Origin of the sequence: Corynebacterium hylobatis (assembly GCF_003955685.1) — a bacterium.
Lineage (GTDB): Bacteria > Actinomycetota > Actinomycetes > Mycobacteriales > Mycobacteriaceae > Corynebacterium > Corynebacterium hylobatis.
Map to the genome: position 1 here is coordinate 1 of NZ_RXHJ01000008.1, position 56,743 is coordinate 56,743.

Below are 56,743 nucleotides of genomic sequence, written 5' to 3' on the forward strand. Positions count from 1 at the left end.
CTCACTGTCAAAAAAGACCCGAGACAGCACAAATCCCCCGGCTTTAACCGCGGGGAGGAAGTCAACCGTTGTCTATCTCTGGAGGCACAGATGCTCCGTAAGTCCCTTATCGCACTCGGCACCACCGCGCTGATCATGTCCGGCGCCACCGCGACCGCCAACGCCCAGTCCGCAGCTCCGTACCCGAGCTCCGAGGTCGCCGTCGCCCCGTCCTGGATCCAGACCGTCCAGAGCATCGTCCCGAACGCCCCGGCCGACCAGATCCAGGCCGGCACCCAGATCGGCATCGCCTGGGCCGTCTGGCGCCTGGGTTCCGCCATCATCTAAGCGAGCGGTAGTCGTCTCAGAACACAACCTCGTGTCCGGCACCGGTATGCCGGGTGGGGAGTTTTTTGTGCCCCAGAACCCGGACAGACACCCTCCACCGCCGCCGCGGGTCAAAAGAAGCCGCATCCGTGCACAACGGATGCGGCTTCTTTCTGTCCTCCTCAGCCCGGGTACGGGCTCAGGGGCTCCACCGTGACCTCCAGCCAGGGATGCAGCGGCAGTGCCGCGATCTGCTGGTGGAGGGCCTCGTGGTCGGGGGCGTCGACAAGCACGACGAGAGTGTCACTGCCTGTCACGCGCCACACCTGCGGCCAGTCCGCGAGCTGTCCGCGGCTCCGGTCACGCAGGTCGGCGCGGACCTCGGGGTCCATGTCCCCCGGCAGGTTCGCGCACAGGCGCACGAGAAAGGTGGACACTACTGGCGGGTGAAGCGGTTGATCTTGTCCCAGTCGGGCTCCAGGCCCAGGCCCGGGCCCTCCGGCAGCTTGGCGACGCCGTTCTCGTAGACGATGTCGGTGGTGGTGTAGGACTCCTTGAGCAGCATCGGGCCGAAGAGCTCGGAGCCGTAGTTGATCGCCGGGGTGGAGCAGGCGAAGTGCAGGGAGGCGGCGGTGCCGAAGGGGCCTTCCAGGGAGGTGGCGCCGTGGCAGGCCAGTCCGCCGGCCTCCGCGATGGCGGCGACCTTCTTGGACTCGAGCAGGCCACCGAGCTTGGTGGTCTTCAGGGCGATGACATCAGCGGCCTCCTCACGGACGACGGCCAGGGCATCCGCCGGGGAGCAGACCGACTCATCGGCCATGACCGGCACACCGATGCGGCGGGTGATCTCCCGCAGGGTGGCCAGGTCGTGGGCCGGGGTGGGCTGCTCGAAGAGGTCGAAACCGGCATCGGCGAGCACCGGCAGGTACTTCAGGGCGGTCATGCGGTCCCAGCGGGCATTGACGTCGATACGCAGGCTGACCTTGCCGTCGAGCTCGCGGGCGAGCTCCGCGATGCGGTGGGTGTCCACCGCCGGGTCGCCGGAACCCATCTTCAGCTTGAAGGACTTGTGGCCGTGGGAGGCGATGCGCTCCTCAATTTCGTTGACCGCCTCGTCGAGCGGCAGCACACCCAGGGCCCAGGTCAGGTCGATCTCGTCGCGCACGCGGCCACCGAGGAGGTCACGGACCGGGATGTCCAGGGCACGTGCCCAGGCGTCGTGCATGGCCACATCACAGGCGGCCTTGGCGAAGCGCATGTTGGCCACAGACTTCTCGAAGTCATTCATGATGCCGGCCAGCTCATTGACGTTGCGGCCGATCATGATCGGGGCCAGGTTGCCGTCGATGATGACCTTCATGGTCTCGGCGTTCTCACCGCCCCACCACGCGCCACCAGGGACGACGCCCTCGCCGTAGCCGGTCACGCCGCCCTCGAGGGTGACTGAGACCAGCAGGATGGGCTGGGCCGTCGCGGTGTAGGTGGCGAAGCCGTGCGGGCGGAAGAGGGGGACGTCGAGAAGCCGGGTCTCAACCTTGGCGATCTTCAGATCAGACATTCACAATCCTTTGGGTGGTAGATGAAGAAACGGGAAACGCCCCATTCCCCCTGCAAGCATAGGGAAATGGGACGTGACCTCAACTATCGGGACGAAGAACTAGTCTTCCTTGTCCAGGGCGAAGCCGTACTCGACAACGTTGTAACCGGTCTCCGGATCGTTCTTCGGATCCAGCAGCAGCTCCGGCTTCACGGCGGTGGCGACATCGTTCTCGGTCCACTCGCCACCCTGGAAGTACAGCTGGGTGGTGATCTCGCGGTAGCCCGGGCTCTTCACCTTCAGGTGCAGGTGGGCCGGACGCCACGGGTGGCCACCGTAGGAGTCGATGAACCAGCCGGTCGGGCCGTCAGCCGGGATCTGGTACGGAGCCGGCTGCAGGGTCTTGATCTCGTACTCACCGTTGTCATTGGTGACGATGGTGCCGCGCAGGTTCCATTCCGGGATGCCCGGTGCAAACTGGGAGTAGAAGCCCTCCTCATCGGCGTGCCACAGCTCGATGGTGGCACCGGCGAGGCCCTTGCCGTCCACGTCGGTGACCTGGCCCTTGAAGATCAGCGGCTGTGCGGCCTTGTCCTGATCGCGCATCGGCATCTCGCACTTCCAGGACAGCTCCGGTGCGTTCTCGACGTAGTAGGGGCCCTCGATGGAGCCCTTGGTGCCGGTGTAGTGGTGGCGGTCGTAGTTGATCTTCTCGATCTCGTGCTCGACGAAGACGTCCAGCCACAGCGGCCACTCGCCGTACTCGCCGACCTGGATCATCCAGTTCTTCAGGACGCGGTACTCGTCGTAGGTGACCTGGTGCTTGTGGGCGACCTCGGCGATGGCGGCCAGCAGATCGGTGTAGATCGCGCCGGCGCGCTCCTTGGAGGTGTCCGACTTGATGGACTCGCCCTTGAACTTTTCAGTGGCGGTGTTGCCCGAGGTGTGAGCGGTGGGGTCGCCCTGGGCGGTGGAGAGGTTCTCGAAGGACATGGGACTCCTTGTGTGATGGTTCAGATGAAGAGGCTCCCAGGAGGCACTTGATGATCCGTTGCTCCGGTGATTGTGCTCGCTGGACTGTAAACACTGTGTCCCACCTCACCAGGTTGATGCAAGTGCTTTCCACTACAGGTTTCCCCGACACCTCCCGGCCCCCTCCCCCAGGTTCCGGCAATTCCCGAGGTAGCGGGCACTTTCCGAACACCCATGACCACATTACGCCCCTACCACCCTTGCGATAACCTGGGGATGGCCCCAATGGCAACCGGGACCTTCGGGGGTGGAGTCGGGCACGATCTCCACCCCTGAACAGTCCCCAGCCACCCCCGGATACCCCCGCACCCCCTTCGGGCCGGACCCCTCCCGACGGAAAATGCAGGTCGAAGGCCGGAGGAGCCCCCGAAAAGGGTCAATATCCGCCATAATCACCCCCTACCACCACCCCCGGAGCCGGAAATTTTCTACCACCTCGACGCTCGCCACGGAACATACAAACGAGCAGGCCACGGTCGCTAAGCGAACATAATTATTCGAAAATGAACACGATCCCCCTAATTCCTCCCAGGACTTCCCCTGGTGTGTCTCAGCGCACAGATGATCCATGATGGGCGTCATAGCACAACAAGTTTCTGTTTCCTCCCAGATCGGAGATAGCCATGACCACCGCGCTCACCGCGACCACCGCAACCCGCGAGATCCTCTCCCGCGCACTGGAGAACCGCCCCGAAGAGGGCATCGTCCGCGTCAACCGCGAGGTCTTCACCGACCAGGAGATCTTCGACCTTGAGATGAAGTACATCTTCGAGGGCAACTGGATCTTCCTCGCCCACGAATCCCAGATCCCGAACGTCGGCGACTACTTCACCACCAACATCGGCCGCCAGCCCGTCGTGATCACCCGCAGCAAGGACGGCGAGCTCAACTGCCTGATCAACGCCTGCTCCCACCGTGGCGCCATGCTCTGCCGCAAGAAGGTCGACAACCGCACCACCCTGACCTGTCCCTTCCACGGCTGGACCTTCTCCAACGACGGTTCCCTGCTCAAGGTCAAGGATGAGAAGGACGGCGGCTACCCGGAGAACTTCAACACCGACGGCTCCCACGACCTGCGCCGTGTCCCGAAGTTCGAGTCCTACCGCGGCTTCCTCTTCGCCTCCCTCAACGCCGACGTTGTCTCCCTCGATGAGCACCTGGGTGATGCCCGCGTGATCATCGACATGCTCGTCGACCAGTCCCCGGACGGCCTCGAGGTCCTCAAGGGCACCTCCACCTACACCTTCGACGGCAACTGGAAGCTGCAGGCCGAGAACGGTGCCGACGGCTACCACGTCTCCTCCACCCACTGGAACTACGCGGCCACCACCTCCCGCCGCACCACCGGCGAGTCCGCCAACGAGACCAAGGCCATGGACGCCGGCAAGTGGGGGGAGCAGGGCGGCGGATACTTCTCCTTCCCGAACGGACACCTGGTCCTGTGGACCGACTGGGCCAACCCGGAGGACCGTCCGATGTACGACCGCCTCGACCAGCTCAAGGAGCTGCACGGTGAGGAGCGCGGCAACTTCATGGTCGGTGCCTCCCGCAACCTGTGCCTCTACCCGAACCTCTACCTGATGGACCAGTTCTCCACCCAGATCCGCCGTCTTGAGCCGGTCGCAGTGGACAAGACCGAGGTCTCCATCTGGTGCATCGCTCCCAAGGGTGAGTCCGCGGAGTCCCGCGCGACCCGTATCCGCCAGTACGAGGACTTCTTCAACGCCACCGGCATGGCCACCCCGGATGACCTGGAGGAGTTCCGCTCCTGCCAGAAGACCTACCAGGCCACCGCCTTCCCGTGGAACGACATGACCCGTGGCCTGCACCAGCAGGTCGAGGGCCTCAACGACAAGGCCCGTTCCCTAGGTCTGTCCTCCGTCCTGTCCTCCGGTGCCCGCACCGAGGATGAGGGCCTGTACCCGATCCAGCACGCCTACTGGGAAAAGGTCATGTTCGAGGCTGTCGAGGCCGAGGATGCCGAGGGCGAGTCCAAGCAGGTCATCGACGACCGCTTCGCGCAGGAGGCCACCGCCGAGTTCGCCAAGGCCCGCGCCGCCGCCCGCCTGGCAGCCAAGGGCGATGCCCCGGCCCGCCGCCGTCGCCGCACCCGCGGCTAGTCCCGCCCGCCACAGCCCTTCCCCACTTCTTTCCCAGCACAAAGGAGAAAACCATGACCACGTCGATTGCCGAGATCACCCGTACCGAGATCGAGGACTTCATCTACTACGAGAACCGTCTTCTCGACGACCGCAAGTTCGAGGAGTGGCTCGAGCTCTACCGCGAGGACGCCGAGTACTGGATGCCGGCCTGGGATGTCGACGACACCCTCACCCAGGACCCGCACCAGGAGATCTCCCTGATCTACTACCCGAACCGTGGTGGCCTGGAGGACCGTGTCTTCCGTATCCGCACCGAGCGTTCCTCCGCGACCTCCATCCCGGAGCCGCGCACCGGCCATTACGCCACCAACGTCGAAATCCTCGAGCGTCGCGACGGTGAGGTCGATGTCCGCTACAACTGGATCTCCTACTACTTCCGCTACAACACCACCGACCACTACTTCGGTACCACGTGGCTGACCCTGGATGTCTCCGGAGAGTCCCCGCTGATCACCAAGAAGAAGATCGTCCTGAAGAACGACTACATCCACCACGTCGTCGACATCTACCAGGTCTAGGAGCACCATCACATGACCCACCAGATTGCCCTTGCCTTCGAGGACGGCGTCACCCGTTTCATCGAATGTGAAGAGGATCAGACCATCGCTGATGCGGCCTACCAGGCCCGCATCAACATCCCCTTCGACTGCCGTGACGGCGCCTGCGGCACCTGCAAGTCCTTCTGCGAGTCCGGCGACTACGACGAGGGCGACTACATCGAGGATGCGCTCTCCGATGACGAGGCCGCCGACGGCTACATCCTGACCTGCCAGGCCAAGCCGCACACCGACATGGTCGTCCAGATCGCCACGACCTCCGTGCTGGCCAAGACCGGCGCCTCCACCCTCATCGGCACCATCACCGAGCTGGAGCGCCTGTCGGAGTCGACCGTGAAGTTCGCCGTGCAGATCGAGGACCGCGAGACCCTCAACTACCTGCCCGGCCAGTACATGAACATCGCGCCGCCGAACTCGGACTTCCACCGGTCCTACTCCTTCTCCTCCGGCCCGAGCGATGACATCGTCACCTTCCTGGTCAAACTGACCCGTGGTGGACTGATGTCGGAGTACCTCACCGACACCGCGAAGGTCGGCGACCGCCTCAACCTCACCGGCCCGATGGGCTCGTTCTTCCTGCGCGAGCCGCTCAACCCGATCCTGCTGCTGGCCGGCGGCACCGGCCTGGCCCCGGTCCTGTCGATCCTGGAGAAGCTGAGCGAGGACGAGCTTCTCGACGTCCCCGTCCGCCTCATCTACGGCGCCACCTTCGACCACGACCTGGTGGAACTGGAGAAGATCGAGACCTTCAAGGACCGTCTCCCCGACTTCGACTGGTTCTCTGTCGTCTCCGACCCGGAGACCAGGAACGAGCGCAAGGGCTACGTCACCGACCACATGGACGTGGACGAGCACCTGCATGGTGGCGAGGCTGATGTCTACCTCTGCGGCCCGCCGCCGATGGTCGAGGCCGTGCGTGTCTTCCTCAACGACCAGGAGAACCCGCCGCTGAACTTCTACTACGAGAAGTTCTCCTCCGCTGCCGGCCCCACCGGCGACTCCTCCGTCACCGCGGAGACCACCTCCACGGACACCTCCGCCGAGGTCACCATCTCCGCACCGGGTGTGGAGACCGGCCAGGTCCACCGCCTGGACGACACCACCCGCGGCATCTTCGAGGCCCGCATGGCCCTCGAGGTCGGTGTGGCCACCCTCGTGACCAACATCCTCGACGAAGAGGACTTCGTCGCATTCCGCGAACTCGCGGAGAAGGCGAACTCCTTCATCGAGGGCGAGAAGGTCACCGACCTGGCCGGCTACATCACGGCCAACGATGCCTACCACGAGTTCCTCTTCGAGCGTGCCGGCAACGACGCGATGCTGCAGGCCTACCGCAACCTGGAGGTCCCGAAGGTGATGGACCGCGAGCTGGAGAACGAGGGCTTCATGCACGCCGACATCGCCCAGGAGCACCACGACATCATCGACGCTCTCGAGGCCAAGGACCTCAGCCGTGTCCGTGAGCTGCTGGAGCTGCACAACACCCACGCCATCGAGACCATGACCCAGGTCGGGTCGTCCAAGGTGGACGCATGAGCAGTGACGCAAAAGGCTCCATGCCCACCGGCGAAGGGGTCTCCGGTATTCCGGAGTTCTTCACCCCTCAGCGTTTCGCCGGCCAGAACGTCCTGATCACCGGTGCCGCACAGGGCATCGGCCAGGCAGTCGCCCACCGCATCGCCCACGAGAACGGTTCGCTGTTCCTCGTGGACCGCGCTGAACTCGTCCACGAGGTCGCCGCAGAACTCGCGGAGGTCACCCCCGGGACCGTCGGGTCGGCCACCGCCGACCTGGAGACCTGGGAGGGCGCTGAGGGCATGGTGGCCGCGGCCGTCGAGAAGCTCGGACACATCGACGTCGTGATCAACAACGTCGGCGGCACGATCTGGGCGAAACCCTTCGAGCACTACACCCCGGAGGAGATCGAGAAGGAGATCCACCGCTCGCTGTTCACCACCCTGTGGTCGGTGCGCGCCGAGCTGCCGGCCCTCATCGACAACGGCGGCGGCACCATCGTCAACGTTTCCTCGGTGGCCACCCGCGGCGTCAACCGCGTGCCCTACGCAGCGGCAAAGGGTGGGGTCAATGCACTGGTCAGCGCTCTGGCGCTCGAAGCAGCGGAGAAGAACATCCGTGTTGTCGCCACCGCACCGGGCGGCACCCTCGCACCGGCCCGCAAGGTCCAGCGCGGACCCGGTCCGGAAGATGGGCAGGCAAAGGAGTGGTACCAGCAGATCGTCGACCAGACGATCGACTCCTCCCTGTTCAAGCGCTACGGTACCCTCGCCGAGCAGGCCGCACCGATCGTGTTCCTGGCCTCCCGCGAGGCCAGCTACATCACCGGCTCGGTTCTGCCGGTGGCAGGTGGAGACCAGGGCTGATGACAAAGGGCAGGTGTTAGCGTGGGGGTCGTGTACTCCTCCCATACCTTCGGTTCCCAGCAGGCCTCGGGCAAGATCCTGCGCACCATGATCGATGAGGTCATGGAGCTCGAGCCCGGCAACGGCCTGCTGTTCCTGGCCACCGGCCCGGTGGGGTCGGGCAAGTCCTCCCTCGTGAGGGAGCTCGCCCGTTCCCTGCCGGGCTGGTCCGGTATCCGGGTCTCGGCGCTGTCCTGGCACGCGGATGATGAGGGCTCGCTCCTCGAGCACATCCTCGACCGCGCCGGCCACGACGGCACCCTCACCGAGCTCGTCGACCGGGAGGGCGCGCGCACCGCCATCGTCATCGACGACGCCCACTGGGCGGACGTAACGTCACTGCGCAAGGTCATCGAGGCCTCCCGCCGTCTGCGGAAGGGACGCCTCGCGGTGATCATGACCGCCTCGGACAAGGACGACGCCTCTGATGACCTGCCCATGACTCGGCTGCGTGAACTGGCGGACCACTCGGTCACGCTCGCCCCGCTCGATGTGGAGGACGTGGCCGCGCTCGCCCTGTCCACCATCGGCGCCCACCTGTCCCCGCTCGCCGCGGCAGAACTGCGTGACCTCACAGGGGGCCGTCCCGGCCGTATCCAGGAGGTCCTGCAGGCCGCACCCGCGGACCACTGGCGCCTGTCCAATCCCCAGATCCCCATCCCCAAGCCCTGGCGCGCCGCGCTGGAACGCCGCACCCGCGGGCTCGACGTGAACGCCGTGCTCGTCGCCGTGGCCATCCTGCCGGGCACCGGTACGGGCAGCCCGGGGCTGATCCGTTTCCTCGCCGACGACCTGGACGGCTCGCTTGTCGACGCCGCCGTCGACGCCGACCTCCTTGAACTGCTGCCGAACTCCGGCGACCCGGTGCTGCGTTTCACCCACCCCACCGACCGCGCCGTCATCCGCGCCACCACCGGCCCGACCCAGGTCACACGCCTGCACCGCCGTGCAGCCCAGTACCACCGGGCGTCCAACAACATCGACGCCGCCCTCATTCACGAGGCCCTCGGTGTCGAGGGTACCGATGATGACACCGCCCGCCGACTTGCGGAGCGCGGCGAGCAGCTCGGTGCCGCCGGCCGGTGGCTGGACGCCGCCGACGCCTTCGCACTGGCCGCCCGGGTGGCCTCCCACCCGGATGTCTCCCACGACCAGCACCTCAACTCCATCGAGGCGCTCATCGCCGCCTCCGACATCCCCCGCGCCAGACTCCACGCCGGGTCGATGTCCCGGGCAGTCCGGGACGCGAAGGTTGACTCGATGCGCAGTTACCTGGCTCTCCATGAGGGGCGCCGCTCCGAGGCCGTCAGCCTCATCAACCGCGCCTGGGACACCCTCGAGGAAACCCGCTCCACCGACGCTGCCATGCGCACCCGTGTCGCCTCCCGGCAGGTGCTGGTGCATCTGGCGAACTGGGAACTGGAGAAGGTCGTCGAATGGGCACAGATCACCGACGACTGGGCACCGGAGACCTCCCCCACCCGCATCGAGGCGCAGTACATCTCGATGATCGGCCGCAGCGCACTGACCCGTTCCATCCCTCCAGATGTCCCGCTCCCCGGTGAGACCCCCACCCTGGCCCAGCGCCGCAACATGGCTGCCGGCTGGATCCACCTCGTCCATGACGATCCCGTCGCGGCCCGCCGCTATCTGCAGTACAACCCCGGTGACGAAGGCTCCGAGCGTATTTCCCTGTGGATGGACAGCTGGCTGGCCCGTGCCCTGTTCATCCTCGGCGAGTACGCCGCGGCCGAGCGGACTGTGGAGCGCGGGCTGGCCCGTGCGGAACGTTTCGGTATCCGCTTTCTCGAGCCGCTGCTGTTGTGGACGGGCTCGCAGATCGCCAGTTACAGGGGAGACCGCGAACTGTCCCGCGCCTACATCAACCGGCTCACCCTGAGCCACGACGCCTTCGTCATCCAGCGCATACCCTCGGCCATGTCCCGAATGCTCATCAGTGGCATCGAAGGGGACGTCTCGGGTGTGAACCGGGCAGGTGAGGCGCTCATGGCCATCAGCCGGGAGACCGACACCGGACAGCCCGGTTTCTGGCCCTGGGAGGATGTGTGGGGCCAGCATCTCGTACTCACCGGACGTATCGACGAAGCCGACGAACTCACCAGCGCCGCAGAGGAACGCGCCGCCCAGTCAGGTATCAGCTCACTGCATGCCAAACTCGCAGTACCCCGTGCCGGTATCCTCATGCACCGCGGCGACATCGAGGGCGGCATCCGCCGGTTCGAGGAGGCCATCGAACTCATCGACTCCCTCGCCATGCCCTCCTACCAGTCCCGGATCCTCTACGAGTACGGCCGCGTACTGCGCCGCCTCGGGCGCCGCCGCAAGGCCGATGAGGTCTTCGCCCGCGCCGGTGAGGTTTTTGCAGCGATGGGCGCCACCGAATTCGTCAACCGCTGCAACCGCGAACGCCGCGCCGGCGGACTGGGCACCCGCACCACCGGTGCCGGTGGGCTGACCCCGCAGGAGGAGGAGATCGCGAAGCTCGTCGCCGAAGGAGCAACCAACCGAGAGGTCGCCCGCGAGCTCTTCCTCTCCTCCAAGACTGTTGAGTACCACCTCACCCGCGTCTACCGGAAGCTCGGTGTGCGCACCCGTAACGAGCTGCCGCGGGTACTGGACGAGCTGTAGGTCAGGCCCCCTCCGGAGCCAGCACAATATCGAAGCGGCACCTGGCCCACTCGATGCCTGTCAGGTCACGGCCATCAGGCGTCGGGGTGCCGGCTGGCTGCTGTTCGAAAGCCTTGACCAGGGAATTCTTGACACCGAAGACGGAGTCCCCGATCTCCAGCTGTGGGTCTCCCTCCACGAAGATGTGGGTCACCAGGGTCCGGAGCCCCTCAGCATGCACCATGAAGTGAAGATGCGCTGCCCTGACCGGGGAACGTCCCACAGCGTCGAGCATCTTCCCGACAGGTCCGTCATGCGGGATCGGGTACGGCACAGGCGTCAGACCCCAGAAGCTGTACTCACCGTTCTCATCCGTGAACAGATGCGCCCGCCCCGACATCCGGCCGTCGTCATACTGGACGTCATATAGTCCGTCGTCATCGCACTCCCAGACCTCGATCCGGGCGTTCGGCACCGGCGTACCCTCGGTGTCGGTGACGGTGCCCTCGATCCAGGCGGGCTGGCCCACCGCACCGAAGGCGATGTCCCCACCCGCCTCGATGCGCGGGGCATCCTCCAGGAAGAACGGTCCGAAGACCGTGGCTTCGGTGGCATCCTCATAAGCCTGGTTGTTCACAGCGATGGTCTGCATCGACGCGCCCAGGGTGTCAGAGAGGAGGATGAACTCCTGTCTTTTGTCGTCGGTGATGTGCCCGACCGCAGTGAGGAACTCAATCGCCTTCTCCCACTCTTCCTCGGTCAGGCGCACATCCCGGATGAAATCATGCAGATGGGTCGTCAACGACCGCATGATCTGCTTCAGCCGCGGATCATCGGTGTCGTCGAAGGAGGCGAGCACCCGGTCGGTCAGCTCCTGTTCGATGGCTGCCTGCCGGTCGCGGGTCAGGGTGGACTTCTCGGTCATGGGGATTCTCCTCTGTCAGTTTTCAGGGCTGATGGATTCGGGGGCGTCACCGAGGGTGGCCGCCACCAGCAGGTCGCTGAGACTGCCCACCGTCACCGGCCGGGGATTCGAGGCCGGGATGATCTCGAGGGCGATGCGGGCGGCCTCCACCACGTCTCCGACGTCGAAGCCGTAGTCGGAGAGTCGCAGTGGGGCACCCACCTCCGCACGCAGCCTGTTGAGTCCCGCCAGTGCGGTGTCCGCGCCGAAGGCCTCCGCCATCCGGCGCTCCGCCTCCGGGGCGTGGGCACCGTTGAAGGCCAGGACATAGGGCAGGACCACCGCGTGGGTCTGAGCGTGGGGCAGGTCGAAGGTGCCGCCGAGGGTGTGGCAGATCTTGTGGTGGATACCCGAACCTGCCGAGGCGAAGGACACCGCAGCCAGGTAGGCCCCGTAGAGCGCCAGATCACGGCCCCGCCTTCCGGTCGGCTCCTGGACGATCAACGGCAGTCCCCCGGACAGCGCCCGGATCCCCTCCAGTGCCAGCGCAGCGTTGATGGGGTCCGCCTTCGGCGCCCACATCGAGTCCACGCAGTGTGCGATACCGTTGAGCCCGGACGCCACGGACAGGTCCACCGGCAGGGAGAGAGTGAGATCCGAGTCGTAGATGACGGTCCGCGGAAGCACCGCGTCATCGATTCCGGTGGTCTTGCGGTCGTTGCTTGTCAGCCCCCACACATTAGTGGCCTCCGAACCGGCGTAGGTCGTCGGCACCGCCACGATGGGCAGCTTATCGGTGAGTGCGACGGCCTTGGCCAGGCCGACCGTGGAACCACCCCCCACGCACACCACGAGATCAATCTTCTCCTCCCTGGCGATGGTCCGTGCCCGCTCCGCGACATCGACCGGCACATGCATCACGACCTCGTCGTGCCACACCTGGACGTCGATCTGCCTGGTGACCTGACGGGCGAGCTCCGTCTCCCGGCCCCCGGCGATGACCATGACCCGGCGTGCTCCCTCTCCGGAAACCTCGGTGGCGAGGAAGTCGGCGGCCCGTCCGGCGCCGAAGAGGACCTTCTGCCCCAGGGTGATGTGCTCGAAATTCAGCGGATCGGTGGGCCGGCCTGCCATGTCGGACTCCTTGAGTTGGGGTGGTTCTGGGTCAGGACCGGAGTGGCGGTTCAGCCGCGCCGACCCTCTCACACTGTGACCCGGTTCAGGCTGATGCCGCAATGGTGGAAACCCTTAGCCCGGGGAAGGGGCGCCGATTCACTCCTCCAGGGGCAGGGTGATGCGCACCGTGGTGCCGCAGGGCTGGTTCGGTTCATAGGTGATGTGTCCACCGTGCCGCTGCACGATGTGCTCGGAGATGATCAGGCCGATTCCGGAGCCGTCCTTCTTGGAACTGAAGGCGCCCGCCGCCAGCAGGTCCGCCGGTGGTGACTCCTTCATGCCCCGTCCCTGGTCGCTGACGAGGATGGAGACCTTCCCCCCGTCCCGTTCCGTCCGCAGCCGCATCACCTTCTCCTGCGTGGTGGGCAGGATGATCTCGTCCAGCGCGTTCATGCAGATGTTGATGATCACCTGGCCGATGAGGACGCTCTCGCCCATGACCATGAGCGGTCCCGGGTGCAGTTCGGCGAGGATGACCACCCCCTTCTCCTCCGCCCGCAGCCGGGCGAAGTAGAGGCTCTCCCCCACCGCCTCGTTGAGGTCGAAGACCGAGGTCGTGCTCTCGATCCGACGTACGTAGCGCTTGACGGAGCTGACGATGTCCGACGCCCGCTGCAGTTGCTTGGTGGCCTGTTCGACCCCGTAGGCGATCCCCCGGTCATCGTCTGATCCGTTCTTCAGGCGTTTTTCCACCCCACCCAGGTAATTCGTCGCCGCCGCCAGAGGTTGGCCGAGGTCGTGGGCCAGGATCATCGCCATGTCCCCCATCGCGTTGTAGCGGCTCAGGTACTGGAGGTTGGCCTCCTGGTAGGCGTTGCGCTTCTCCCACTCGACCTTGCCCGAGATGTCCCGGACAGTCAGCACCCGCAGGAGGCCGCCTTCGTCGATGATGTTGTCCAGATTCCCAGCCAACCACCGCAGTTGTCCGTACTTGTTGGCGACCTTGAGGCGGATGTCCACCGACCCCTCCGGCTTCATGAGCTCCGCCTTGACGCGTTCCGCGTCCAGATCCACGTCAGTGGCGGCCAGTTCCCGGATGTCCTTGTTCAGGATGTCGGACACGGAATAGCCGAAGAGGTTCGCGGCCAGGGGAGAAGCATCCTCCACCCGGTTCTCCTGGTTCAGCAGCAGGATGCCCGAGGAGGTGTGGGTCATCAACCGGTCAAGGGTACCCTCCACCCATTTGGAGGGTTGCGGCATGCCGTCAGCGTCCCGGAGCATCCGGAACTCCACCAGGATGACCGGCCCTGTTTCCTCGAGCTCCACCAGGGTGGCGAAGATTTCCGTCAGGAAGTCATCACCGTTGCGGTCCTGGTACTTCCAGATCTTCCGGTTGGAGCCGGTCACGACCACCGTCTGCAGCCAGGCGATCCCCATTTCACGCCGGTAATTCGGGTCCTGGGAGCTCATATGGTGGGCCTTCAGCGCCCTCAGCTCCTCAACGCTGTACTTGAAGGCCTCGCACGCCTTCCGGTTGGCCCAGAGAATGCGCTTGGACTGCGCTTCATGCACCAACCAGCCGTGGGCCGAATTGTCGGCCAGGGCCCGGAAATTCTCTTCGGACAGGATCATGGCCGTCACTATAGGCATCCTTCTGCTCCCCCGAAATGGGCCTTGCTCAAAGTCATGCGTTCTACCTGCACTTTCTCCCCTGGAGATAAAGAATTCCTTAGCCGTGACGCAGGTTTCTCCAATATGCACGGTGTGAACAGCGACATAGTCTCAGATTTGTCAGAGACTCCAACCACATCCGGGAGGGAAATTGTTACTCGACAGAGTCGACCTCACGATCACGGCCGAACCGCGGGGCGAAGCCCGCGACGCCGCCTTCGAGCACGCACTTGAGGTGCTGCGTGAGCGTCGCGACGAATTCCGCGATCAGGGCTACGTACCCAAGGACTTCGTCAATCTGCTCAAGAAGGCCGGAATCTACCGTGCCTCCACCCCGGAGACCTTCGGGGGTGAGCCGGAGGCCCCGACCGACTTCCTCGCACGCATCGAGGAGATCTCCACCATCGATCCGGCCACCGGCTGGGTCGCCAGTTTCGGCTCCGCCCTGGTCTACTTCTCCGCGCTCCCCCGGGAGACCCAGCAGAAGATCTACGCCAAAGGCATCGACCTCACCTTCGCCGGCGGTATGTTCCCCATGATCGAGGCAGAGAAGGTCGAGGGTGGATTCATCATCAACGGCGAGTGGCTCTTCGCCAGCGGTTGCGCCGGCGCGGACATCCTCGGTGTCGGTCTGCGCGGCGGTCCGGAGACTGAGGGACGTCCGCTGACCGCACTCATCCACCCCGAGGACGTCGAGATCGTCGAGAACTGGGACGTCGCCGGAATGCGCTCCACCGGCTCCAACAACGTGGTGGTCAAGGACCTCTTCATCCCCGACGAGTTCACCTTCATCCGGGGCGGGACCCCCAACATCGATGAGCCGCTGACCCGTTACCCGGCCCTCGCCTACGCCGCCCAGGTCCTCGCCGTCACCGCCCTCGGCGCCGGTCGGGGAGCTCTCGACTACGTCCGCGAGCAGGGTTCCTCGGCCGTCTCCGTGGTCGGCGGCGCAGCGAAAGGCAACCGCCCCGTGTACAAGCTCGGCTTCGCCCACGCGGAGGCGGAGCTTCGCTCGGCACGCGCCTTCTTCTACGAAACCACCGACTCCGTGTGGCAGAAGGCGCTGGTCGGCGAGGAGATCACCGCCCAGGACAAGGCCCTGCTCCGGCTCTCGGCCTCCCACGCCGCCCAGGCGGGCCGGAAGGCGGTCCTGGCCGCCTTCGACATCGCAGGCACCGGGGCGATCTACAACACGCACCCCCTGCAGCGCTACCTCCAGGACGGTCTCGTACCGGCCCAGCACGCGATGCTCCAGGAGAACACCTTCGAGGCCGGGGGTTCTGTCCTCCTCGGCTTCGAGGCGGGGATCCCGAGCTTCCCCTGATCCATCCACCTTCCGACAAGGAGACTTCCCCAGATGACTGAAACACCGCTGCGCACCCTCTTCTGCGTGGGCAACAACCAGAACTTCTTTGATCTGCCGAAGGACGACATCGGCCCGGTCTGGATCGCCACCCAGCAGTTCCTCACACAGCTTCGGGACCTGGAGGGGGTGTCGATCATCGGCACCTTCGACGACGACTCCCACATGGTCGGCCCCTCCGACGGCTGGCCCTGGACCTTCTACGTCCTCGCCGACGTCAAGGACCAGCCGACGGTCAAGGAGGCCTGCAACCTGCTCCGGACGATCATGGTCGGCGAGCACGCGTTGTGGCGGTACTTCAAGATCGAGGCCCGCATGGGCCGCGAGCTGACCATCCGCGACGACGTCGTCGTCTAGCCTCTTCCCCTCATTCTGAAAGGAACAACAATGTCATCCCCCACCACTCACCGCCCCAGGTTCGCCGACCTCGTCGAGGACGACCGCGTCGCCGGCCAGCTCTACACCGACCCGGAGATCTTCCGGGAGGAGATGGAGAAGATCTTCTACCGCACCTGGGTATGGGTCGCCCATGAAAGCGAGATCCCCGAGGCCGGTTCCTTCAAGACCACGTGGGTCGGAGACCAGCCGGTCATCGTCAACCGGGACCGCAAGGGCAACTTCAACACCCTCCTGAACCGCTGCCGCCACCGCGGCGCCACTGTCTGCGACCAGCGCACCGGCAAGGCCAACGGCTTCACCTGCCCGTACCACAACTGGTCCTACACCCACGACGGCCGGCTGCGCGGTGTCCCCTACCCGGACGGCTACGAGGGCATCCTCAAGAAGGAAGAGCTCGGCCTGCAGACGCTGCGCACCGAAAGCTACCTCGGCATGATCTTCGCCACCTTCAACGAGGACATCGAACCCCTGGAGGAGCACCTGGGCGACGCGAAGATCTGGATGGAACGCTTTCTCAAGCAGACCAACGGCTTCCCCGCGAAGGTCATCGGCACCCACAAGTTCCGCTTCAAGGGCAACTGGAAGATCCAGCTGGAGAACACCACCGACGGCTACCACTTCCCGATGGTCCACAAGTCCTGGATGGCCTCCGTGGACGAGGAGACCGCGGACATGATGTCCTTCATGGACGATCCGGCGGCGGAGACCCACGCCCTGGGCAACGGCCACAGCGTCGGCATCATGGCCGCCGCGCACATGGACCTCGACATCGACGACGGTACCGAGGAGATCCAGCCCCGTTTCCAGCACCTGGTCGATGAACTCGAAGCCGCCGGGGAGTCCCCCGAGAGGATCCGCCGCTACATGCGCTCGATGCACGGCTGTGGTTTCAACCTCAACATGTTCCCCAACATCGCCATGTCCTCCGCCTTCTTCCGTGTGCTCATCCCGATCTCCGTCAACGAGACCGAGATCTGGCACATGGCGATCGGCATGGACGGCGGCCCGGAGAACGTCAACCGTGAGCGCCTGCGCATCCACGAGCACTTCCAGGGGCCCTTCGGATTCGGCAGCCCCGATGACGCCGAGGGCTGGGACCGTGTCCAGATCGGCGCGGGCGGCAACCCGAAGATGCCGATCCTGATCAACCGCGGCCTCAACCGCGAGTACACGACCGAAGAGAACTGGCCGACCTCCCACGTCACCGACGAAACCGGTATGCGTGAGGCCTACTACATGTGGAAGAAGCTGATGAGCGATGACTAACCCGATTTTCCTTAACGACGAGCGCGTCCAGCGCGCCATCCAGCTGGTCTGGCACGAGGCCGCCCTCCTGGACCGGAAGGACTACCCCGCCTGGGAGGACCTCTTCGCCGACGACGGCCACTACATCGTCCCCGTGGACCCGGAGACCGAGGACTTCGAGTCCTCCCTCAACATGATCTACGACGACAAGCGGATGCGTCGCCTGCGGGTGGACCGCATGATGCAGGGCTACGCCCCCTCCGCGGTCGCGGCAGCCACCACCGTCCGGGTCATCAACCGATTCGAGGTGCTGGCCGTCTCCGACGAGGAGGTCACCCTCCGCTCCGCCCAGGTGCTCACCGCCTACAAGCGGCACAACACCGACACCCTCGGCGCCGACCTCACCCACCGGATCCAGCTGGGTGAAGGAGACAACCCGGACCTCATCGTCCAGAAGGTCGCCCGGATGATCAACAGCGAAGACGCGATCAACGCCGTCGGATTCCTCATCTAGGAGAAGAACCAGGGATGACCGAGAACACACAGAAGATCGCCCTCGTCACCGGAGCAGCCGGTGGACTGGGCAGCTACATCACCCGCCGCCTCCACGCCGACGGCCACAAGGTCGTCGTCACCGGACTGACGATGGACAAACTGGAGGACCTGGCCGGCAGCTTGTCCCCGGACGGCAGCACGGCCATGCCGCTGCAGCTGGACGTCTCCCACCGGAACAACTTCCTCAACGCACTCGACCGGGTGACGGACGTCTGGGGGACCCCCTCCATCGTGGTCAACAACGCCGCCGTCACCCGGGCCGCCAAGCTGCTGGAGCTGGAGACCGAGGACTTCGATGAGGTGCTCACCACCAACGTGAACAGCATCTTCTTCGGCTGTCAGGTCTTCGGCGCGGCCATGGCCGCGCAGGGCTACGGACGCATCGTCAACCAGGCCTCGCTGGCCGGTCAGAACGGCGGCACCGGCACCGGGGCGCACTACGCGGCCTCCAAGGGCGCGATCCTGACGACCACCAAGATCTTCGCCAAGGAGTTCGCGGGTTCGGGAGTGACCGTCAACGCCATCGCGCCGGGACCGCACGACGTGGACATCGTCGTCAACACCGTCGCCGACCGCCTGGACGAGATCGTCGAGGGCATCCCCGTCAAGACCCTGGGCAACCCGGAGTTCATCGCGAGCACCGTCTCGCTGCTCACCCAGCCTGAGGCAGGCTTCGTCACCGGAGCCTGCTGGGACATCAACGGCGGACTCTACCTCCGCTGACCCGCATCCCGCACCACCGACCACCCAGAACAGAGGGAAACACCATGGCCATGAAAGAAGTGATCGTCTCCGACATCGTGCATGAAACACCCACGATCGTGTCCATCTATCTGACGCTGCCGGACGGCACGCCGATCGGACACTACACCCCGGGTGCGCACATCGACGTCGAAGGCCCCACCGCCATCACCAGGCAGTACTCCCTCTGCGGACGGCCCGACGGTGACGACGCCTACATGCTCGCCGTGAAACGGGAGGAGGCCTCCCGCGGCGGGTCCGAGGCGTTGCACACCCTCCAGGTCGGTGACCGGCTGAAGATCTCCGAACCCCGGAACCTCATCAACATCGCCGCGGACGCCACCCACCACATCCTCATCGCCGGCGGCATCGGTATCACGCCGATGCACAGCATGGCCCGGTACATGGACGTCCGGGACATCAGCTTCGAACTCCACTACTTCGCCTCCAGTGAGGAGGAGGCCGCCTTCCTGCCGATCCTCCGGGAGAAGGTCCCGGGCAAGCTCCACGCACACCTGGGCATCTCCCGCGAGCAGCAGTCCGAGGTGCTCGACGAGCTGGTCCGGAATGCCCCGGAAGGCAGCCATGTCTACCTCTGCGGCCCGGAAGGGTTCATGGAGAAGGTCACCGACATCGTCTCCACCCGTTTCTCGGAGGAGGAGATCCACTTCGAGAACTTCCACGCCGCGGAGCTCGACGACTCGGACAACACCGCCTTCGTGGTGGAGTTGGAGGGGGAAGAGTACGACGTCCCCGCCGAGCGCAGCATCGTCGACGTCCTCAACGAGAACGGCGCCGGGATCGACACCTCGTGCGAGGAGGGGATCTGCGGCACCTGCATCATGACGGTCCTGGCCGGCACCCCGGACCACCGGGACAACGTGCTCACCAAGGGAGAGCGCGAGGCCAACGAGACGATGGCCGTCTGTGTCTCCCGGACCAGGGATCCCAAGCTCGTCCTCGACTACTACTGAGGAAGTCCCGTACCAGGAGATCAATGTCCCGGGTGCCCACCGGCTGAGGTGGGTGCCCGGGACATTTTTCTCCGTCCCCCGGAGCGACTCCAGCCGCGGGCGCGGCGGGTAGATTTCTGATGAACTTCTGGTCGGAAACCGGCCGATTCAGAGCAGAGTTCACCGGATATCGCCCCATCGAACCCCAGACAACACCAGTAGGGCCCCCGGACAGATGTCCGGGGGCCCTACTGGTGCCGGGGCAGGGTCAGATCTCGACCCCGTAGCGCAGGATGTCCCTGACGAAGGTGCCTACGCTGTCCGAGTCCGTCTTCGACTTGATCCGGGTCCGGTGGACATCCACCGTCTTCACGCTCATCCCCAGCCGGCGGCCGATGGTCTGGCTGGGCAGACCCTCGACCACCAGCTGGAGGACCTCCCGTTCCCGGGGAGTCAGCAGCGCGATCTTCTCGGCGATCTCACCGGCCAGGCTGTGGTCGATGAAACGCTGCTCGGCGGACTCGATGCCGAGCTGCACGGCGTCGAGAAGCTTCTGCGGGTCGTAGGGCTTCTCCAGGAAGTCCTGGGCGCCGGCCTTCATCGTGTCCACGGACATGCTGATGTCCCCATGCGCGGACACGAAGATCACCACCACATGCGGAGCCAGTTCATTGAGCTTCTCCTGCAGCCGGGTGCCGCTCATCGCCGGCATGCGGACGTCCAGCACGATGCAAGCGGGACGTGCCTCGTCGAAGACGTCGAGGAGCTCCTGCGCGCTGTGGCAGATCACCCCCTGGATGTCGGCGCTGTCGAGCAGCCAGGCCACCGACTCGCACAGTTCCGGGTCATCGTCCACGATGTAGACGACAGGTTCAATCCTCTCCACGCGCAGGACGTCCTTCCCGACACGTTGCTTTGTTATCACGACGATGCACTACTCCACTCAGTCCCAGACAGCTTCCGCTGTCCAGTAATTCATACCGAAGGCGCTGACGTGATGGGTCCACGGGGTGGTGCGCCGCAGGTCCGGTTCTTCGAGACGGACCGATTCGTCGGCGTGCTCCGGGCCGTCGGCCTCCACGGTCCAGTGCACCCAGTTCACCTCGCGGCCGAGTTCATCGTGGACGAACAGATCGACGTGGTGCCACCCGTAGTTGAAGGTGTCCTCGTAGCAGGTGAGGAACATCCGGTGGTGGTTGACGGGGCGGGGCGGAATCAGAGTTTCTTCTTTCACCATTTCATCTCCTTGAGGGTGGGACGGGAATCCGCGTCCGAGAACGAGGGGAGCTGGCGCAGCAGCGGTTCCAGCGCCTGTCCGAGACGCAGCAGCGTCGGCTCGCTGCCTTCCCTGCCGATCAGCTGGACGCCCATCGGCAGGCCGGTCGAGGTGCGGGCGCCGGGGACGGTGACCACCGGCAGACCCAGCAGCTGCCAGGGACGGCTCAGCTCCGGGGAACCCGTGCCCTCCTCGAAGCGGGGGGCCGGGCCGTGGGCGGCGGGGCCGACGATCACCGCATCATCGGTGAGCACGCGCATCAGCGCCCGAAGGGAGATATCCCGGCGGAAGACTGCCTCCTGGTAGCTGTCCGCGGAGACCTGGTCACCTTCATCGAGCAGCTGCTGGAGCTGGGGACTGAGTTCCCGGCGACGCTCCCCCAGCTGCCTCCCGAGCGAGGAGGCGGCCTCAAAACCCATGACGATCTTGTGGTCGTCCACCAGGGACCGGATGTGGTCGTCCCAGTTGAAGGTGTTGTGGCTGACCCCGAGCTCGGCGAGCAACTTCGGGACAATCCGCAGCAGCTCCGCCATGTGGGGGTCAAGGTTGAGCAGACCGGAACCCTCCCAGAGGAAGACGGTGAGGTCCTCCGGGCTGAGCGCCGGATCCTTCTCCCGTCCGGCGAAGCTGCGGTAGATGTAGTCGAGGTCATCGACCGTGCGGGCGAGGAATCCGAGCGTATCCAGGGAGGGGCTCATCCCGGAGACCCCCTTAAGCGAGGTGCTGCCGTGGGTCAGGACGAGGCCGGCGACCCCGCAGAAGGAGGCCGGTCGGGTCAGGGATCCCGCGGTCTGGGTCCCCAGGGCGAAAGGGATGGTCCCGGCTCCGACCGCGGCCGCGGAACCACTGGAGGACCCTCCGGGGGTGTGGGCCGCGTTGAAGGGGTTGGTCGTCGGTCCCGCGGCGAAGTAGCCGTACTCGGTGGTGACGGTCTTGCCCTGGATGACCGCCCCCAGGTCACGGAGGCGACGCACGCAATCGGCGTCCTCGGTCCGGACACTGTCATCCGCGGTGACCGAGCCGCAGCGGGTGGGCAGGCCGGCGACGTCGATGATGTCCTTGACACCGACGGACATCCCCTCCAGCGGCCGGTCCCCGGCCCCCGGCGCGGCCTCCCGCGCGGCCCTTTCCGCCGCCAGGTCAGTGAGTTCGACCCACGCCTTCAGGCGGGGTTCGTAACGGTTGATCTCGAGCCGGGACTGTGCAGCCAGGTCATCGACCGTGCTTCCCCCGCTCCGGATATCCACCGCCGCATCGGCGACAGACTTCGATCGAAAAGTCGTCGTCATACTTACTCCCAAATCTCTCGGGGCAACACAGTGATACGCCCCACACGGGTGTGTGGCACGAAGCACTCAGGTCACCGCATTGCGGTCCATGTTATGTCCCGGCACCCATATATCAAACATCTGGGGACTAAAGGTTTCCCCAGTACCGCTGTAAGGAAGGTCACTCATAGCGTGAAGCCACCGCTGCTTCACAGCGCCCCCGACCTGCCTTTCCCACCAGCCAATCTTCGAAATGGAGGCACCGTGGCACTTCGCACGACCCCCCGGAGTGGGACCCGACAAGCATCACAGACCCCCGCCACCCCGACCCGCTCCGACCGCCGGACCAACCGACGGGCGTGGACCGTCGTCGCTCTGCTCGTCGTCTTCCAGATCATCGCCTTCGCCGACAAGGCCGTCCTCGGCCTCGTGGCACCGGATGCGATGGCCGAACTTGGCCTGACGCCCACGCAGTTCGGTTTCATCGGCAGCGCATTCTTCTTCCTCTACTCGATCGTCTCCATCCTGACCGGGGTGATCGCATCCAGGGTCTCCGTCCACTGGATCGTGCTGAGCCTCGGCATCGTCTGGGCGGTGGTGCAGTTTCCGATGCTGCTCGGTGGCGGCGCTGCGATGCTCCTGGCCACCAGGATCATCCTGGGCGGCGCCGAAGGCCCGGCGACAGCGATGTCCCTGACCTCCGCCCACACCTGGTTCGCCCCCTCCGCCCGTGCCCTGCCCTCCAACCTGATCGCGATCGGATCCACGATGGGTCCGGTCATCGCCGCCCCCGCCCTGGCCCTGGTCATCAGCACGTGGGGCTGGCGCTGGGCCTTCGGTGCCCTCGGCCTCGTGGGACTCGTCTGGTGCATCGCCTGGATCTGCTGGGGCGGCAGCGGCCCCTACCTGGCGAAGAAGCAGCAGACCGGGAAGACCCCCGATGTCGCGGAGGCCGGTGAAGCCGAGGCCGAGACTGAGGCTGCCACCCCATCCGTCGACGACCAGCCGGCCTTCCCGATCTGGCGGGTCCTGCTCAGCCTCTCCTTCCTGGCCGCCCTCGTCGGCGCCGCCTCCAATTTCTTCGTGCAGGGATTCCTCACCACCTGGCTGCCCCAGTACCTCTCGACCGTCGTCGGGCTCTCGCTGCCCCAGGTCGGCGTCGTCACCACCTTCCCGTGGGTCATCGGGGCACTGGTCCTGCTCCTCCTCGGGGCGGTGGGCCACCGTCTGATGCAGCGCGGGAAGACCGCCCACCTCGCCATCGCCTCCCTCTTCGGACTGTCCACGCTGGCGGCCGGCATCTTCTTCCTGCTGGTCACCGTGACCACGGGGTACCTCTCGGTGTTCTTCCTCGCCCTCGCCGGAGGTTGCAGCCTGGTGTACCCGATGTCCGCCACCGCCGTCAGCTTCTGCGTCGGCGTGCGCCAGCGCCCCATCGTCATGGCCACCCTCGGCGGCCTGGCCGCCACCGGGGCCATCGTCTCGCCGATGCTGGTCGGACAGCTGATGTCCCGCGCCGGCTACGTCGCCCCGCCCAAGGGAGTGGCCCCTTCCCCCGAGATGGTCACCGCCATGACCACCGGGGTCCACAGCGCCTTCCTCATCACCGGCATCTTCCTCATCATCGGCGGCGCCCTGTGCGTACTCTTCCTCCGCCCGGAGAAGACCGTCCAGCGCCTCCGCAACCTCATGGACGACAACCCGTCCCGGAACTAAGACACCCCAGGAGTTACTGACATCATGTCCAACACAACCGTCTCCAAGGAATTCGAACCCAGAGTCTTCCGCGACGTGATGGGGCACTACCCCACCGGCGTCGCCGTGGTCACCGGACGTGCCGACGACGGTGAGCTGCTCGCCATGGTGGTCGGCACCTTCGCCTCCGTCTCCCTCGACCCTCCCCTGGTCTCCTTCATGCCCATGAAGACCTCCAAGACCTTCGCCCGCATGCGGGAGTGCTCCTCCCTGTGCATCAACATCGTGGGAGGTGAACAGCAGGCCGAGATGCTGAGCATCGCCCGACGCTGGGAGAACAAGCTCGACGGTGTGGACTGGTACCTGTCCCCCTCCGGGGACCCCATCCTCAAGAACTCGATCGCCTGGATCGACACCTCCCTCGCCGACATCGTGGAGGCCGGCGACCACTGGATCGCCCTCTGCCGGGTGCACGACATGGAGGTCACCAACCCGGTCTCCCCGCTGCTCTTCTTCCAGGGCGGGTACGGCAGTTTCGTGGGCACCTCCCTGATCGCCCGGCTCAGTCATGAGATCCTGCCGGCCATCCACGCGGCGCACAGCGCGGGCACCGAACTGGAGAAGCTGGCGCGGACCCTGCGTTGCGAGGTCTCCGTCTTCGCCGCCGTGAGCGAGGACGAATTCGCCACGGTCTACCACTCCATGTCCCCGGGCACCTCCCCGGAGCGGAGTTTCGCCACCAGACTGCCCATCGTTCCCCCGATCGGCGACACCTACATGTTCGACAAGTCTCCGGAGATCCAGGAGCGGTGGATGAACAAACTCAAGGATCCCTCCGAGGAGATCAAGGCCACCCACCGCCGCCGCCTCGAGCTGGTCAAGGAGCACGGCTACCTCGTCGCCCACCTGCCGGAGGAGGGCAGCGCCGCCTACGAGCAGATGATCCGTGCCAGCAACGAGTACCGCAAGGCCCGGCTGACCCCGGCGGAGGAGCGTGCCATCCACGAGATGATCGGCAGCACCACCGTCGACTACGAGCACCGGGAGATCCTCGACGACGAACGCTACAACGTCGGTTCGATCGTCTTCCCCGCGAAGGATCCGGGCGGCGAGTACACCATGACGCTGCGCATCGGCCAGCTTCCCCAGCACGTCCCCGGATTCCTCGTCAAGGACTGGATCGCCCAGTGCCTGAACGTCGTCCGCCAGATCGAACAGAACTGATCCCCCGAAGCAGAGAGAGAACACCATGAACGAGACCACTGAAGCACTTGTCGCCCGCATCGAGAAGCTGGAGGCGGAGGCCGACATCCGCCGGATCCAGGCCCGCTACATGATGCTGTGCGACACCCCCTGCCCCACCTGGCCGCCGGTGGACGACCAGGAGCGCATTGAGCTGGTCCTGGAGCTGTACACGGAGGACGCCGTCTGGGAGGGCGTCGGCGAGTACTACACCGGTCAGTTCGGCCGGGCCGAGGGCAAGGACGCGATCCGGGCACACTTCAACCGCTTCTGGCCGGAGGACCAGGACCCGAAGCTGATCCTCAACGCCCACTACCTCACCTCCGAGCAGATCTTCGTCGACGGCGACACCGCGGAAGGGACCTGGATCCACATGCAGCCCTGGCTCTTCTCCGACGGCAAGGCACTGCTTCGTTCCAGCCGGCTGTTCAACGCCTTCCGGAAGGAGAACGGGAAGTGGCTGATCACCCGGACCCGGACGGAGAACGTGTTCATCAGCGATCTCCCCGATAATTTCGCGGGAAGTTACCCCACCCAGTCTGTGCTGTTCAAATAGCCGACCCATTCCCGAAAAGGCCGAGATGCATCTCGGCCTTTTTTATTTCCCGGAATGCGACAGTGCCGAATACAGGGATCTTTATTGCGCTTCCCCTTCCGTGCGGGATATGGACCGCAGCACTACCAATTCCGCCGCACATCGACAAAATGCCAGGTCAAAGCTAAGGAAACTCCCTATATTCACTAAGATCTCCAGCCCATAACATAACCCCCATCACACTAATAGCCGCTAAGCGGCATTAATCACAGGAGGGGCTACATGCTGAAGAGATCGGCGAGAAGATTCTTGGCGATTCTCGCTGTTCCACTTATTCTGGCCGGCTGCACACCCGCTGCCGAAGATCAGAATGCGAACAGCGAAGAAGAGGTCGTGATCACGCTGGCGAGCGGATTCGCGCGGAACCACTCCAATAATGAGGGCCTCTGGATGTTCGTGGAGAAACTCGAGGAGAACGCTCCCTGGATCACCATCGATTTCAAGGGCGGACCCGAGGTCATGGCTCCGAACCTCCTCATCGAGGGAGTTGCCGCCGGTGTATTCGATATCGGCGTCATGCCCGGCGATTACTACGTCGACCAGATTCCGGCCATGGAGCTGGCCCGCTTCACCCCCTACACCCCGATGGAGGAGCGCGAGAACGGCGTGGTGGAGATCTACGACGAGATCCACCGGGACCAGCTCGACGTCAAGTATCTCGGTCGCGCCGTGGCCGGCATGCCCCAGGTGATCCTGTCCCGGGATGAGATCACGGGCCTTGAACTGCACGGCGATTCCTACCGCACCTCATCGGCGACCTCAGACATCGTCCGCGCCATGAACGGTGTGCCCGTGGACCTGCCGGGCAGCGAGGTTTACACGGCACTGGAGCGCAACGTGGTATCCGGCGCCACCTGGGCCTCGGTCGGCCCCTCCAGCCTGGGGTTGGAAGGAGTCGTCTCCTATGACCTCGCTCCACGGTTCTACGAATCCGTGGCCAACATCGTCATGAATGAACGCTCCTGGGATGACCTAGATGAACGGACCCGGCAGGCGCTGGTGGACACGATCGCCGAGGTCGAGCCGGACATCTTCGCCCACTACCTGTCGCAGACGATCGAGGAGACCCAGCAGTGGCATGACGCCGGCGTGCAGGAGACGCGCCTGTCCGATGAGGACGCCCGGGAGCTTCTGGAGCTGGCCTATTTCGACAGCTGGGACAACCTCGACTGGGAGCGGATCCTGGAGACCTCCCCCGCCGCAGCCCAGCTCCGTGACGCCTACCGCACCCCTGAAGACGAGCTCGATTTCGACCGCGTTCCCTCCGGTGCGTTCATCTCCGACACCACCGAACTTCTCGAGGAGGCACGATGAACACCGCAGATCAAGATCCCTCGCCGATGAAGGACTCCGCCTCGGACGCTCTGGAGCGTCTGCCGGACTCCGCCAATGAGACAACCGAACTCTCCACGCGTCTCTGGTGGCCCGAGAAGTCCCTCGAGTGGCTCGCCGGCCTGTTGCTGCTCATCCTCACGCTCTTCGTGACGGTGACCGTCCTGATGCGCTTCAGCGGCAACGGGGTGCTGGGGGCGGTCGAGATCTCCGCGATCGCCATGGTCGTGATCACCGCCCTGGTTGTCCCCGCCGCCACGGCGGCAGACGACAACTTCAAGGTCGAGATCGTGGACATGTTCAACAAGCCGGGGCTGGTGCGCGCCGCCACTGTGCTGGGGGCGGTCGTCCAGGTGGTCGTCTCCCTGTTCCTCGCCTTCAGTTCGCTGGAACTGCTGATCTACGACTGGAACACCAAGACCACCATGGCGGGTGAGCTGTCCATGCCGCGTTACCTGCTGTCGTTCGTCGTCTTCCTCAGCTTCGCCGTTCTTCTCCATGCCACCATCCTCTTCCTGGTCCAGCTGCTCCGGTCCCGGGGAAACAACGGCACGGAGGGTTCCGAGGGGACCGCAGGCGTGGAATCCAACAATCCGGAAGGGGCATAAACCATGGAGTGGTACATCTTCCTGCCCATCTACATCCTGGCGCTCATCGCCGTCCTCCTCCTGCGGATCCCGGTCGCCTTCGGCATCTTCGGGGTGGGCATCGTCTCCTCCCTGCTCATCTTCGGCGACATCGAGACAACCTCCCGGCTGCTCAGCCTGAGCGTGATCAGCTCGGTCAACAGTTTCACCTTCACGGCGATTCCGCTGTTCATCCTCATGGGTGAAGTGCTGTTCCGCTCCCGGATCGCGCAGGACGCCATCGTGGAGATCTCGAAGATGCTGCACCGTGTGCCGGGGAGACTGCCGATGGTCGCCATCGCCGGCGGCAGCGCCTTCGGTCTGTTGTCCGGATCCTCCCTGGCCAACACCGCGCTGCTGAGCCGTACCCTGCTGCCGCAGATGAAACAGGCCGGCTACAGCACGCACATCTCGGCCGGTTCCATCCTCGCCGCAGGTGGTCTGGCCATGGTCTTCCCGCCGAGTGCCCTGGCGATCCTCTGGGGCGGCGTCGCCAACGTCTCCATCGGTCCTCTGCTCATCGCGGGAATCGTGCCGGGCGTCATGATGGCAATCGGCTATGTGGCACTCGTCCTCTGGCACAGCCGGAAGAAGGGTGACCCTCCGCGGCTCAGCGAGGAGTCGCACCGTCCCCTGGCGGAGACCTTCCGCGGGATCGTCAAGAACCTGCTGCTGCCGGGGCTCCTGGCGCTCTCCGTCCTGGTGATCATCTTCGCCGGTATCGCCACCCCCACCGAGGCCGCCGCCTTCGGCGCCATCGCCTCGATCATCATCGCCTTCGCCGCCGGACGTTTCTCCGTCCACGATCTCATGTCGGCGGGCAAGAGCAGTGTCCGGATCACCGGCACCATCTTCATCCTGGTGATGGCTTCCACGCTCTACTCACAGATCATGGCCTACATGGGGGCGACCACCGGGCTGGTCGCCTGGGTCTCCTCGAGCATCGCCAACAGTGCGGTCATGCTGCTGCTCATCGTGTTCCTGCTCGTGCTGCTGAGCTGTTTCATCGACCAGGCGTCGATCATGCTGATCACCGCCCCGCTGCTGATGCCGATCGCGCTGCAGTTCGGCTGGGACCCGGTCTGGTTCTCCATCATCGTGCTGGTGACCCTGCAGATCGGCAACATCTCCCCGCCGTTCGGTATGGGCCTGTTCGTGATGAAGTCCACCGCCTCCTGGATCCCCATGATGACGCTCTACCGGGCGGCAATCCCCTGGATCATCTCCGATCTCGTGGTCATCCTGATCCTGTGCGCTTTCCCTGTTCTGGTCACTTTCCTGCCGGCGCTTATGGCCGGTTGACCTACGCCTAACCACGCCCCGTCGCAAACACATGAAAGAGGGGCCCCACCGAGATATCTCGGTGGGGCCCCTCTTTCATGTGTTCAGGCGACTTACGCGTTGAGCTTGCGGTAGTCGAAGACCGTGTCGATGATGCCGTATTCCTTGGCCTCATCGGCGGTGAGGATCTTGTCACGGTCGGTGTCGATGCGGACCTGTTCCGCGGTCTTACCGGTGTGGCGCGACAGGGTCTCCTCCATGAGGCGGCGCATGCGCTCGATCTCGGCGGCCTGGATCTCCAGGTCGGAGACCTGGCCCTGCGTGCCCTGGGTGGCGGGCTGGTGGATGAGCACGCGAGCGTTCGGCAGTGCGGCGCGCTTGCCCGGGGCACCGGCGGCCAGCAGCACGGCGGCGGCGGAGGCGGCCTGGCCGAGGCAGACGGTCTGGACGTCGGGGCGGACGTACTGCATCGTGTCGTAGATCGCCATCAGCGCGGTGAAGGAACCGCCGGGGCTGTTGATGTACATGGTGATGTCGCGGTCAGGGTCGAGGCCCTCGAGCACGAGCAGCTGCGCCATGATGTCGTTGGCGGAGGTGTCGTCGACCTGGGTACCCAGGAAGATGATGCGCTCCTCGAAGAGCTTCGCGTACGGGTTGGTCTCCTTGGTCCCGTAGGCGGACTGCTCGATGAAGCTCGGCAGAACGTAACGCGACTGGGGCATCTGGAATCCGTTGTTCATCATTTCTTCTCTCATATTCCCTAGTTGCTGATCGGGCCCTCAGCGTGGCTGATCACGTGGTCGACGAGGCCGTACTCCTTCGCCTGCTGGGCGGTGAACCAGCGGTCACGGTCGGAGTCAATGGTGATCTGCTCGAAGGTCTGGCCGGTGTGCTCAGCGATGAGCTCGGCCATCTCGCGCTTGGTCTGGGCGAACTGCTCGGCCTGGATCGCGATGTCCGCCGCGGTGCCGCCGACACCGGCGGAGGGCTGGTGCATCATGATGCGTGCATGGGGCAGTGCGTAACGCTTGCCCCTGGTGCCGCCGGAGAGCAGGAACTGACCCATGGAGGCGGCCAGGCCCATGCCGTAGGTGGCGATGTCGCACGGGGAGTACTTCATCGTGTCGTAGATGGCCATACCTGCGGTGACGGAGCCACCCGGAGAGTTGATGTAGAGCGAGATGTCCCGGGTCGGGTCCTCCGCCGACAGCAGCAGGATCTGGGCGCAGATCTTGTTCGCGATCTCGTCGTCGACCTGCTGGCCGAGGAAGACGATGCGTTCACGCAGCAGTCGCTCATACACCGAGTCGCCGAGGTTCATGCCCGCTCCCGGGGACGTCATCCGGATCTGATCAGTCATGTCAGTCAAACTCCTGTGTCTCTGAAATGTCGATGGCTCCCAGGGTACTAGCGCTTCACTCCGGATCGCCCTTCTGTTCGCTGACAGCGTCGCCACCCGGTTTCGGTGACGTCCACAGCAGCCCCCAGGTTATCCGGGGCCACCCCCACGTGGCGCGGAGGGCGCCGGGAAGCAGGTGGCCCGGACAGACAGATCGCCCCGGCCAGCGTGCACTGGTCGGGGCGTCTGATGTTCTGCGGAGAGGTGAGGTTTAGGCCTCTGCCTCGGCGGTCTCGGCCTCAGCGGCCGGCTCCTCTTCCTCGCCGAAGTACTGGGCGGGGTCGATCTCATTGCCGGCCTCGTCCTTGACAGAGACGCGGCAGATGGCGGCGGCCAGGGCCTTGCCGCGGCGGACGTCAGCGAACAGGTTCGCGATCTGGCCGGACTGCTGCAGCTGGCCGATGAACTGGTTCGGGTCCATGCCGTAGGACTGCGCGGTGAACAGGATGTGGTCGGTGAGCTCCTGCTGGGAGACCTCCGGGGCCTCCTGCTCGGCGAGGGTGTCCAGGAACAGCTGGGTGCGGACAGCCTCCTCGGAGTCCTGGCGGGACTGGGCGTCGAACTCCTCGCGGGTCAGACCCTGCGCCTTGAGGACCTGCTCCAGTGCGGTCTCGTCGTGGGCCATCTGGCCGAGCAGCTGGTGGAGCTGCTGGTGGACCTGCTCGTCGACGACGGACTCCGGCAGCGCGAACTCGGTCTTGGCCAGGGCGGCCTTGAGAACCTCGTCGCGGATGGCTGCGGCCTGCTCGGACTTCTTGGACTCCTCGACCTGAGCCTTGGTGGCCTCGCGGAGCTCCTCAGCGGTGTCGAACTCGGAGGCGAGCTGGGCGAACTCGTCGTCGAACTCGGGGAGCTTGCGCTCCTTGGTCTGCTGGACGCGGACGGAAACGGTGGCTTCCTTGTCCGCGTGCTCACCGGAGACGATCTTGGTGGTGAACTCGTTGTCCTCGTCGGTCTTCATGCCGCGCAGGGCGGTGTCCAGGCCGTCAATCAGGTCACCCTGGCCGATCTCGTAGGACAGGCCCTCGGTGCTGGCCTCCTCGACGATCTCGCCGTCAACGGTGGCCTTGAGGTCGATGATGGCGAAGTCGCCGGTCTTCAGCTTGCGCTTGGTGTCCTTGAGCTCGCCGAAACGGCCGCGCAGCTTGTCGATCTCCTCGTCCACGGCGGCGTCGTCAACCTCGATGGCCGGGACGGTGACCTCGATGCCGGAGAAGTCCGGGACCTCGATCTCGGGGCGGACGTCGACCTCGGCGGTGAACTCGACGAAGTCGTTGTCCTCGATCTTGGTGATGTCGACGCTCGGCTGGCCGATGGCGACGATCTCGTTCTCCTCGATGGCCTGCTGGTAGCGGGTCGGGAGCATGTCGTTGACGACCTGCTCGAGGATCGGGCCACGGCCGAAGCGGGCGTCGATGAGCTGGCGCGGGGCCTTGCCCTTACGGAAACCCGGAATGGACACCTGCTGGGCGAGTGCCGTGTACGCCTGGTCAATCTCAGTCTTCAGCTCCCCGAAAGGAACGTTGACTGTGAGCTTTACACGGGTGTCGCTCAGCTTCTCGACGGAACTCTTCACGAGTGACTCTCCTGGTTTCACATTGAATAACAGTTCATCTGGAACCGGCTTGCGCCGGACCCTACGTCGGGGCGACAGGATTTGAACCTGCGACCCCCTGCTCCCAAAGCAGGTGCGCTACCAAGCTGCGCCACGCCCCGTAGGTGTGAAGGACATTCTACCGACCGCATCAAACAGGGTCCGACATTGGGGGTCCGATAAGGGTTTGTGTCGACCTTCCGCCGCGCCCCGGGCCGGGCCATCCCCCGCGCTGGCTCCACCAAAAAAGATGTCCTGCGGCATGGTCGGAAACCATGCGGCAGGACATCACGTGGAGGGAATGACGGGAATCGAACCCGCGTCTTCAGCTTGGAAGGCTGAGGTATTAGCCACTATACGACATTCCCCTGCTTGTGCCGGATCAGTGTAGCGCATCCCCCCGGCATTCCGAAAATCCGGAACTTAATGCCTGCCAGGTACGTTGAACTGAGTGACAATAAGACTGCACACCACACCATCTGACCGCGTACGGAAGTGACTTGACCCAGTGGAACTCCTTCTCCTCCTGCTGATCATCGGCGGCGGCGCCGCCTATTTCATGAACCGCTCCAACAAGCAGAAGACCGCCGACCTCGAGGCCACGAAACTCGCCGACGCCCAGGCCGAGGCCCGCCGCTGGATCGAGCGCCTCGGCTCTCAGGTGCTGACCATCGCAGGCAGCGACGCCGCCTCCACCCAGGCCATCGCCGACGCCTCCGAACGCTACAACGCCGCAGCCTCCGCCATCTCCCAGGCGACGACGGTCAAGCAGGCGGAGCTGGCCCGCGAATCCGCACTCGAGGGGCTGCACTACATGAATGCCGCCCGCGAGATCATGGGCATGACACCGGGGCCGGAGCTGCCGCTGCTGGAAGGCCAGCGCAACGCCGGCAAGGTCACCGAACGCCGCACCATCGAGCAGGATGGTCAGACCCTGACCGCCTCCCCGGTGGCCACCGACGAGACACCGAACTACTACCCCGGCGGCAACGTCGCAGGTCGCCCGGTACCGGCCGGCTGGTACTCCCGACCGTGGTGGGCGGATGCCATGGCCACCGGCATGTGGACCGCGGCGTCAATGATGATGTTCTCCGCGATGTTCTCGGGCATGGCCGGTGTCGGCTACGGCGCCAACGCCTGGGAGTCCGGCTACGGCGAGGGCTACGAGGAAGGGCTGGCCGCCGGTGGCGAGGACATGGGCGGCGACATGGGTGGCGAGGACATGGGTGGTGACATGGGTGACGCCGGCGACGGCGGTGGTTTCTTCGGCGGTGACGGCGGAGGCCTCTTCGGTGGCGGTGGCGACGACGGTGGCGGCTTCTTCGACGGCTTCGACTTCGATTTTTAGGCGTACCATGCGGTGTTATGGCACCGCAGATTCCCACCATCACGCTCAATGACAACACGTCGATCCCCCAGCTGGGGTTCGGCGTGTTTCAGATTCCGCCGGAGGACACCGAACGCGTGGTCTCCACGGCGCTGGAGGCCGGCTACCGGCACTTCGACACCGCCGCCATCTACGGCAACGAGGAGGGTGTCGGGAAGGCGCTCGCGGCCTCCGGAATCCCGCGGGACGAGTTGTACATCACCACGAAGCTGTGGAACGACCGCCACGGTGATGCGGAGACCGCGTGCAGCGAGTCCCTGGAACGCCTCGGGCTGGACCGGCTGGATCTCTACCTCATCCACTGGCCGTGCCCGGCGCAGAACCGCTACGTCGAGGCCTGGCAACAGCTCGTCGAGCTCCGGGACAAGGGCCTGACCCCCTCAATCGGTGTGGCGAATTTCCTGCCCGAGCACATCGACCGGCTGGAGATGACCTCCCGGGTCACCCCGGTGCTCAACCAGATCGAGCTGCACCCGGCGTTCCAACCGTGGAAGGACATTGACGCCGCCCGGGTCCACGGCATCAAGGTGGAGGCCTGGGCCCCGCTGGGTCAGGGCCGCAACGATGTACTCGAGCAGCCGGAGGTTGTCGACACCGCCGAGACCCACGGCGTCACCCCGGCGCAGGTGGTCATCCGCTGGCACCTGCAGAACGGGGTGATCCTCATCCCGCGTTCCTCCCGCCGGGAACGCATCCGGGAGAACATCGACGTCTTCGGCTTCGAACTCAGCGAGGACGAGATGTCCGCGATCACTGCACTGGACGAGGGTGAGGCCGGTCGGGTCGGAACACACCCGCTGGATATGGAGCCTTAGCCAGTTTCTGGCTGACCGCGACCCACCTGCCGTCGCGGTACTCCAGCGCCCCTTCGTCGGCGAATTTCTCCAGCCAGCCGGTCATGGGCCAGAAGCCCCAGATCTCGTGGAAGGTCTCGGCATTGCGCAGGATGTCATGGAAGTGCTCCCACGGCGGATCGGAGACCGGGTGCCACTGGTGGTATGCGTGGGCCCCGCCGACCCACACCAGTGGAATCCGGCGGGCACGCAGATGCTGGCCGAAGTCGGTGTCCTCCGCCCCGTAGCCGGTGTAGCTCTTGTCGAAGCCGCCGAAGGTGCGGCGGATATGCCGCCACAGGGCGGTGGTCACCGCGAAGGACAGGGACCAGAAGAGCTTGTAGTCGTGGCCGTCGGCGAACAGCAGCGTGCCGGCCGGGGGGTTCGGGCGCCCTGGGTGGGGGTCGGGCCGGTTGGTGCGGGTGTCGCCGTCCCGCAGGTAGGTGACCGGACCTGCGACGACAGCCTCGGGGTGGGCGTCGAGCGCCAGCCGGTACTGGTCCAGGAGGTCCGGGCCGGGCAGGCAGTCCGCGTCGAGGAATACGATCATCCCCTCCCCGCCGGGATCGACCTTGGCGGCGACGTCCCCGCCGAAGTTCCGGGCACCGGCGAGGGAGAACTCCCCCAGGCCGAGAACCTCGGAATCGGGCAGGGCCTCGGCGAGAACATCAGCGTCGCCGAGCGCGACAACAAGGTGTCGCACGCCGGGTGGGAGCGCCGCCGCCTGCCGGGAGACATGCCGCAGTCTGCGGGCATCAGAGAGAGTCACCACAGTCACTGGGGTATTCACAGCTCAGTCACCTTCCGGATCACTTCGGCCGCACGAGAGGCCGCACGAGAGGCCGCACCGGCAGTCTGCCACCGGTGCCAGTTGCTGTCCAACGATTGCGCCTGTCCCAGCAGGCCCGGCCAGGCCCCGGGTCCGGGGAAGTCATGGGCGACGACGGCGAGGCCGGCGGTGTCGAGAAGCGAGGCGGTGGCCCGCTGTTCGGCGAAGGGGCGTTCCTGCGGCAGGATGACCGCGCGGGCCTGCGCGGAGGCGCGGACCGCGCGGACCAGGGTGTGACAGAAGGCCTCCATCCCACCCGCATAGGGCTCACGGATGGGATGGCGCGCCGGCGCGATCAGGGTGATCCGCCGCCCGCCCCGGGCGGGGTTCATCGACCCACCACCTTCCGGTAGAGCCCCCGGTGGGCCGCCCGGATCTGGCGGAGCTGTTCCACCCGGTCCCCGGCGTAGGGCACCGGCCCCCGTTCATACAGCGTGATCAGGGCGCGCGCGGCATCGAGCGGGTCACCGGTGCGGCACTTCTCGACACCGCGCGGGTCATCCGCCTGCCCCTCGTACATGCCGCAGTCCGGCACCGCCACTGTGACCCCGAGGTCCCGGCACATCTCCAGCCAGCCGGAGTGGGACCCCCGCTGGTAGGGCAGCAGCACGGTGCGGCAGGCGGCGACGGCAGCGTGGAGGGTGGGGTCGGCCATCGGTGAGTGGACCCACAGTTCCAGGTGCCCGGCTGCCTGATCCTTCCCCAGCGCGTGGATGATGTTCGCCGCCGCCGAGTTCTCGTGGAGATGGATCCGCAGCGGACGGCCCAGCGCGCGGTACACGGCGCGGCCGAGAATGCGGTAGAAGACGGGGTCGGCGATGACGTTGCTGCGCAGCGATTTGAGGAAGACCCCCACCGCCTCCCCGCGGCCGGTCCCCGGCGGCGGATCCGTGACCACCCGGGGATGCGGGATCACCTCCGTGCCGGCGGGGAGACGGCGGGCGGCCTTCCCGGTGAGGGTGAGGTGGGCCGCGGCGGCGTCGACAAGCAGGCGGACTTTCTCGTGGTGCTCCTGCTGGTCCACCAGATGGGGGTTGTCCAGGTCATGGACGGTGACCACCAGCGGCACCCCACGGCGGCGCAGCGCCTGCGTGAAAGCCACCGTCTGAGCCGGGCTGAGATGGTCGAAACCGAAGTGGAGATGCACCAGATCGGGTAGTTCCTCCTCTGGCAGCTGCTCCCACCACCCGGCCCCGAGCGCCGGATGGGGCCACCAGTGGCCGTCGATGTCCGGGTCCGGCAGATAGGTCACATCCTCGGGTCTGACCGCGGCGGTGTAAACGTGACCGGCCGGGATGGACAGGACCTGTAGTCCTCTGCCCGCCTGATGCATTCCGCCCCTTTCTCCGTGAAACACATAAGCCCGAGACATATAAGCAATGATGAATTCTACTGCAGAAGATCAACTGTAGACCGTTTCCGACCTGCAGTTCAGCGAAAAGCCCATTCCCGTTGTCAGATTGGCGCCATGACCTCCCCGCCTGAGCTGGCCCGCCACACCGGCGGCCACGTGGTCCGGGACACCGGTCCCCTGCTACTCGGCCCGGTGCACGTCACCTTCACCGACCTGATCGTGTGTAACTCCCGGCACGGGGCCTCCTTCTTCGACTCGCCGGTGGAGATCATCCCACTGCCGGTGCCGACCGTGGATTCCCCTACAGCCCGGAACCCGGCACGGTGGGCATCCTCGGTTTCATCTACCCGGGTAAGGGCCACGACGACCTCATCCGGGCGCTGGCCGGCATCGGGCTGGAACTCCGGGCTCTCGGCGGGGTGAGTACTTGCCGTTGAGTGCGGTGTCAGTCTGTCCATCACCGGTTATCTTCCTGAGGAGGAGCTCGCCGCGGAAATGGGCCGGATCGCGGTGCCGGTGTGCGCCCACCGCCACTACTCCGCCTCCGGTTCGCTGATGACCTGGCTCGGGGCCGGGCGGTGGCCCGGACACACCGGAATTGTCTCCGACTGGCGGGAGGCCCTGCTCGAGGCCGTCGTCGCCGACGACGGTTCCTCCCTGCAGCGATCCGATGAGACCAGCTGGCGTTTCATCATCTCCGCCGTGCTCACCTGCTCCCGATCCTTCTTCGGGGAATTCGGTGGTTTTGATCCCACCCTTGCCGGCTATGGCGGGGAGGACTGGGAGTTCGGCTTCCGCGCCGGGCACGCCGAGGCACGCTTCGTGCACGAGCCCCGGGTACGCCCCGCCACGCGGGGCGAACGTATCAGGATCCTGCTGCGTTCTGCGGTGGTGCCGGTCCGCCCGGTCACGGACCTGGTGGAGCAGATCTGTACGGCCGGGGGCGAAGCCAAACTACTCGTCGTGGGGGAGGCGGTGGCCTCGGCCCGGACGCGGCGTCGCGAGGCACTGGGTGGCCGGAGAGTCGGGGACAGAAAAACCCCGCACCACGAGGGTACGGGGCGAAACAGACCGGACTACTGCTCCGGCAGGACCGGGGCGATACCGGTGCGCTCGTAGTCGGCGAGGATGTCGATGCGGCGCTGGTGGCGCTCCGCCTTCGACCACTCCTGGTCCAGGAAGGCATCCACGATGGCGAGTGCCTCCTCCTCGGAGTGCATGCGGCCGCCGAGGCCGATGAGCTGGGCGTTGTTGTGCTCGCGGGCCAGGCGGGCGGTCTCCGGGGACCAGGCCAGGGCGCAGCGGGCACCCGGGACCTTGTTGGCGGCGATCTGCTCGCCGTTGCCGGAGCCACCGAGGACGATACCGAGGGAACCCGGGTCGTTCACGGTGCGGGAGGCGGCCTCGATGCAGAAGGCCGGGTAGTCGTCGTCGGCATCGTAGGTGTGGGCGCCACAGTCGATGACGTCGTGGCCCTGCTTCTTCAGGTGCTCGGCGATGATGTTCTTCATGTCAAAGCCGGCGTGGTCTGCTCCAAGGTATACGCGCATGGCACTGACTCTACCCAGACTGGTGGGAGGGATCACGATCCGACCGGGTCAATCAACGACCTACTCCCGCCCGCGGCGAATTAGATCTGCGGGTTCTCGGTACGCGAGCGCTTGATCTCGAAGAAGTAGGGGAACTGGGCGAGGCGCACGGCGGCGTCGAAAAGCTCGCCGGCCTCCTCTCCCGTGGGCACGCGCGTGATCACGGGACCGAAGAAGGCGGCGTCACCAAGCTTGATCACCGGTGTGCCCACCTCATCGCCGACGCCGTCCATGGCGGACTGGTGGAAGGCGCGGAGCTGGTCGTCGACCTCCTCGGTGTTGGCTACCTCGGCGTAGGAGGCGTCGAGACCGACCTCCTGCAGGGCGCGGGCGATGAGCTCGTCGTAGGCGCCGAAGTCCTTCTTCCCGGCCTCCTTGCCGGCGTGGAGGATGGTGCCCAGGGCGGTGTAGAGGTCGTCGACCTTCTCGGGTTCCTCGGTGGCGACCTTGGCGAAGACACGGGCGGGGCCCCAGGCGGCCTTCATCATCTCGGTGTAGCCCTCCTCCAGGTCGCGGCCGTCATTGAGCACGGCCAGGGACATGGGGGTCCACTCGACGGTGATGTCGCGGACCTTCTCCACCTCCTTGACCCAGCGGGAGGTCTGCCAGGCGAAGGGACAGGTGACGTCGAACCAGAAATGAACGTTGTTTGTGGTCATGGCCCCCAGGATAGGTGGAGATTAGGCTGAGGGTGGCCACCGTCCGCCCCAGTGTCAGGAGACACACCCATGACCTCGATCAACCTCACCCGCGATGAGGCAGCCCACCGCGCCCGGCTGCTCACGGTGGACAACTACGACATCAGCCTGGACCTGACCGGCTCCGACACGGAGTTCTCCTCCGTGACCACCGTGACCTTCACGGTGCGCGAGGCGGGGTCGACGTTCATCGATCTGCGGGCCAGCCGGGTGGCCGGAGTGCACCTGGACGGCACCGACATCCGCCGCCAGGCACTGACCCTGGACGGGCAGGGCTACGACGAGACCCACGGCATCGCGCTGGAGAACCTGACGGTGGGCCAGCACACCCTGCGGATCACCGCCACCTGCCCATATTCCCGGACCGGTGAGGGACTGCACCGCTTCGTGGACCCCGCGGACAACCTCACCTACCTGTACACCCAGTTCGAGACCGCCGATGCCAAGCGGGTCTTCGCCTGCTTCGACCAGCCGGACCTGAAGGCCACCTATGACATCTCCGTGACCACGCCGACGGACTGGAAGGTCATCTCGAATGCCCCGCAGCGGACGGCGCGTGCGGGCGGGCATCTCGTGCACCGTTCACGGATCAACTATCCGCTGTCGACCTACCTCATCGCCCTGTGCGTGGGCCCCTACCATGAGGTCCACTCCACCTGGGAGGGCACGCTGACCCATCACCCGGAGACTCCGCCTGACCAGCCGACGGAGCTGAGCGTGCCCATGGGACTGTACTGCCGTCGTTCCCTGGCGGAGCACCTGGACGCGGAGCGGTTGTTCCGGGAGACGAAGCAGGGTTTCGACTTCTTCCACGCCCATTTCGGCATGGCCTACCCCTTCGGCAAATACGACCAGGTCTTCTGCCCGGAGTTCAACATCGGCGCGATGGAGAACGCCGCGTGCGTGACCATCCGGGACGAGTACGTCTTCACCTCCCGGGCCACCCACTACCGTTACGAGCGCCGCGCGGAGACGATCCTGCACGAGCTGGCGCACATGTGGTTCGGTGACCTGGTGACCATGCAGTGGTGGGATGACCTGTGGCTCAACGAGTCCTTCGCCACGTGGGCGGCGGCGCTCTCTCAGGCGGAGGCCACGGACTACACCACGGCGTGGGTGACCTTCGCCAACGTGGAGAAGTCCTGGGCCTACAGCCAGGACCAGCTGCCATCGACCCACCCCATCCTGGCGGACGCCACCGACATCGAGACGGTGGAGCAGAACTTCGACGGCATCACCTACGCCAAGGGCGCGAGTGTGCTCAAGCAGCTGCAGGCCTATGTCGGCCGGGATGAGTTCCTGGCGGGCGTGCGCCGGCACTTCGCCGATCATGCCTGGGGCAATGCCACCTTCGATGAGCTGCTCGGTGCGCTGCAGACCGCCTCGGGCCGGGACCTGTCCGGTTGGGCGGAACAGTGGCTGAAGACCACCGGCATCAACCGCCTCTCCCCCGCCTTCGAGGTGGCCGACGGCCGCTACACCTCTTTCGCCGTGGCGCAGGCGGGTGCCGAGCCCGGCGCGGATGAGCTGCGCACGCACCGCGTGGCAGTCGGGCTCTATTCGCTTGTCGACGCCCACGTGGTCGCCACCGACCACGTCGAGCTCGACGTCACCGGTGCGTCGACCCCGGTCCCTGAGCTGGTCGGTGTGGAGCAGGCCGATCTGGTGCTGGTCAACGACGATGACCTCACCTACTGCCTCATGCAGCTCGACCCGGCCTCCCTGGCTTTCGTGGTCGACAACATCGACCGGATCGTCGACCCCATGGCGCGCACCCTGTGCTGGTCGGCGGCCTGGGAGGCCACCCGGGAAGGCGAGATGAAGGCCCGGGACTTCATCCGCCTGGTCGCCCGCGGTGCCGGCGCCGAGACCGAGCTGGCTGTGCTGGAGCGCATCCTCGGCCAGGCCACCACGGCGCTGCGCACCTACGCTGATCCCTCCTGGGCACACGGGGAGGGCCGTGACCTGCTTATCGACGCCTTCCTCGCCGGCGAACACGAGGGCACGGAGGAGACCTCCCTGGTCTTCGCTCAGGCGCTGACCCGCCTGCCGCTCAACGACGCAGCGGCCGACCACTTGGAGCAGGTGCTCGCCGATTCGCATGATGCCGAGCTGCGCTGGCTGGCACTGGCCGCACTGGTCGCCTACGGCCGGGCCGGGGCGGCGGAGATCGACGCCGAGCGTGGCCGCGACCGTTCCGCGTCCGGCGCCCAGGCCGCCCTGCGGGCCGAGGCCGCCGTCAACGACCCGGCCGTGAAGAAGCGTGTCTGGGCGGAGATCGTCGCCGGGGACCTGTCCAACCTGGCTGCCCGCCACAAGATGCAGGGCCTGGTCTACCCCGGTTCCACGGAATCCCTCATGCCGCTGGCCGAGCCCTATTTCGACGTGGCCATGAAACTGTGGGAGCACCCCTCGACGGAGATGGGCCTGAATTCCCTGACCGGCCTGTACCCGGTGTGGGATACCTCCACGGAGGGGCTGGCGCGTGCCGACGCCTTCCTCTACCACGATCTGCCCGCCGGTCTGCGCCGCATCATCGCGGAACAGCACGACCGGGTCGCGCGCGCCCTGCGCAACCGGGCGGTGGACGCCGACTGAGTGCAGGAACGCAGATGAGGAAACCTTCATCTGCGTTTCATAGTGGCTTCACAGCCGGGCCCCACAATGGAGACGATCACGGGAGATCTCTCCCCGCGCCGCCTCCCGGAAAGGACCGTCATGTCAGCGATCCGCCGCTTCGCGCCCCTGCTGGCCATCTTCGCCCTGCTCGTCTTGATCGGGGTCGGTGGCGCGACGCTGGCCAACAACAACCAGTCCCCGGACATCGACCCCGCCACAGCGATCCTCAACGTCGAGGAGGCGCCATCCACGGTCACCAGTACCGCGCCACCTCCCGACGGGGAGCCGACCGATGGGGAGCCCGGGGAGCCCCGTCCGGTGGAGCAGCCGACGGCGCCAGCCCCGGCCCCCGCTCCGGCCCCCGCCCCGGCCCCGATGCCGGTGCCTGCTCCGGCCCCCGCACCGCAGCCGCCGTTGTACTACCAGGACTTCGACGACGACTGGGATGACGATGACTGGGACGATGACGATTGGGACGACTGGGATGACGATGACTGGGACGACGACTAGACCGCGGCAGCTCCTGCAGGGGCTGACGGGTTCGCTGCGGTGGCGGATCGTCGTCTGGATCACCGCAGTCGTCCTGGTCGCGCTCACCAGCGTCGTCGTGCTCACCCGCTCGGTGCTGCTCTCGGAGGTGGCCAACAGCGCCAACGCGGCCGTGGAGCAGGAGATCGAGGAGTTCCGCCGCTTCGCCGCCGAGGGCACCGACCCGGAGACCGCCGCGCCCTTCGCCTCCCCGCAGCGGCTGATCCAGGTCTATCTCGCGCGGCAGATCCCGGACGACAACGAGCTGATCATCGGCATGACCGAGGGCACGCTCATCCAGATGGACCTGACCGGCACCGGCCGCCGTCACCCGGATCCGCTGGTGTCCACGGAACCACTCGTCGATGAGATCCTCTCCCCCACCACCGTCTCCGGGGTCTTCGACGATCCGGACCGCGGCCGCACCCACTGGGGGCGCGTCGATCTGGAGTCCGGAACCGGCCAGCCCAGCGCGCATCTGGCGGTGGCCTATTTCACCCAGGAGAGCCGGCAGGCGGTCAACGCGCAGGTGCGTCTGCTCTCGGTGATCGGCCTGGGCGGGCTGGCGGCCTCGGTGTTCATTGCGTGGCTGATCGCCGCACAGATCCTCGCCCCGGTGCGCAAGGTGCGGGAGGTGGCGGCGTCGATATCCAACTCGGATCTCACCCGGCGCGTCCCGGTGCAGGGGCGTGATGAGATCGCCCAGCTGGCGACGACCTTCAACGCGATGCTCGACCGCATCGAGGCCGCCTACCATGACCAGCGGACCTTCGTCGATGACGCGGGCCATGAACTGCGCACCCCGATCACTGTCGTCCGTGGACAGCTGGAGCTGCTGGAATCCTCCCCACCGGAGGAGCGCGCCCGTTCCATCGCCTTGGCCACCGCCGAGCTGGACCGGATGTCGCGGATGGTCAATGATCTGCTCACTCTTGCGGTGGCTGATGCGGGGGATTTCCTGCACCCGGCGCCCGTTGACGTCGCTGAAATGGCCATCGACATCGAGGACAAGGCCGTGACCATGAGCGACCGGATCTCGCTTATCGACGTCGCCGAGGGCACCGTCGTCCTCGATGAGCAGCGTGTCACCGAGGCGGTACTGGAGCTGTACAACAATGCCCTGCGCTACAGCGAGGGCAGCATCGACCTGGCCACCGACTTCCTCGGCGAGGGTGCGGACCGGAGGTTTCGCATCTGGGTCCGCGACCATGGCGAGGGCATCCCCGCGGAGAAGCGCGAGCATCTTTTCAGCCGCTTCTCCCGTGGGGAATCCTCCGGCACGCAGCGCCCGGGTGGGGCAGGCCTGGGCCTGTCGATTGTCAAGATCATCGGTGAGGCCCACGGCGGGCGGGCGTTCGTCGAGTCCGCCCCCGGCCTCGGATCCATCTTCGGGCTGGAGATCCCCGCCCCGGAAGAGTCCCTTTCAGAAGGAGCAGAGCAGTGAGCAGAATTCTCATCGCCGAGGATGACCGCGGCATCGCCGATTTCATCAACCGCGGCCTGAGCTCGGCCGGTTATGCCTGCGATGTCGTCGATTCCGGGGCGGCGGCCTTCCACATGGCCCGCTCCGGTGACTTCGACCTCATGATCCTCGACCTGGGCCTGCCCCACATGGACGGCTCGGAAGTCCTTGAGGAGCTGCGTTCCCTGCGGGTCAGCCTGCCGATCATCGTGCTCACTGCACGGACCAACCTGGAGGCACGGATCCGCAGTCTGGAGGGCGGGGCCGATGACTACATGCCCAAGCCATTCCAGTTCGCCGAGCTGCTGGCCCGGGTGCGCCTGCGCCTGGCGGACAAGGCCAATGTCGGCGACGAAGGCGGGGCGCTGCTCACCCGCGGGGACCTCTCTCTGGACCTGCGGACCCAGAAGATCCGGATCGGGGAGAAGTCGAAGGACCTCTCGCGTCGGGAGTTCGGGCTGCTGGAGACCTTCCTGCGTCATCCGGGGCAGATCCTGTCCCGGGCGCAGCTGCTGAGCATGGTGTGGGGCATGGACTTCGACCCCGGTTCCAACGTCGTCGACGTCTACATCCGGACCCTGCGCAAGAAGATCGGGGCGGAGCGGATCGAGACGATCCGGGGTTCCGGTTACCGGCTGGTCTGAGCGGCTTTCTGGGGGACGCGCCTTGCCGGAAAGGGGCGCGTCGTAAAATGTCACGTCAACAACGTGGATTTTCACTGCCCACCTGGGCTTATAAAGATACCCGCACTGGTATTTTGTGACATTTTACGTACGCCCGTTTTAACCGTCCACCAGTGCCCCGGTGACCACGCGGATACGCGCGACGTCGGAACGCAGCACGCCCACGGCATGCTCGAGCGGCACCCCGTCACCGGTGGCGGTGTTGCGGCAGATGCGCAGCAGCGGCTGGTTGCCGGTGATGCCGAGGACCTCCTGCTCCCAGGCGGAGGCCACGCCGGGGATGATCGTCTCGGCCTTGTGTACGGGGCGCAGGTTCCAGTGGACACCGAGCAGTTCGTACATGGGGCGGGAGAGGTCGACCTCCAGCAGGCCGGGGACGCGTTCCTCGGGGAAGTGCGTCTTCTCGATGACCATCGGTGTGCCCTCCACCGAATGGACCCGCACGATACGGAAGACGGGGGCACCAGGGTCGATGCGCAGGGCCTCCGCCACGATGCTCTCCGCGGGCACACTGGTCGCGCGGTGGACCTCGCAGCTGACCGCCATCCCCAGCTGCCGCAGCTGCGGCAGGACACCCTCCATGCGGGTGAGTTCGACGACGGGTGGGGCGGAGCGGACGAAGGTGCCGCCGGTGCGGCCGCGACGGCGTTCGATCAGCCCCTCCATCTGGAGGACGTCGAGTGCGTGGCGCACGGTCATCCGGGCCACACCGAATTCCTCGACGAGTTCACGCTCCGTGGGCAGCCGGTCCCCGGGGGCCAGTCCGCGGCTCTCGATCTGCTCGCGGATGCCGTCGGCGATGACGAGGTAGGTCGGGGAACGTCGGGACTGGAGATTCACCCGGACAACACTAGCCAATCCATACGGTAAGTCGAATATGGGTGCCGCCGCATGTTTCCTCCGAGGTCGGTCAGTCGCGGAAACGGGCCGGGACCTCGGCCTCCCCGAGCACCAGCATGAGGCGGTTGGCCCAGTTGAAGAAGGCGGTGGCGTACAGGTGGTCGATGAGGGAGGCGTCGTCCAGGCCGACCTCGCGCAGCTTCGCCACGTGCTCCGCGCCGTAGGAGACGGGGGTGGTGGTCAGCGCGACAGATGCCTCGCGGATCGCGTTCCACCGCTCGTCACCGAGGTCAGCCGCATGCCCCTCGTCGAGGAGCTTGTCGACGCTTTCCGCGTCCCCGCCCTCCTCCACCGAGCGCACCGAGTGCACGGAGGCGCAGTACTCGCAGCCGTTGTAGCGGGAGGCGACGGTGGCGGCGAGTTCACGTTCCGCGCGGCTGAGGCCGCCGTCGGTGTTGTAGAAGATGTCCAGGTCCGTGAGCGTACGGGCCTTCAGTGCGTCCGGGTCACGCGCCAGGAGGCGGAAGTAGGCCATGTCGGCGCGCTCGGGGCGGATGAGGGAATCCAGCTGCGCCTGCGTGAGTTCGGCCTTCGGCACCGGGGCGACCCAGGCCTTCCAGCCCAGGGAGTGGCGCACGAAGCGGCTGGGTCGGTCCAGGTCGGGATAGGTGGTGATGTCGTCGTGGAGCTGCCAGTCCGGGGTGACGCCGCTGGCGCGGGCTGGGGCGGGCACAGCCACGTCGCGGCCGGCCAGCACCTGCAGACCGTGGATGACGCGCAGCTGGAAGGCCAGGAAGGAGATGAGCTGGGTCAGGGAGACGGTGTCATCGGCGGACCAGCCGTGGGCCGCGAGGTGGGCCATCGCCTCCGGGCGGGCATCGCGGGGGTGGAAGACCAGCAGGTGGGCGATGTCGAAGGCCGCTGCCAGCCGCTCCCCGAGGGCGTCCGCATCGTGGAGGACGAAGCCACCGTCCCAGTAGGGTCCGGTGGAGCGGCCGGCCTCGATAGCGGCGTCGACTGCCTGCGGGAGGGTGGCGGGGGCGTCGTCAAGCAGCAGCTCCGAGTAGAAGGTGCGGGCGTTGGCCGCTCCGTGCAGGCCGGCGACATAGGTCGCCACGGCGTAGCGCTCGCCGTAGCTGAACGTGCCCGGCGCGGCGGGTTCGAGCAGGGCCTCGAAGCTGTTCTGGGCGTTGGTCAGGGCGTCGGGGCGGGCGCCGCGCAGGCGGGCCAGCGGGTGGTCCGGGCCGAGGGCGGAGAGCAGGTTGATGATGTCGGTCATGATGATCACAGTCCCAGGTTGAGGTCGCCGCCCCGGTAGCTGCGACCGGGGATGGCGTCGATGAGGTTGCGGGTGAATTCCGATTCCGGGTTCTCGAAGACGTCTGCTGTCGCACCGTACTCGACCTGCCGGCCGGCGCTCATCACCGAGACGGTGTCGGAGATCTGCCGGACCACGGCAAGGTCATGGGAGATGAACACGTATGTCAGGCCGAGTTCGGTCTGCAGTTCGTCGAGCAGGCGCAGGATCTGGGCCTGCACGGTGACATCCAGCGCGGAGACGGCCTCGTCGAGGACGACGAGCTCGGGTTTCAGGATGAGGGCACGCGCGATGGCCACGCGCTGGCGCTGGCCGCCGGACAGCTCGGCGGGGCGCCGGTCCGCGACCGCCTGGTCGAGGGCCACCAGGTCGAGGTGGCGGTTGACCTGGGCGTTGACCTCCCCGCGTGTGAGGCGGCTGAAGTTGCGCAGCGGCTCGGCGATGATCTGGCCGATGGTCTGCCGCGGGTTCAGCGAGGAATAGGGGTTCTGGTAGACCAGCTGCACGTCCCGGCGCAGCTCCCGGCGGGCCTTCGCGTCCGCGGTGGTGATCTCCGTGACACCGATGCGGATGGAACCGGCCGTCGGCTTGTTGAAGGCGGCGATGGACCGGCCGAGCGTGGTCTTGCCGGAACCGGATTCGCCGACGATGGCGTGGGTGGTGCCCCGGGGCACGGTGAAGGAAACGTCGTCGACGGCGGTGAAGTCCCCGAAACGCTGGGTGACGGAGTCGACGACAAGCAGCGGTTCGGCCTCTCCGTCGACCTCGCGGCGGCGGTCGCCGGCCAGGGTGGCGGTGGTCAGGGAGGGGGCGTCGGCAAGCAGCTGGCGGGTGTAGGCGTCCTGCGGGTCGGTGAGCACGCTGGCGGCGATCCCGGACTCGCGGACGGTGCCGCGTTCCATGACCACGATGTGGTCGGCCCGGTCACCGGCCACCGCCAGGTCGTGGGTGATGAACAGGATGCCGATGCCCAGCTCCGCACGCATCTCATCCAGCAGATCTAGGATGACCTTCTGCACGGTGACATCCAGGGCACTGGTCGGCTCATCCGCGATGATCAGCTCCGGTTCCAGGGCCACGGCCGCGGCGATGAGCGCGCGCTGCTTCATGCCGCCGGACAGCTCATGCGGGTACTGGTCGTGGCGCTTCTCCGGGTTGTCGATGCCCACCCGCTCCAGCAGTTCGATGACCCGGGTCCGGCGTGCGGCCCTGTCCCCGCGGCCGTGGATGGCCAGCCCCTCCCCCACGGACTCACCGATGGTCTTGACCGGGTTGAGGGAGTTGTTCGGGTCCTGCGGGATCAGACCGATGCGCTTCCCGCGCAGCTGACGCCACTGGCGCTCACTGAAGCCGGTGACGGACCCGCCGTCGATGCGGACCTCACCGGCATCGATGCTCGCGTTGCGCGGCAGCAGACCGATCGCCGCCTGCGCGGTGGTCGACTTGCCGGAACCGGACTCACCGACGATCGCGGTGATCTCGCCGGGGTGTACCTGCAGACTGACGCCGTTGACGGCGTTGACCTCCCCACGCGAACTGGCGTAGGAGACAACGAGGTCGGTGACCTCGAGTAGAGGGGTGGTGCCTGCCATGTCAGGCCTCCTTCCGGATCGTGTGGCTGAGGTAGTTCGCCGCGCAGACCACCGCGACGATGACGACACCCGGCAGCACCGTCAACCACCAGGAGGTGGCCATGTAGTCACGGGCATCCGAGATGATCAGGCCCCACTCCGGGGTCGGCGGCGGCGCACCGTAACCCAGGAAACCCAGGGTGGACAGCTGCAGGATGGCCGAACCGAACTGCAGGGCCGCCAGCGCCAGCACCGGGGTCAGGGAGTTGGGCAGGATGTGCCGGAAGAGCACCTGCGCCTGGGTGCCACCCGAACCGTAGGCGGCCTCCACGAAATCGGAACCGGCGACGCTGAGCACCTGGGACCGGGCCAGGCGGGCGAAGGTCGCCACCGAGGTGATGCCCACCGCGATGGCGGCGTTGATGGTGCCGAAACCCAGCAGGATGATCACCGACAGGCTCAGCAGCAGCGCCGGGATGCTCAGCAGCACGTCCACCAGGCGCATGAGCACGGAGTCGACCCAACCACGTCGGGTCCCGGCCACGAGGCCGATCAGCGTACCCACCACGAGGCCGACGAGCACGGCGATGAGCGCGCCGGCCAGGGATTCGCGCGCACCCCAGACCACACGGGTGTACAGGTCACGGCCGACGGAATCGGTGCCGAACCAGTTGGTGCCGTTGGGTTCCAGCAGGGGTTCGAAGGTGCCGGAATTCGGGTCGTGGGTGGTGAACAGCTGCGGGATAAGGGCCCACAGGACGGCCAGCACGAGGATCACCGCGGCCACGACCGTGCCCGTGCGGCGGGCGGTGAGACCGCCGGTACGGGTACCGCGGCCGCGTCGGGGCAGGCGGGTGGCGGGGATGGTGGTCAGGGTGCTCATGCTCGAACCTTCCTGCGCAGACGGGGGTCGAGGACCGGGTAGAGCAGGTCCACGATGAGGTTGATCAGGACGTAGAGGGTGGCGGCGATGACGACCACGGCCAGCAGGACCGGGGTGTCGCGGTTGGCCACGGCCTGCACGGTCATCTGGCCGATGCCGGCGCGACCGAAGACGGCCTCGGTGACCACGGCGCCGCCGACGAGTTCGCCGAAGAGCAGGCCGGCCATGGTCAGGGCGGGCAGCATGGCGTTGCGCAGGATGTTGCGCCAGAAGATCCAGGCCTCACCGGCACCGCGGGAGCGGACCACCTGGATGAAGGGCTGGCGGTTGACCTCGTCAATGGAGCGGATGAGCACCTGGGCCAGGGGCGCGGAGATCGGCACCGCCAGCGTCAGCGAGGGCAGGATGAGCGACTGCAGCGGGGTGGCGTCGATGACCGGCACCCAACCCAGGCGGAAGGAGATGACCTGGATGATGACGATGCCCAGCCAGAAGGTGGGCAGCGAGACCATGAAGGCCGGCAGGGAACGGACGATGTCGCCCACGAAGCCGAAGGTGCGGGTGGTGGCCAGTACGGCGATGAGCAGGGCCAGGAGGATGGCCAGGATGAAGGAGGCCACGGACAGGGCCACGGTGCCGGGCAGAGACTCCACGATCATCGTGGACACGGCGGTGCCGGTCTGCACGGAGTAGCCGAAGCTGCCGGTGAGAAAACCCCCGAGCGCCTGGAGGTACTGCAGGAGCAGGGGTTCGTCGGCGCCGTAGGTCTCCCGGATGCGGGCGATCTCCTCGGCGGACAGGGCCAGGTCGGGACTGGCGTAGCGGGCCATGACGCCGTCGGAGGGCAGCGCCGAGAGCAGGAGGAAGGCCACGGTGTAGGTGATCAGCAGCACCAGGACGGCCTGTCCGATGCGGCGGAGGATCTGTGCGCGGGTCATTACTGCTCCTCCCCGGCGGTGTCAGTGGTGTTTTCGTCGGTATCTTCCAGCCAGACCCCGTAGAAGGAGGGACGGCCGATGGACTCGGGCTGGAAGCCGTGGACATAGGGGGCCACGCCGAAGACCTGAGGCTCCTCGAAGAGCGGCAGGATGTAGGCCTGCTCGGTGAGGTAGTCCTGCACCCGGCGGGTCATCTCGGCACGCTCTGCCTCGGTGGGCAGGGCGGCGATCTGGCCGAGCATGTCCTCGAGGACGGGGTCGTGGATCTCACCGGTGGTCTTGTCCCCGTTGAGCAGTTCGTTGCGGTTCTCCGAGTGCCACATGGACTTGATCACGTCGTAGTCGGCGCGGCCGACCATGGTGTGGCGGATCTGGATGGTGTTCCAGTCCAGGGAGTCGGCATTCTGGGTGGCGTTGTCACCGGGGTTGAGGTGGATCTCCACGCCGATGCGACGCAGGTGCTCCTGCACCTTGGTCACCACCTCGCGGGAACGCGGCTGCGGGACGGCCTCGTTGATGGTGAAGCTCAGGCGCTCCCCGTCGCGGGTGCGGATGCCGTCCCCGCCCAGCTCCCAGCCGAGTTCGTCGAGCAGCTGCTGCGCCCGGGCGGGGTCGTATTCATAGGCGCCGGGCTGCTCTTTGTAGCCCAGCGCGGTGTGCGCGATGGCGGAGGTGGCCTGGACATAGGAATCGGAGAAGAGGGTGTGCATGATCTCATCGCGGTCGATGCCGTGGATGAGGGCCTGGCGCATGCGGATATCCTGCAGGTGCGGGTGCATGAAGCGGAAGCTCAGGGAGTTGTTGACGCCGTTGGTGCCGTGCCAGATGACGTTGAGGCCCTGCTCCTGCAGGTGCCTCTCGACGGGCGCCTCCACCTGGCGTGCGATGTCCGCCTGCCCGGCTATCAGGCCGCCGACGCGGACGGATTCCTCGCTGGCCAGGATGAAGTCGATGGCGTCGACGCGGGCGCGCCCCTGGTGCGGGTGGGTCGGCGGGGCCCAGTCGTAGTCCTCGCGGGCGGCCAGGCGCAGGCGGGTGCCCAGCTGCTCGGATTCGATGACGAAGGGGCCGGAGCCGATGACGCCGGTGGCGTTGCCCGGCGCGAAACCGTCGTTGGCCAGGGCGAGGGTCCCGTCGGAGAGCAGGCCGGCGTTGATGGAGCTGGTGGCCTGCGCGAAGCCGGGGGCGGGGGCGGAGAAGTGGAAGCGGACGGTGTCCTCGTCGATGACCTCACCGCGTTCGTAGTTGGTGATCTGCTCGGAGGAGGTGAGCACCCGGTCGGAGTCCCCGAGGCCGTAGAGGTCGAAATTGGCCACCACGTTCTCGGCGGTCAGCGGGGTGCCGTCGGAGTAGGTGACGTCGGTGCGGATGTCGAAGGTGAATTCGGTGGCGTCCTCGTTGATCTCGGGCAGGGAGGTGGCGATCCACGGGCTGAGTTCCAGGGTCTCCGGGTCCTGGTAGAGCAGGCGGTCGGTGATGTTGTTGACCACGCCGCCGTTGGGGTAGAAACCGGCGGCCGGCGGGTAGAGCGTGGCAAAGAAGATCGGCTCGAGGTAGGTCAGCCGGTTCTCCTCCACGGCGGAGGGCCGGGAGGTGCAGGCGACGACCAGGCTGAGGCTGGCGAGCAGCGCGAGGGCGACACTGATCCTGCGTCCGAGGTCGCGGAGGCCTCCGGTTCGGATGTGCACGTAGTTCTCCTGGGTGGCGAAATAGTGAATAGTCTTATGTTTGAACAGCAACCTTACACCCACTAGACTGCCCAGTACTATTCACATAGACAACTTAGTCTTAATTGCTCAGGAGAAACTCCTTGTCCAATCCCTCCCCCGCCATCGCCATCGTGGGACTCGGCCCCCGCGGCATCTCCGTCGTGGAGCGGCTGGCCGCCCTGATCGAACCCGGTACGGAGCTCACCCTCCACCTCATTGACGAGGCCCAGCACGGCGCCGGCCGGGTATGGGACACCACGCAGACCCGCACCCTGTGCATGAACACGCTCTCCGCCGCCGTCACCCTGTTCACCGAGCCCGGTTCCAGCGTCCAGGCCCCCGTGCTGGAGGGCCCGATCCTCCACGACTGGATCCGCCACCTGCGCGGCGAGGAGATCAACCCCGCCGCCGCGGCCCTGCTCCAGGCGCACCCACCCGCCCCGGAGGTCGCCGAGGCCTTCGCCGGGGAGATCGCCGTCACCCGACCGGAGTCCAACCCCTCCCGCGCCCTCTACGGCGCTTACCTGCGCTGGGTCCTCGACGTGGCGGTGGCCCGCCTGCCCGAGTCCGTCAAGGTGATCGCCCACCACTCCCGCGCGGTGGATCTGCAGGAGACGGACACCGGCCGCGACCGGATCACGCTGGCTGACGGCGCCACCGTCATCGCCGACGCCACTGTCCTGGCCCTGGGCTGGCACCAGCCGGGGCCAACTCATGAGGAGAACCTCCTGGCTGAATCGGGGCTGACCTGGATCCGCCCCGGCAACCCCCTCGAGCAGCCCGTGGAGCAGATCCCGGAGTCCGGCACCGTCCTGGTCCGCGGCCTGGGCATGGGCTTCTTCGATGTCATGGCGCTGCTCACCTTCGACCGGGGCGGGCAGTTCCACGAGGACGCTGCTGCGCGTTCCGGCCTGCGCTACGAGGCCTCCGGACGGGAACCGCACCTGGTGGTCACCTCCCACCGCGGTTATCCCTACCTGCCGAAATCCGAGTACCACTCCCTGCCGCCTGCCGCGGAGCTGCGCCGCCTCAAGGCCGTCATCGCGCAGCTGCAGGGTGCGGGGCGCATCAACTTCGACACCCAGGTGTGGCCCGCGGTCATCGCCGACGCCTACGAGGCCTACTACGCCACCCTGGCGCGGGTTCGCCCCGGGGCCGTCGACCTCCCCGTCACCGGGTTCGCGGAGCTGCTCGACGCCCTCGTCGCCGCAGGCGGCATCACCGGAGATCTGCGGGGCGTCGATAAGCTGCTCGCCGCACACAGCCGCGAACCTTTCAGCCTGCGGACCTGGCTGGAACCCCTGGCCGGTGTCACCGGCACCCGTGCGGAGCTGACCGCACACATAGCCGACCGCATGGCCGGTGACATCCATGAAGCCACCCTGGGTCCGGACAGCCCGGCCAAGGCCGCGCTGTGGTCGATCAGCGCCTCCCGCAAACCCACCGCGATCCTCGGCGCGCAGGACCGCTACACCTTCGAGTCGCGCCGCAACCTGCACGCCACGATGATGTCGCTGGGGCAGATGGTCGGTTCCGGCCCACCGCTGTTCCGCACCCGCCAGCTGCTCGCCCTCGTCGACGCCGGCCTGGTCAGCTTCCTCGGCGCGAACCCGAAGATCCGCGTCGCCGGCGGGGAATTCGTGGCCACCTCCCCCACCACGAACAAGACCGAGGTCCGCTCCCCCGTTCTCGTGGACGCCTGGATGCACAGCCCCGATGTGCGCCGCCGCGTTGACCCGCTGGCCGTGTCCATCGCGGGGGCCGGCCGCAGCCGCGCGTACCACCTGAGCACCAGCGACGGGCAGTCCATCGCCAGCGGCTCCCCCGAGGTCGACCCGGAGACCCGCCTGCTCATCCGCGCGGACGGCAGCCCGGATCCGCGGCTCAGCCTCATCGGCATCCCGACGTGGGGTCAGCTGCCCGACACCACCATCTCCCCCATGCCGGGCACCGACGCCCTCATGCTGCAGGAGACCGACGCCGCGGCGCGCACGGCCCTGGCCACGGCGCTGGGCTGACTATCTCCGGTCGCCGACCTCGATGCGCGGTCGCACCGAGACGTCCGTGATCTGGGTGCTCGGCCCGGCGTCTACCACCGTCCGGATGGCCCGGGCGATCTCCACCGGCTCGATGAAGTATCCGGCCCGGTACTCCTTCCCGTCCTGCGCGTAGAGCCCCTCCAGCATGGGGGTGTCGGTGGGGCCGGGGGCGACGGTGGACACCCGCACCCCGCCCACGGACTCGGCCTTGCGCAACCCGTCAGCCAGCGCGTAGAGCGCGTGTTTGGTGGCGGCGTAGACGATGTTGTCGCCGTAGGAACCACGGCCGGCACCGGAGTTGATGAACACCACGGTGCCCTGCGCCTCCCGGATGGCGGGCAGCAGGCGGCGGGTCAGCTCGGCGGGCACGACCACGTTGAGGTCCAGCGCATCGCGCCAGTCCACCGGCCTGGCGGATTCCACGCTGAACTTCGTCGCGACGGCCGCGGCGTGGACCACGACGTCAACCCGCGTGAGCTCGGTGAGCCGGTCGACGGAGGAGGGCGCCTCCTCCCCGAGCAGGTCCGCGACCAGGTCGGAGTTGACGGGCGTGACGTTCGAGAGTGCACCGAGTTCCGCCAGGGCCTCGTCGTTGCGCCCGAGGGCGTAGACGTGATGGGTGCGGGCGAGGTCCACGACGATCTCGCGGCCCATACCGCCCGTCGCGCCGGTGACAATGGCGATTGCTTCGGTCATATCATCGACTGTAGCCGGGCCTGATGGCGCGCGGACCAATCTGTCCGAAAGAGGAGGATCATGCTTACTGTCGTGTTCGGCGTCCTGGTCGGGCTGGTGATGCCGGTGCAGACCAACGCGAACTCGCGTCTGCGCCTGTCGGTGGGTTCGCCCTTCCTTGCCTCCCTGGCCTCCTTCACCGTCGGCTTCCTCGCTCTGCTCGCCGCCGTCCTGCTTCTCGACGCCCGCCTGCCCGACCCCTCCCTCACCACCGGCCATCCCGCCTGGCTGTGGTCCGGTGGCCTGCTGGGCGTGGTGGTGCTGACCGCCAACATCTTCCTCTTCCCGCGCCTGGGCAGCGTGCAGACCGTGGTATTGCCCATCACGGGGCAGGTCATCATGGGTCTGGCCATCGACCATTTCAGCCTCTTCAACGCACCCCAGACCACGCTCACCGCCATCCGCTTGCTCGGAGCCCTGCTGCTGGTGGCCGGCGTCCTCGGTGCCATCGGGCTGGCGGACGCCCTCCTGCACCCGCACCGGGATCCCGGTCTCGCCGGCGCACCGGGAAGCGGACCTGGCCTGTGGGGCTGGCGGATCGCCGGGGTGGTCGCGGGCATGTTCTCCGCCACCCAGACCGCGGTCAACGGCCAGCTCGGCGTGGTGCTGGACACCGCCACCGGTGCCGCCCTGATCTCCTTCGGGGTGGGGGTGGCCGTGCTGCTGCTCATCGTGCTGGCCGGCCGGACCCCCTGGCAGCTGACGGTGCCGGAGGGTCAGCGGCGCAACCCGTGGTGGATGTGGATCGGCGGTTTGCTGGGGGCGGTCTTCGTCTTCGGCAACGCCTTCCTCTCCCCCGTCATAGGCACGGGCCTGACGGTGATGGTCATCGTGCTCGGACTCATGGCCGGCAGCCTGCTCATCGACCACTTCGGCCTGCTGGGGGCGAAACGCAAACCGGCCACCGTGCTGCAGGTCCTGGGACTTGCGTGCATGGTGGCCGGGGTGGCGGTCATCCGCCTGCTCTGAGGCGGGCGGGATCGCAGGTTAGTTGCGTGCCCACCACTTGTCCAGGGTCAGGTTCGCGATGGTGATGTTGTCGATGTACTTGCCGCGGACCGCGTCGGTGCCGGTGGCGGAGCGGGCGATGTCCTCGCTGCCGGCGCCGCGGAAGAAGACGGGCACCAGCATGTTGGTGTGGTTGCCGGAGTAGTAGTCATGGGCAGGGACCTCACCGACGGCACCGGTCAGGGCCTTGTAGTCCGGCGTCTCAGACTGGCCCGAGAGGTAACCGGTCTCGTGGTCGGCTGTGACGATGACCAGGGTCTCGTCCCAGGAGGAGTTCTCCTCGACCCAGGTGACAACGGTCTCGACGGCTTCGTTGAAGGCCTGGACCTCCTCGATGTCACGAGCAATGTCGTTGGCGTGGCCGGCCCAGTCGATGGCGCCACCCTCGATCATGAGGTGGAAACCGTCCTCGTCCTGGTTGAGGACGTTGAGGGCGCCCTCGGACATGGTGGCCAGGTCGACGACGTCGTTCAGCGCGGTGTCGTAGGGGGTGACGGAGTTGCCGGAACGGTCGTGCTGCAGGGTGTCGGCGACCTGCGCCAGGCCGAAGTAACGCTCGCCGTCGAGTTCACCGTTGGCCAGGGCCTCGAAGTCGGAGTCCTCCTCGATGAAGTTGAACTCGGTCTCACCGTTGGACAGACGCTCGTACTGCTCAGCGGTCATGTAGTCTTCGTCGGCGGTGGTGACATGCTGGTTGTCGTTGTTGAAGAAGGGGTGGCCGGCGCCCATGATGACGTCGAGATCGCTGTTGATCATCTCCTCCGCCATGTTGTTCAGGTCGTTGCGGTTCGGGTTGTGGGCGGCCCAGGCTGCCGGGGTGGCGTGGTTGAAGGGAACGCTGGAGACGACACCGGCCGCCTTGCCCTCGGCCTTGGCGCGCTCGGAGGTGTTCTCCACGGACGCGTCGGTCTCGTCGACGCCGATCTTGCCGTTCTCGGTCTTCTCACCGGTGGCCATGGCGGTGCCGGCGGCGGCGGAGTCGGTGAAGTTCTCCTTGACGTAGTTGTGATCGGCCCAGGCGCGGTCCGGCTCATAGGAGTTGTCGTGCTGGAAGGTGGTCATGGCCAGCTGGTTCCACTTGTCGCCCTCGTAGACCTGGACGGCCTCGCCCGGCGCCTCGGAGAGATCCGAACCGGCCTCACCCTCGACCTGGTAGCGGGTCTGCCCGGACTCGTAGAGGTTGGCGGCGGCCACATGGTTGTAGCCCATGCCGTCACCGACCATGTAGATGATGTTCTTCGGGGCCGTCTTGACGCCCGGCAGACCCGTGGAGGATTCGTGCCCCATGGAGGAGCCGGTGAAGGCGGTGGCGGAGGGGGCCACGAGACCGGTGAGCATGATGGCGCTGGTAGCTGCGGCAAGGATGGTGCGCGGCATGCGGCGGGAGAGAGACATTCGAGTCCTTCGGAGATCGTCAAGTGCGAACAAAGCGGAGAGGGTGAGGAAGCAGAACGCGACCACCGCAGGACATCCCGCGGTTAACCCTCAACAGCACCCTAAGGACGCTTCATTAACGACCCCTTACCCACGGGTTAATGTTCAGACTATTTGAGATGACCTTTAGGGGGTCTGCAATATAGCCTGCTACCTGCACTTATGGTTTCTCCAGAAAGTTTTCCTCACGGACCTGTGGCGAAACCCGCGATCACGGGCACGCGAAGGCCATCCCGTGAGGACGCGCCCGCGACCAGCCCGGAAAAAGCAGAAAAAACCCGCGATGGGTCCGAAACCCCGGCTCACCGCGGGTCCGTGATCGCAGGGTCCCGCTACCTCCCCTCCGCCCTCACAACGGGGAAGCCCCCGCCCGGTGACCATTCACCGGG

General features: G+C 66.3%; 53 protein-coding genes and 2 tRNA genes. 28 read left to right on the forward strand and 27 right to left on the reverse strand.

Annotation, left to right across the window (positions count from 1 at the left end):
• Window positions 1-90 precede the first annotated feature (90 nt).
• Window positions 91-327 carry a hypothetical protein gene (locus EAH68_RS07940; protein ID WP_126120803.1) on the forward strand — a complete coding sequence of 79 codons (237 nt, stop codon included), beginning with the start codon at window positions 91-93 and terminating at the stop codon, window positions 325-327.
• Between the two features lie 161 nt (window positions 328-488).
• Here EAH68_RS07940 and EAH68_RS07945 read toward each other — a convergent pair whose 3' ends face one another.
• From EAH68_RS07945 to catA, 3 genes are all read right to left on the reverse strand, one after another.
• Window positions 489-743 (reverse strand): muconolactone Delta-isomerase family protein, encoded by a 255-nt coding sequence (locus tag EAH68_RS07945; RefSeq protein ID WP_126120804.1) that lies wholly within the window; start codon window positions 741-743, stop codon window positions 489-491.
• Window positions 743-1,864 (reverse strand): muconate/chloromuconate family cycloisomerase, encoded by a 1,122-nt coding sequence (locus EAH68_RS07950; protein WP_126120805.1) that lies wholly within the window; start codon window positions 1,862-1,864, stop codon window positions 743-745. The genes EAH68_RS07945 and EAH68_RS07950 overlap by 1 nt, the downstream gene beginning before the upstream one ends.
• A gap of 99 nt (window positions 1,865-1,963) precedes the next feature.
• Complete coding sequence (gene catA, locus EAH68_RS07955; protein WP_126120806.1) at window positions 1,964-2,836, reverse strand: catechol 1,2-dioxygenase; 873 nt, start codon at window positions 2,834-2,836, stop codon at window positions 1,964-1,966.
• A 662-nt stretch (window positions 2,837-3,498) separates the two neighbouring features.
• Between catA and benA the strand changes: the two genes are divergently transcribed.
• The 5 genes from benA to EAH68_RS07980 are packed head-to-tail and all read left to right on the forward strand — an operon-like array spanning window position 3,499 to window position 10,663.
• Window positions 3,499-4,995: a benzoate 1,2-dioxygenase large subunit gene (benA, locus tag EAH68_RS07960; protein ID WP_126120807.1), complete on the forward strand. Its 1,497-nt coding sequence runs from the start codon at window positions 3,499-3,501 to the stop codon at window positions 4,993-4,995.
• A gap of 53 nt (window positions 4,996-5,048) precedes the next feature.
• Window positions 5,049-5,555 (forward strand): benzoate 1,2-dioxygenase small subunit, encoded by a 507-nt coding sequence (gene benB, locus EAH68_RS07965; protein ID WP_241228358.1) that lies wholly within the window; start codon window positions 5,049-5,051, stop codon window positions 5,553-5,555.
• Between the two features lie 12 nt (window positions 5,556-5,567).
• Complete coding sequence (gene benC / locus EAH68_RS07970; RefSeq protein WP_126120808.1) at window positions 5,568-7,130, forward strand: benzoate 1,2-dioxygenase electron transfer component BenC; 1,563 nt, start codon at window positions 5,568-5,570, stop codon at window positions 7,128-7,130.
• Entirely contained in the window at window positions 7,127-7,975 is an 849-nt protein-coding gene (locus tag EAH68_RS07975) for a 1,6-dihydroxycyclohexa-2,4-diene-1-carboxylate dehydrogenase (protein WP_126120809.1), read from the forward strand. Before benC ends, EAH68_RS07975 begins: the two co-directional genes overlap by 4 nt.
• 30 nt (window positions 7,976-8,005) lie before the next feature.
• On the forward strand, window positions 8,006-10,663 hold the full coding sequence (locus EAH68_RS07980) for a helix-turn-helix transcriptional regulator (protein ID WP_126120810.1): 2,658 nt from the start codon (window positions 8,006-8,008) through the stop codon (window positions 10,661-10,663).
• A 1-nt stretch (window position 10,664) separates the two neighbouring features.
• On the opposite strand, the gene EAH68_RS07985 is transcribed toward EAH68_RS07980, so the two are convergent.
• From EAH68_RS07985 to EAH68_RS07995, 3 genes are all read right to left on the reverse strand, one after another.
• Entirely contained in the window at window positions 10,665-11,567 is a 903-nt protein-coding gene (locus EAH68_RS07985; protein ID WP_126120811.1) for a dioxygenase, read from the reverse strand.
• Window positions 11,568-11,582: 15 nt separating this feature from the next.
• Complete coding sequence (locus tag EAH68_RS07990; RefSeq protein ID WP_126120812.1) at window positions 11,583-12,680, reverse strand: maleylacetate reductase; 1,098 nt, start codon at window positions 12,678-12,680, stop codon at window positions 11,583-11,585.
• A 138-nt stretch (window positions 12,681-12,818) separates the two neighbouring features.
• Window positions 12,819-14,294, reverse strand: a complete 1,476-nt coding sequence (locus EAH68_RS07995; RefSeq protein ID WP_126120813.1) for a sensor histidine kinase — start codon at window positions 14,292-14,294, stop codon at window positions 12,819-12,821.
• Between the two features lie 190 nt (window positions 14,295-14,484).
• Here EAH68_RS07995 and EAH68_RS08000 point away from each other — a divergent pair, with 190 nt between their 5' ends.
• The 6 genes from EAH68_RS08000 to EAH68_RS08025 are packed head-to-tail and all read left to right on the forward strand — an operon-like array spanning window position 14,485 to window position 19,610.
• Window positions 14,485-15,657, forward strand: coding sequence for an acyl-CoA dehydrogenase family protein (locus tag EAH68_RS08000; RefSeq protein ID WP_126120814.1), 1,173 nt, complete (start codon window positions 14,485-14,487; stop codon window positions 15,655-15,657).
• A gap of 33 nt (window positions 15,658-15,690) precedes the next feature.
• Window positions 15,691-16,053 (forward strand): hypothetical protein, encoded by a 363-nt coding sequence (locus tag EAH68_RS08005; RefSeq protein WP_126120815.1) that lies wholly within the window; start codon window positions 15,691-15,693, stop codon window positions 16,051-16,053.
• 30 nt (window positions 16,054-16,083) lie between these two features.
• Window positions 16,084-17,361, forward strand: a complete 1,278-nt coding sequence (locus EAH68_RS08010; RefSeq protein WP_126120816.1) for an aromatic ring-hydroxylating oxygenase subunit alpha — start codon at window positions 16,084-16,086, stop codon at window positions 17,359-17,361.
• Entirely contained in the window at window positions 17,354-17,854 is a 501-nt protein-coding gene (locus tag EAH68_RS08015) for an aromatic-ring-hydroxylating dioxygenase subunit beta (protein ID WP_126120817.1), read from the forward strand. Before EAH68_RS08010 ends, EAH68_RS08015 begins: the two co-directional genes overlap by 8 nt.
• 14 nt (window positions 17,855-17,868) lie before the next feature.
• Window positions 17,869-18,618 carry an SDR family NAD(P)-dependent oxidoreductase gene (locus EAH68_RS08020; protein ID WP_126120818.1) on the forward strand — a complete coding sequence of 250 codons (750 nt, stop codon included), beginning with the start codon at window positions 17,869-17,871 and terminating at the stop codon, window positions 18,616-18,618.
• A 44-nt stretch (window positions 18,619-18,662) separates the two neighbouring features.
• The gene (locus tag EAH68_RS08025; protein ID WP_164546438.1) at window positions 18,663-19,610 is read left to right on the forward strand and encodes a PDR/VanB family oxidoreductase; all 948 of its coding nucleotides are present in this window, start codon (window positions 18,663-18,665) and stop codon (window positions 19,608-19,610) included.
• A 247-nt stretch (window positions 19,611-19,857) separates the two neighbouring features.
• On the opposite strand, the gene EAH68_RS08030 is transcribed toward EAH68_RS08025, so the two are convergent.
• From EAH68_RS08030 to EAH68_RS08040, 3 genes are read right to left on the reverse strand one after another with little or no spacing between them, the layout of a single operon-like run.
• Window positions 19,858-20,514: a response regulator transcription factor gene (locus tag EAH68_RS08030; RefSeq protein ID WP_241228359.1), complete on the reverse strand. Its 657-nt coding sequence runs from the start codon at window positions 20,512-20,514 to the stop codon at window positions 19,858-19,860.
• A gap of 18 nt (window positions 20,515-20,532) precedes the next feature.
• Window positions 20,533-20,826: a hypothetical protein gene (locus EAH68_RS08035; RefSeq protein WP_126120819.1), complete on the reverse strand. Its 294-nt coding sequence runs from the start codon at window positions 20,824-20,826 to the stop codon at window positions 20,533-20,535.
• On the reverse strand, window positions 20,820-22,154 hold the full coding sequence (locus EAH68_RS08040; RefSeq protein ID WP_126120820.1) for an amidase: 1,335 nt from the start codon (window positions 22,152-22,154) through the stop codon (window positions 20,820-20,822). The genes EAH68_RS08035 and EAH68_RS08040 overlap by 7 nt, the downstream gene beginning before the upstream one ends.
• A 354-nt stretch (window positions 22,155-22,508) precedes the next feature.
• Between EAH68_RS08040 and EAH68_RS08045 the strand changes: the two genes are divergently transcribed.
• The 6 genes from EAH68_RS08045 (at window position 22,509) to EAH68_RS08070 (ending at window position 28,925) form a co-directional block, all read left to right on the forward strand.
• Entirely contained in the window at window positions 22,509-23,849 is a 1,341-nt protein-coding gene (locus EAH68_RS08045; RefSeq protein WP_241228379.1) for an MFS transporter, read from the forward strand.
• 21 nt (window positions 23,850-23,870) lie between these two features.
• The gene (locus EAH68_RS08050) at window positions 23,871-25,052 is read left to right on the forward strand and encodes a flavin reductase family protein (RefSeq protein ID WP_126120822.1); all 1,182 of its coding nucleotides are present in this window, start codon (window positions 23,871-23,873) and stop codon (window positions 25,050-25,052) included.
• Between the two features lie 25 nt (window positions 25,053-25,077).
• Window positions 25,078-25,626 carry a nuclear transport factor 2 family protein gene (locus tag EAH68_RS08055; protein WP_126120823.1) on the forward strand — a complete coding sequence of 183 codons (549 nt, stop codon included), beginning with the start codon at window positions 25,078-25,080 and terminating at the stop codon, window positions 25,624-25,626.
• A 372-nt stretch (window positions 25,627-25,998) separates the two neighbouring features.
• A complete protein-coding gene (dctP, locus tag EAH68_RS08060; protein WP_241228360.1) occupies window positions 25,999-26,979 on the forward strand; it encodes a TRAP transporter substrate-binding protein DctP in 981 nt (326 codons plus the stop codon).
• A complete protein-coding gene (locus tag EAH68_RS08065; RefSeq protein WP_241228361.1) occupies window positions 26,976-27,605 on the forward strand; it encodes a TRAP transporter small permease in 630 nt (209 codons plus the stop codon). The genes dctP and EAH68_RS08065 overlap by 4 nt, the downstream gene beginning before the upstream one ends.
• Window positions 27,606-27,608: 3 nt before the next feature.
• Window positions 27,609-28,925 carry a TRAP transporter large permease gene (locus EAH68_RS08070; protein WP_126120825.1) on the forward strand — a complete coding sequence of 439 codons (1,317 nt, stop codon included), beginning with the start codon at window positions 27,609-27,611 and terminating at the stop codon, window positions 28,923-28,925.
• 92 nt (window positions 28,926-29,017) lie between these two features.
• On the opposite strand, the gene EAH68_RS08075 is transcribed toward EAH68_RS08070, so the two are convergent.
• The 5 genes from EAH68_RS08075 to EAH68_RS08095 form a co-directional block, all read right to left on the reverse strand.
• Entirely contained in the window at window positions 29,018-29,644 is a 627-nt protein-coding gene (locus tag EAH68_RS08075) for an ATP-dependent Clp protease proteolytic subunit (RefSeq protein ID WP_126120928.1), read from the reverse strand.
• 20 nt (window positions 29,645-29,664) lie between these two features.
• Complete coding sequence (locus EAH68_RS08080) at window positions 29,665-30,264, reverse strand: ATP-dependent Clp protease proteolytic subunit (protein WP_126120826.1); 600 nt, start codon at window positions 30,262-30,264, stop codon at window positions 29,665-29,667.
• 250 nt (window positions 30,265-30,514) lie between these two features.
• A complete protein-coding gene (gene tig, locus EAH68_RS08085) occupies window positions 30,515-31,879 on the reverse strand; it encodes a trigger factor (RefSeq protein ID WP_126120827.1) in 1,365 nt (454 codons plus the stop codon).
• A gap of 66 nt (window positions 31,880-31,945) precedes the next feature.
• Window positions 31,946-32,019 (reverse strand) — tRNA-Pro (locus EAH68_RS08090).
• 171 nt (window positions 32,020-32,190) lie between these two features.
• A tRNA-Gly gene (locus EAH68_RS08095) sits at window positions 32,191-32,265 on the reverse strand.
• 191 nt (window positions 32,266-32,456) lie between these two features.
• Between EAH68_RS08095 and EAH68_RS08100 the strand changes: the two genes are divergently transcribed.
• Together EAH68_RS08100 and EAH68_RS08105 are read left to right on the forward strand one after the other, a co-directional pair.
• Window positions 32,457-33,245, forward strand: a complete 789-nt coding sequence (locus EAH68_RS08100; RefSeq protein ID WP_241228380.1) for a DUF1542 domain-containing protein — start codon at window positions 32,457-32,459, stop codon at window positions 33,243-33,245.
• 17 nt (window positions 33,246-33,262) lie between these two features.
• Entirely contained in the window at window positions 33,263-34,099 is an 837-nt protein-coding gene (locus EAH68_RS08105; RefSeq protein WP_126120829.1) for an aldo/keto reductase, read from the forward strand.
• Here the strand turns inward: EAH68_RS08105 and EAH68_RS08110 are convergent.
• The 3 genes from EAH68_RS08110 to EAH68_RS08120 are packed head-to-tail and all read right to left on the reverse strand — an operon-like array spanning window position 34,035 to window position 36,198.
• Window positions 34,035-34,907 (reverse strand): glycosyltransferase family 2 protein, encoded by an 873-nt coding sequence (locus EAH68_RS08110; protein ID WP_126120830.1) that lies wholly within the window; start codon window positions 34,905-34,907, stop codon window positions 34,035-34,037. The genes EAH68_RS08105 and EAH68_RS08110 overlap by 65 nt on opposite strands.
• Complete coding sequence (locus EAH68_RS14825; protein WP_206436383.1) at window positions 34,904-35,278, reverse strand: hypothetical protein; 375 nt, start codon at window positions 35,276-35,278, stop codon at window positions 34,904-34,906. Before EAH68_RS14825 ends, EAH68_RS08110 begins: the two co-directional genes overlap by 4 nt.
• Window positions 35,275-36,198 (reverse strand): glycosyltransferase family 1 protein, encoded by a 924-nt coding sequence (locus EAH68_RS08120; RefSeq protein ID WP_241228362.1) that lies wholly within the window; start codon window positions 36,196-36,198, stop codon window positions 35,275-35,277. The genes EAH68_RS14825 and EAH68_RS08120 overlap by 4 nt, the downstream gene beginning before the upstream one ends.
• A 216-nt stretch (window positions 36,199-36,414) precedes the next feature.
• On the opposite strand from EAH68_RS08120, the gene EAH68_RS08125 reads away from it, so the two are divergent.
• Together EAH68_RS08125 and EAH68_RS15135 are read left to right on the forward strand one after the other, a co-directional pair.
• Window positions 36,415-36,723: a hypothetical protein gene (locus EAH68_RS08125; protein WP_126120832.1), complete on the forward strand. Its 309-nt coding sequence runs from the start codon at window positions 36,415-36,417 to the stop codon at window positions 36,721-36,723.
• 72 nt (window positions 36,724-36,795) lie between these two features.
• Window positions 36,796-37,419, forward strand: coding sequence for a glycosyltransferase family 2 protein (locus EAH68_RS15135; protein WP_369408357.1), 624 nt, complete (start codon window positions 36,796-36,798; stop codon window positions 37,417-37,419).
• Here the strand turns inward: EAH68_RS15135 and EAH68_RS08135 are convergent.
• Window positions 37,377-37,850, reverse strand: coding sequence for a ribose-5-phosphate isomerase (locus EAH68_RS08135; protein WP_126120833.1), 474 nt, complete (start codon window positions 37,848-37,850; stop codon window positions 37,377-37,379). The two genes, EAH68_RS15135 and EAH68_RS08135, sit on opposite strands and share 43 nt — an antisense overlap.
• A gap of 80 nt (window positions 37,851-37,930) precedes the next feature.
• Entirely contained in the window at window positions 37,931-38,548 is a 618-nt protein-coding gene (locus EAH68_RS08140) for a mycothiol-dependent nitroreductase Rv2466c family protein (protein WP_126120834.1), read from the reverse strand.
• Between the two features lie 69 nt (window positions 38,549-38,617).
• Here EAH68_RS08140 and pepN point away from each other — a divergent pair, with 69 nt between their 5' ends.
• The 4 genes from pepN (at window position 38,618) to EAH68_RS08160 (ending at window position 43,840) form a co-directional block, all read left to right on the forward strand.
• On the forward strand, window positions 38,618-41,185 hold the full coding sequence (gene pepN, locus EAH68_RS08145; RefSeq protein ID WP_126120835.1) for an aminopeptidase N: 2,568 nt from the start codon (window positions 38,618-38,620) through the stop codon (window positions 41,183-41,185).
• 120 nt (window positions 41,186-41,305) lie between these two features.
• Window positions 41,306-41,716, forward strand: coding sequence for a hypothetical protein (locus EAH68_RS08150; protein ID WP_126120836.1), 411 nt, complete (start codon window positions 41,306-41,308; stop codon window positions 41,714-41,716).
• Window positions 41,691-43,178, forward strand: a complete 1,488-nt coding sequence (locus EAH68_RS08155; RefSeq protein WP_241228363.1) for a sensor histidine kinase — start codon at window positions 41,691-41,693, stop codon at window positions 43,176-43,178. Before EAH68_RS08150 ends, EAH68_RS08155 begins: the two co-directional genes overlap by 26 nt.
• The gene (locus EAH68_RS08160) at window positions 43,175-43,840 is read left to right on the forward strand and encodes a response regulator transcription factor (protein WP_126120837.1); all 666 of its coding nucleotides are present in this window, start codon (window positions 43,175-43,177) and stop codon (window positions 43,838-43,840) included. The genes EAH68_RS08155 and EAH68_RS08160 overlap by 4 nt, the downstream gene beginning before the upstream one ends.
• A 138-nt stretch (window positions 43,841-43,978) precedes the next feature.
• Here EAH68_RS08160 and EAH68_RS08165 read toward each other — a convergent pair whose 3' ends face one another.
• The 6 genes from EAH68_RS08165 to EAH68_RS08190 all read right to left on the reverse strand — a co-directional run bounded on the left by EAH68_RS08165 (window position 43,979) and on the right by EAH68_RS08190 (window position 51,165).
• Complete coding sequence (locus EAH68_RS08165) at window positions 43,979-44,719, reverse strand: GntR family transcriptional regulator (protein WP_241228364.1); 741 nt, start codon at window positions 44,717-44,719, stop codon at window positions 43,979-43,981.
• A 70-nt stretch (window positions 44,720-44,789) separates the two neighbouring features.
• Window positions 44,790-45,998, reverse strand: a complete 1,209-nt coding sequence (locus EAH68_RS08170; RefSeq protein WP_126120838.1) for an alkylhydroperoxidase domain protein — start codon at window positions 45,996-45,998, stop codon at window positions 44,790-44,792.
• A gap of 5 nt (window positions 45,999-46,003) precedes the next feature.
• Window positions 46,004-47,629: a dipeptide ABC transporter ATP-binding protein gene (locus EAH68_RS08175; protein ID WP_126120839.1), complete on the reverse strand. Its 1,626-nt coding sequence runs from the start codon at window positions 47,627-47,629 to the stop codon at window positions 46,004-46,006.
• Window position 47,630: 1 nt separating this feature from the next.
• The gene (locus EAH68_RS08180; RefSeq protein ID WP_126120840.1) at window positions 47,631-48,491 is read right to left on the reverse strand and encodes an ABC transporter permease; all 861 of its coding nucleotides are present in this window, start codon (window positions 48,489-48,491) and stop codon (window positions 47,631-47,633) included.
• Window positions 48,488-49,429, reverse strand: coding sequence for an ABC transporter permease (locus tag EAH68_RS08185; protein ID WP_126120841.1), 942 nt, complete (start codon window positions 49,427-49,429; stop codon window positions 48,488-48,490). The genes EAH68_RS08180 and EAH68_RS08185 overlap by 4 nt, the downstream gene beginning before the upstream one ends.
• Window positions 49,429-51,165 (reverse strand): TIGR04028 family ABC transporter substrate-binding protein, encoded by a 1,737-nt coding sequence (locus tag EAH68_RS08190; protein WP_439647621.1) that lies wholly within the window; start codon window positions 51,163-51,165, stop codon window positions 49,429-49,431. Before EAH68_RS08190 ends, EAH68_RS08185 begins: the two co-directional genes overlap by 1 nt.
• A 74-nt stretch (window positions 51,166-51,239) precedes the next feature.
• On the opposite strand from EAH68_RS08190, the gene EAH68_RS08195 reads away from it, so the two are divergent.
• On the forward strand, window positions 51,240-53,156 hold the full coding sequence (locus tag EAH68_RS08195; protein ID WP_126120842.1) for an FAD/NAD(P)-binding protein: 1,917 nt from the start codon (window positions 51,240-51,242) through the stop codon (window positions 53,154-53,156).
• Here the strand turns inward: EAH68_RS08195 and EAH68_RS08200 are convergent, their stop codons facing one another.
• Window positions 53,157-53,873: an SDR family oxidoreductase gene (locus EAH68_RS08200; protein ID WP_126120843.1), complete on the reverse strand. Its 717-nt coding sequence runs from the start codon at window positions 53,871-53,873 to the stop codon at window positions 53,157-53,159.
• A gap of 60 nt (window positions 53,874-53,933) precedes the next feature.
• Here EAH68_RS08200 and EAH68_RS08205 point away from each other — a divergent pair, with 60 nt between their 5' ends.
• Window positions 53,934-54,881 (forward strand): DMT family transporter, encoded by a 948-nt coding sequence (locus EAH68_RS08205; RefSeq protein ID WP_126120844.1) that lies wholly within the window; start codon window positions 53,934-53,936, stop codon window positions 54,879-54,881.
• A gap of 18 nt (window positions 54,882-54,899) precedes the next feature.
• Here the strand turns inward: EAH68_RS08205 and EAH68_RS08210 are convergent, their stop codons facing one another.
• Window positions 54,900-56,315 (reverse strand): alkaline phosphatase, encoded by a 1,416-nt coding sequence (locus tag EAH68_RS08210; RefSeq protein WP_126120845.1) that lies wholly within the window; start codon window positions 56,313-56,315, stop codon window positions 54,900-54,902.
• Between the last annotated feature and the right edge of the window lie 428 nt (window positions 56,316-56,743).

Excerpts from the sequence above, each read along its gene's own strand:
- EAH68_RS07940 (WP_126120803.1), top strand. The coding sequence starts at position 91 with ATGCTCCGTAAGTCCCTTATCGCACTCGGCACCACCGCGCTGATCATG.
- EAH68_RS07950 (WP_126120805.1), bottom strand. The coding sequence starts at position 1,864 with ATGTCTGATCTGAAGATCGCCAAGGTTGAGACCCGGCTTCTCGACGTC.
- catA (WP_126120806.1), bottom strand. The coding sequence starts at position 2,836 with ATGTCCTTCGAGAACCTCTCCACCGCCCAGGGCGACCCCACCGCTCAC.
- benA (WP_126120807.1), top strand. The coding sequence starts at position 3,499 with ATGACCACCGCGCTCACCGCGACCACCGCAACCCGCGAGATCCTCTCC.
- benB (WP_241228358.1), top strand. The coding sequence starts at position 5,049 with ATGACCACGTCGATTGCCGAGATCACCCGTACCGAGATCGAGGACTTC.
- benC (WP_126120808.1), top strand. The coding sequence starts at position 5,568 with ATGACCCACCAGATTGCCCTTGCCTTCGAGGACGGCGTCACCCGTTTC.
- EAH68_RS07975 (WP_126120809.1), top strand. The coding sequence starts at position 7,127 with ATGAGCAGTGACGCAAAAGGCTCCATGCCCACCGGCGAAGGGGTCTCC.
- EAH68_RS07985 (WP_126120811.1), bottom strand. The coding sequence starts at position 11,567 with ATGACCGAGAAGTCCACCCTGACCCGCGACCGGCAGGCAGCCATCGAA.
- EAH68_RS07990 (WP_126120812.1), bottom strand. The coding sequence starts at position 12,680 with ATGGCAGGCCGGCCCACCGATCCGCTGAATTTCGAGCACATCACCCTG.
- EAH68_RS07995 (WP_126120813.1), bottom strand. The coding sequence starts at position 14,294 with ATGATCCTGTCCGAAGAGAATTTCCGGGCCCTGGCCGACAATTCGGCC.
- EAH68_RS08005 (WP_126120815.1), top strand. The coding sequence starts at position 15,691 with ATGACTGAAACACCGCTGCGCACCCTCTTCTGCGTGGGCAACAACCAG.
- EAH68_RS08010 (WP_126120816.1), top strand. The coding sequence starts at position 16,084 with ATGTCATCCCCCACCACTCACCGCCCCAGGTTCGCCGACCTCGTCGAG.
- EAH68_RS08015 (WP_126120817.1), top strand. The coding sequence starts at position 17,354 with ATGACTAACCCGATTTTCCTTAACGACGAGCGCGTCCAGCGCGCCATC.
- EAH68_RS08020 (WP_126120818.1), top strand. The coding sequence starts at position 17,869 with ATGACCGAGAACACACAGAAGATCGCCCTCGTCACCGGAGCAGCCGGT.
- EAH68_RS08025 (WP_164546438.1), top strand. The coding sequence starts at position 18,663 with ATGGCCATGAAAGAAGTGATCGTCTCCGACATCGTGCATGAAACACCC.
- EAH68_RS08035 (WP_126120819.1), bottom strand. The coding sequence starts at position 20,826 with ATGGTGAAAGAAGAAACTCTGATTCCGCCCCGCCCCGTCAACCACCAC.
- EAH68_RS08040 (WP_126120820.1), bottom strand. The coding sequence starts at position 22,154 with ATGACGACGACTTTTCGATCGAAGTCTGTCGCCGATGCGGCGGTGGAT.
- EAH68_RS08055 (WP_126120823.1), top strand. The coding sequence starts at position 25,078 with ATGAACGAGACCACTGAAGCACTTGTCGCCCGCATCGAGAAGCTGGAG.
- EAH68_RS08065 (WP_241228361.1), top strand. The coding sequence starts at position 26,976 with ATGAACACCGCAGATCAAGATCCCTCGCCGATGAAGGACTCCGCCTCG.
- EAH68_RS08070 (WP_126120825.1), top strand. The coding sequence starts at position 27,609 with ATGGAGTGGTACATCTTCCTGCCCATCTACATCCTGGCGCTCATCGCC.
- EAH68_RS08075 (WP_126120928.1), bottom strand. The coding sequence starts at position 29,644 with ATGAACAACGGATTCCAGATGCCCCAGTCGCGTTACGTTCTGCCGAGC.
- EAH68_RS08080 (WP_126120826.1), bottom strand. The coding sequence starts at position 30,264 with ATGACTGATCAGATCCGGATGACGTCCCCGGGAGCGGGCATGAACCTC.
- EAH68_RS08100 (WP_241228380.1), top strand. The coding sequence starts at position 32,457 with ATGAACCGCTCCAACAAGCAGAAGACCGCCGACCTCGAGGCCACGAAA.
- EAH68_RS08105 (WP_126120829.1), top strand. The coding sequence starts at position 33,263 with ATGGCACCGCAGATTCCCACCATCACGCTCAATGACAACACGTCGATC.
- EAH68_RS14825 (WP_206436383.1), bottom strand. The coding sequence starts at position 35,278 with ATGAACCCCGCCCGGGGCGGGCGGCGGATCACCCTGATCGCGCCGGCG.
- EAH68_RS08125 (WP_126120832.1), top strand. The coding sequence starts at position 36,415 with ATGACCTCCCCGCCTGAGCTGGCCCGCCACACCGGCGGCCACGTGGTC.
- EAH68_RS15135 (WP_369408357.1), top strand. The coding sequence starts at position 36,796 with ATGGGCCGGATCGCGGTGCCGGTGTGCGCCCACCGCCACTACTCCGCC.
- EAH68_RS08135 (WP_126120833.1), bottom strand. The coding sequence starts at position 37,850 with ATGCGCGTATACCTTGGAGCAGACCACGCCGGCTTTGACATGAAGAAC.
- EAH68_RS08140 (WP_126120834.1), bottom strand. The coding sequence starts at position 38,548 with ATGACCACAAACAACGTTCATTTCTGGTTCGACGTCACCTGTCCCTTC.
- pepN (WP_126120835.1), top strand. The coding sequence starts at position 38,618 with ATGACCTCGATCAACCTCACCCGCGATGAGGCAGCCCACCGCGCCCGG.
- EAH68_RS08150 (WP_126120836.1), top strand. The coding sequence starts at position 41,306 with ATGTCAGCGATCCGCCGCTTCGCGCCCCTGCTGGCCATCTTCGCCCTG.
- EAH68_RS08155 (WP_241228363.1), top strand. The coding sequence starts at position 41,691 with ATGACGATGACTGGGACGACGACTAGACCGCGGCAGCTCCTGCAGGGG.
- EAH68_RS08170 (WP_126120838.1), bottom strand. The coding sequence starts at position 45,998 with ATGACCGACATCATCAACCTGCTCTCCGCCCTCGGCCCGGACCACCCG.
- EAH68_RS08175 (WP_126120839.1), bottom strand. The coding sequence starts at position 47,629 with ATGGCAGGCACCACCCCTCTACTCGAGGTCACCGACCTCGTTGTCTCC.
- EAH68_RS08180 (WP_126120840.1), bottom strand. The coding sequence starts at position 48,491 with ATGAGCACCCTGACCACCATCCCCGCCACCCGCCTGCCCCGACGCGGC.
- EAH68_RS08185 (WP_126120841.1), bottom strand. The coding sequence starts at position 49,429 with ATGACCCGCGCACAGATCCTCCGCCGCATCGGACAGGCCGTCCTGGTG.
- EAH68_RS08200 (WP_126120843.1), bottom strand. The coding sequence starts at position 53,873 with ATGACCGAAGCAATCGCCATTGTCACCGGCGCGACGGGCGGTATGGGC.
- EAH68_RS08205 (WP_126120844.1), top strand. The coding sequence starts at position 53,934 with ATGCTTACTGTCGTGTTCGGCGTCCTGGTCGGGCTGGTGATGCCGGTG.
- EAH68_RS08210 (WP_126120845.1), bottom strand. The coding sequence starts at position 56,315 with ATGTCTCTCTCCCGCCGCATGCCGCGCACCATCCTTGCCGCAGCTACC.